Source organism: Pseudomonas sp. yb_2 (assembly GCF_043103905.1).
In the GTDB taxonomy this organism is placed as follows: domain Bacteria; phylum Pseudomonadota; class Gammaproteobacteria; order Pseudomonadales; family Pseudomonadaceae; genus Aquipseudomonas; species Aquipseudomonas alloputida.
Window position 1 is genome coordinate 1 of the sequence record NZ_JBICKH010000076.1, and the last position, 56,670, is coordinate 56,670.

The following is a 56,670-nucleotide window of genomic DNA, read 5'->3' on the forward strand; positions in this document are numbered from 1 at the left end:
GTGTCGCCATCGTGAATGGACTGTTCGCTGAGTCAAAACAGACGAATTTGCTTCTTGCTTCTTGCTTCTTGCTTCTTGGATGTGGGCATTCACACCGAGTAGGTATTCATTCACGCAGGTGGCGCATAGTCACCTTTCCGCCCTTACGGCGGGTCCCTTTTTGTCGTGGCAAAAAGGAACCAAAAACCGTCGGCTCCCATCATCCGGCCCCTGCGCTACGCTCCGGGGTCCCCTCGCTCCGGGCTTGCTCCCGGGAGGACCGCGCTGCAGGCCCCATCCTGGGGCCCAGCGCTTGACGGGCATCCATGCCCGTCACCTCCCTCCGCAAGCCCTGCGCTCGGCCTCCTGAAGTCGCAATCTGCGTCGCCTGAACTACCGCGCACTTAGAAGCAAAAGCAAAAGCAACGGCAACGGCAACGGCAACGGCTCTGTCAGAGCAGACATTTCGCCATTAAACAGCGGCATGAATTATCCGGCGATTAGGCCCGCGACCCAAATGCATACTTTCAGGCATAAAAAAATACCGCACTGTCACCAGTGCGGTATTTTTCAGGTGAAGCCTGAACGATCAACGCTCCAGCAGAATCCGCAACATGCGGCGCAGCGGTTCGGCGGCGCCCCACAGCAGCTGGTCACCCACGGTGAACGCGCCCAGGTACTGCGACCCCATGTTCAGCTTGCGCAGACGGCCAACCGGGATGTTCAGGGTGCCGGTAACCTTGGTCGGGGTCAGCTCCTGCATGCTGATTTCACGCTGGTTCGGCACCAGCTTCACCCAAGGGTTGTGCTGGCTGATCATGCCTTCGATGTCGGCGATCGGCACGTCCTTGTTCAGCTTGATGGTCAGCGCCTGGCTGTGGCAGCGCATGGCGCCAATGCGCACACAGATGCCGTCGACCGGGATCGGGCTCTTGAAGCGACCGAGGATCTTGTTGGTTTCGGCCTGGGCCTTCCACTCTTCGCGGCTCTGACCGTTCGGCAGTTCCTTGTCGATCCATGGGATCAGGCTGCCCGCCAGCGGCACGCCGAAGTTCTCGGTCGGGAACGCTTCGCTGCGCATGGTCTCGGCAACCTTGCGGTCGATATCGAGAATGGCGCTGGCCGGGTTGGCCAGGTCATCGGCCACTGCCGCGTGGGTAGCACCCATCTGCTTGATCAGCTCGCGCATGTTCTGCGCGCCGGCACCCGAAGCCGCCTGGTAGGTCATGGCGCTCATCCACTCGACCAGACCGGCCTCGAACAGGCCACCCAGGCCCATCAGCATCAGACTGACGGTGCAGTTGCCACCGATGTAGTTCTTGGTACCGGCATCCAGCTGCTGGTCGATGACCTTGCGGTTGACCGGGTCGAGGATGATCACCGCGTCATCCTGCATGCGCAGGGACGAAGCGGCGTCGATCCAGTAACCCTGCCAGCCGGCTTCACGCAGCTTGGGGAAGACCTCGTTGGTGTAGTCGCCACCCTGGCAGGTCAGGATCACGTCGAGGGTCTTGAGTTCTTCAATCGAATAAGCGTCCTTGAGGGGCGCTGTATCCTTGCCCACGTTCGGACCCTGGCCACCAACATTGGAGGTAGTGAAGAACACCGGCTCGATAAGGTCGAAATCCTGCTCCTCCAGCATCCGCTGCATGAGCACGGAACCGACCATACCGCGCCAACCGATCAGACCTACACGTTTCATCGCAACTACACCTTTGCTAAAAGTGGGCCGCCACCGGGAATTTTGGGGGGCGGGCCAGAGAGATTACAGATTCCGCAGCGCTGCGACTACTGCGTCGCCCATTTCCTGCGTACCAACTTTGCGGCAGCCTTCCGAGAAGATGTCGCCGGTACGCAGCCCCTGGTCCAGAACCAGGCTCACGGCCTTCTCGATCGCCTCGGCGGCAGCCGACTGATTGAAGCTGTAACGCAACATCATCGACACCGACAGGATGGTCGCCAGTGGGTTGGCGATGCCAAGGCCGGCGATGTCCGGTGCCGAGCCGTGGCAAGGCTCGTACATGCCTTTGTTGTCGGCATCCAGGGACGCCGAAGGCAGCATGCCGATGGAACCGGTCAACATGGAAGCTTCATCCGACAGAATGTCACCGAACATGTTGTCGGTCACCATCACGTCGAACTGTTTGGGGGCACGCACCAGCTGCATGGCAGCGTTGTCGACGTACATGTGGCTCAGTTCCACGTCCGGGTAGTCCTTGGCCACGTCTTCGACCACTTCACGCCACAGCTGGCTGGAGGCCAGAACGTTGGCCTTGTCCACCGAGCACAGCTTCTTGCCGCGCACGCGGGCCATGTCGAAGCCGACACGGGCAATGCGGCGCACTTCGCTTTCGCTGTACGGCAGGGTGTCGTAGGCCTGGCGTTCGCCACCTTCCAGCTCGCGCTGGCCACGCGGGGCACCGAAGTAGATGCCGCCGGTCAGCTCACGGACAATGAGGATGTCCAGGCCCGACACGATTTCCGGCTTCAGCGACGAGGCATCGGCCAGTTGCGGGTAAAGGATGGCCGGGCGCAGGTTGGCGAACAGGCCCAGTTGCGAGCGGATCTTCAGCAGGCCGCGCTCCGGGCGAATGTCTCGCTCGATCTTGTCCCACTTCGGCCCGCCCACAGCCCCCAGCAGCACTGCATCGGCCTTGCGCGCACGCTCCAGGGTTTCGTCGGCCAGCGGCACACCGTGCTTGTCGATGGCGGCACCGCCAATCACGTCGTGCGCCAGGCTGAAGCCGAGCTGGAACTTGTCGTTGGCCAGCTCCAGTACCTTGACTGCCTCGGCCATGATTTCCGGGCCGATACCGTCACCTGGGAGAATCAGAATCTGCTTGCTCATGCTTTCCTCTATCCATTCACACGGCGTGGCCAAGCGGGCCCCACCGAAAAGTGCTTAACGCTCGGCCCACAACACCAGCACATCGGTGCTGAACGAGCCGTCGGCCTCGATCTGGTAATACTGCCGTACTTCTTCGCCCATGGCTTGCTGCAATTGGCGGATGGCCACGCGCATCGGCTCGGGGGTGCGCATGCGCTCAACCCAGGTGCTCCACTCCAGGCGCAACGTTTGGCGGGTGTGGCTGCGCACGTGCAGGCCGGCTTCGCTGACCTGGCGTTGCCACTCGGCGGCGGAGTAGTCGCGCACGTGGCTGGTGTCGCGCAGCACTTCGACCGTTTGCAGGTAAGTGTCGAGCAGCGGGCTGCCCGGCGACATCACGTCGATGAACGCCGCCACACCACCTGGCTTGAGCACCCGGCGCACCTCGCGCAGAGCCAGGCCCAGGTCGCTCCAGTGGTGGGCCGAATAACGGCTGAAGACAAAGTCGAACGAAGCATCGGCGAACGGCAGGCGTTCGGCAGCGCCGCGTTCGGTCGTGATATTGGCCAGGCCACGCTCGGCGGCGGCGCTGGCGACCACGTCGAGCATGGACTGCGAGAGGTCGTAGGCGACCACTTCGGCAACCAGCGGGGCGACGTGGAAGCTGACATGACCGGCACCGCAGCCCAGGTCCAGCACGCGGGCATGGGCCTGCCCTGCCAGCTCAGCCTGCAGCAGGGCGAATTCACTGCCTTGGGCGTGCACGGCGCTGCTGAGGTAGGCGCTGGCCTGCTCGCCGAACTGGCGTTGGACCACATCGATGTGCTGGGTGCTGGTCATGTCTCGTTCCTTTAGATTTTTGTTGCCTGTGCCGGCCTCTTCGCGGGTAAACCCGCGCCTACAGCGACCGCGTAACTTTCTGTAGGAGCGAGGAGGCCCGCACTGTCACCTACGAACTTCAGGCATCACGGAACAGCCAAGGCTGGCTGGCGCGGTGCTTGGCTTCGAAGGCCTTGATCGCGTCGCTGTCCTGCAAGGTCAGGCCGATATCGTCCAGACCGTTGAGCAGGCAGTGCTTGCGGAACGCATCGATCTCGAAGTGCAGCACCTTGCCATCCGGGCGGGTCACCGCCTGCGCCTGCAGGTCGATGGTCAGCTGGTAGCCCGGGTTGGCTTCGACCTGCTTGAACAGCTCGTCGACTTCCTCATCGCTGAGAATGATCGGCAGCAAGCCGTTCTTGAAGCTGTTGTTGAAGAAAATGTCGGCAAAGCTCGGCGCAATGATGCTGCGGAAGCCGTACTCGTCCAGCGCCCAGGGGGCATGCTCACGGCTGGAGCCGCAACCAAAGTTTTCCCGCGCCAGCAACACGCTGGCACCTTGGTAGCGCGCGTGGTTGAGCACGAACTCTTCGTTGAGCGGGCGCTTGCTGTTGTCCTGGTAGGGCTGACCCACATCCAGGTAACGCCACTCGTCGAACAGGTTCGGGCCAAAGCCGGTGCGCTTGATCGACTTCAAGAACTGCTTGGGGATGATCTGGTCGGTGTCGACGTTGGCACGGTCCAACGGTGCGACGAGGCCAGTGTGCTGGGTAAAGGCTTTCATGCTGCGCTCCCTTGGATCAACTCGCGGACATCGATGAAGTGGCCCGCTACAGCAGCAGCGGCGGCCATGGCCGGACTGACCAGGTGGGTACGGCCACCGGCGCCCTGACGGCCTTCGAAGTTGCGGTTGGAGGTGGACGCACAGTGCTCGCCGCTTTCAAGGCGGTCCGGGTTCATCGCCAGACACATCGAGCAGCCTGGTTCACGCCATTCGAAACCGGCTTCGAGGAAGATCTTGTCCAGGCCCTCACGCTCGGCCTGGGCCTTGACCAGACCGGAACCTGGCACGACGATGGCTTGCTTGACGCTGGCGGCCACCTTGCGGCCCTTGGCGATTTCCGCCGCAGCGCGCAGGTCCTCGATTCGCGAGTTGGTGCACGAGCCGATGAACACACGGTCCAGCTTGATGTCGGTGATCGCCTGGTTGGCGGTCAGACCCATGTACTTCAAGGCACGCTCGATCGAACCACGCTTGACCAGGTCGGTTTCGGCAGCCGGATCCGGTACGCGCTGGTCGACGGCCAGGACCATCTCGGGCGAAGTGCCCCAGCTGACCTGTGGCTTGATCTGGCTGGCATCCAGCTCGACCACGGTGTCGAATACGGCATCGTCATCCGACACCAGGTCTTTCCACGACTCGACCGCTTGCTTCCACTGCTCGCCCTTCGGCGCGTACGGGCGCCCTTCGACGTAGGCAACGGTAGTGGCATCGGTTGCCACCAGGCCCACGCGGGCGCCGGCTTCGATGGACATGTTGCAGATGGTCATGCGGCCTTCCATCGACAATTCGCGAATGGCACTGCCTGCGAATTCCATGGCGTGACCGTTGCCACCGGCGGTGCCGATCTTGCCGATCACGGCCAGCACGATATCCTTGGCGGTGACGCCGGCAGGCAATTGGCCTTCCACGCGCACCAGCATGTTCTTCATCTTCTTGGCGACCAGGCACTGGGTGGCGAGCACGTGCTCGACCTCGGAAGTGCCGATGCCATGGGCCAAGGCACCGAAGGCGCCGTGAGTGGAGGTGTGCGAGTCACCGCAGACCACGGTCATGCCCGGCAAGGTGGCGCCCTGCTCCGGGCTGATGACGTGGACGATGCCCTGGCGCTCGTCATTCATCTTGAATTCGACGATGCCGTATTCGTCACAGTTCTCGTCGAGGGTCTGCACCTGCAGGCGCGACACCTGGTCGACGATCGCCTCGATACCGCCCTTGCGCTCTGGCGTGGTCGGCACGTTGTGGTCGGGCGTGGCGATGTTGGCGTCGATACGCCATGGCTTGCGGTTGGCCAGGCGCAGGCCTTCGAAGGCCTGGGGCGACGTCACTTCGTGGATGATGTGGCGGTCGATGTAGATCAGGGACGAGCCGTCATCACGGCGCTTGACCTCATGGGCTTCCCAGAGTTTGTCGTAGAGCGTTTTGCCAGCCATCAGACTGTTCCTCATCAGCGTCTTTCTATGCCAAAGACCCCTTGGCTTGTACGGACGATGCTAGGGGGTTAGATTGAATAACTCAAATTCATAATTTTTATGCTTTGGATAACCCAAAGGAATACGACACCATGGACCTGGCCAACCTCAGTGCCTTCATCGCCATTGCCGAAACCGGCAGCTTTTCCGGCGCAGCCGAACGCCTGTTCCTGACCCAGCCGGCCATCAGCAAACGCATCGCCGGCCTGGAGCAGCAACTGGACGTGCGCCTGTTCGACCGCCTGGGCCGCGAGGTGACCCTGACTGAAGCCGGGCGCGCACTGCTGCCGCGTGCGTACCAGATCCTCAACGTCCTGGATGATACCCGACGGGCGCTGACCAATCTGACCGGGGCCGTGAGCGGTCGCCTGACCCTGGCCACCAGCCACCACATCGGCCTGCACCGCCTGCCCCCGTTGTTACGGGTTTTCACCCGCCAGTACCCGGCAGTAGCACTGGATATTCAGTTCATGGATTCGGAACAGGCCTACGACGAGATTCTGCATGGCCGCGCCGAAATCGCCGTTATCACCCTGGCGCCCGAGCCGCACCATTTGGTCAAGGCCGTGCCGGTGTGGGACGACGCCCTGGACTTCGTCGCCGCCCCCGAGCACCCGCTGGCCAACAACCAGTCGGTCAGCCTGGCTGACATCGCCCGCCACCCGGCGGTATTTCCCGGCGGCAACACCTTTACCCACCATATTGTCCAGCGCCTGTTCGAAAGCCAGGGCTTGACGCCGAACATCGCCATGAGCACCAACTACCTGGAAACCATCAAGATGATGGTGTCGATCGGCCTGGCCTGGAGCGTGCTGCCACGCACCATGCTCGACGAACAGGTTGCACCCATCGCTTTACCCGGCATACAGCTGTCGCGCCAGCTAGGCTACATTCTGCACACGGAGCGTACGCTATCGAATGCGGCCAGGGCATTCATGGCCCTGCTCGACAGCCACTCAGGGCCCACCTGACCGGCTGTCAGCCAGCTATTCGTATTCCAAGGACACGTCATACGCCACAGGTCTGGTACCAATGCCCAAATCAGCAAACCGCTTTTTGCGCCTGCCGCGAATACCCGCAGCTGATCCCCAGGAGTCCGAGCAGGCCTGGCAGAACGCCCCGCAACTGCTGGCAGCGCTCAACGGTGCGCACCTGGGTGCCTGGCTATGGGATATCGAAAGCGGCAGGGTTAGTTGGTCGCGGGGCACCCAGGCCCTGTTCGGTTTCGATCCACAGCGGCCACTGCCCGCCGATATCGATTACCTCGACCTGCTGCCCGAGGAGGATCGCGCCCGCACGCGCCAGGTGTTCCAGGCGGTGGTCAATGGCGAGCCGGTGGAGCAAGCCATGCGCCACCGTATCCGCTGGCCGGACGGCAGCCTGCACTGGCTGGAGATCAACGGCAGCCTGACCCACGACCCGCACGGCCGACCGCAGATGATCGGCGTGATCCGCGAGATCACCCGCCAGCGCGAGCGGGAAACGGCGCTGATCAATTCGGAAAAGCGCTTCGCCACGCTGTTTCACCTGAGCCCCAACGCCATTTTGCTGACCCGCCGCCGCGATGGCATGATCTTCGAGGTCAACCAGCACTTCGAAGACATGTTCGGCTGGCCCGGCAGCCAGGTGATCGGCAAGACCAGCCTGGAACTGGGCCTGTGGGTCAACCCTGAACAGCGCCACCAGATAGTGGAGTCGACCCGTGCCAACGGCGGCCCGCTGATCATGGAGGTGCAATTCCGCGCAACCAGCGGCAAGGTGCATGACGGCATCCTGTGCACCCAGGGCATCGAGCTGGAAGGCGTGACCTTCCTGATCAGTACATTCGTCGACACCACCGAACGCAAGCGTGCCGAGCAGGCCCTGAAGGACAGCCAGGAGCGCCTGGACCTGGCCCTGGACTCGGCGCAACTTGGCACCTGGGACTGGCACATCCCAAGCGGCATGCTCTACGGCTCGGCCCGCGCCGCGCAGCTGCATGGCTTGCCGCCCATCCCCTTTCATGAATCGTTCGATGCGTTCTTCGAGGGCGTGCCGGAGCACGAGCGCAACTCGATGCGACAAGCCTACCGTAGCCTACGCGAAGGGCCCGCCGGCAACTATCAGATCACCTACCGGGTGCAGCTGGAAAACGGCACTTCACGCTACATCGAAAGCCGCGCGCGGCTGTACCGCGACGACCAGGGCATCCCCCTGCGCATGGCGGGCACCTTGCTCGACATCACCGATCAGGTGGAGCGCGAACAACGCCTGAGCGCCTCGGAAGAGAAGTTTGCCAGCCTGTTCCAGGTCAGCCCCGACCCGATCTGCGTCACCCGCCAGGACACTGGCCAGTTCATCGAGATCAATCCGGCGTTCACCCAGACCTTCGGCTGGAGCAGCGCGCAGGTGCTTGGGCGTACCGCCGAGGAAATCGGCCTGTGGGCCGAGTCCGTCGAGCGCGCGAAACGTATCGAGCAGGTGATCCGCGAACAGGCCTTGAGTAACGTCGCCGTGGTACTCAACCACCGCAATGGCGACCCGCTGACCTGTGTGATTTCCAGCCGCCTGATCACCGTCGACGACCAGCCCTGCAGCGTGACCACCCTGCGCGACATCACCCAGCAACAACGCGCCGAAGCCGCGCTGAAGTCCAGCGAGGAGAAGTTCGCCAAGGCCTTCCACTCCAGCCCCGACGCCATCACCATCACCGAACGCCACAGCGGCCGCTACCTGGAGGTCAACGACGGCTTCTGCCGCCTGACCGGCTACAGCACTGATGAAGTGATCGGCCACACGGTGTATGAGATCGGCATCTGGGCCGACGACAAGCAGCGCAGCGCGCTGCTGGCCGAGTTGCGCGAGCGCGGCCGGGTACACCACCGCGAGATGCTCGGGCGCAACAAGCGTGGCGATATCCTCACGGTCGAGGTTTCGGTGGAACCGATCACCCTTAACGAAGTGGATTGCCTGCTGCTGACCGCCCGCGACGTCAGCCAGCTGAAGAACGCCCAGGCGCAGATACGCCACCTGGCCTATCACGACCCGCTGACCAACCTGCCCAACCGCGCCTTGCTGATGGACCGCCTGAGCCAGCAGATCGCCCTGCTCAAGCGCCATAACCTGCGTGGCGCCCTGCTGTTCCTCGACCTCGACCACTTCAAGCACATCAACGACTCGCTGGGCCACCCGGTGGGCGACACCGTGCTGAAGATCATCACCGCCCGCCTTGAGGCCAGCGTGCGCCTGGAGGACACCGTGGCGCGTCTGGGGGGCGACGAATTCGTGGTGCTGCTTAGCGGCCTGGAAGGGAGCCGCGAACACGTTGAAGAGAAAGTGCGCGAGCTGGCCGACACCCTGCGCGAACTGCTGGCCGAGCCAATGTCACTGGATGGCCAGCGCCTGCAGGTAACGCCCAGCATCGGCGTGGCGCTGATCCCCGACCACGGCACCACACCGGCCGACCTGCTCAAACGTGCCGATATCGCCCTGTACCGGGCCAAGGACTCCGGTCGCAACACCACCCAGCTGTTTCACACCACCATGCAGAAGGCCGCCAGCGAGCGCCTGCGCATGGAAAACGACCTGCGCCTGGCCCTGGCCCGTGGCGAGCTGGCACTGCACTTCCAGCCGCAGGTGGATGCCCGCGACAACCGCATCGTCGGTGCCGAAGTACTGTTGCGCTGGCACCACCCGCAACTGGGTCAGCAACCGCCCTCGCAGTTCATCCAGGTACTGGAAGAAAGTGGCCTGATCCTTGAAGTTGGCAGCTGGATTCTCGACGAAGCCTGCGACGCCTGCGCCCGCATGCTGACCGACGGGCTGATCGACGCTGATGATTTCAACCTGTGCGTGAACATAAGCCCGCGACAGTTCCGCCAGAACGACTTTGTCGGGCGGGTGCTGCGCAGCCTGGACGATTACCGCCTGCCGCGGCAGATGCTGACGCTGGAAATCACAGAAGGCATCGTCATACAGAACCTGGAAGACACCATCAGCAAGATGTGCGAGCTGAAGCGCTACGGGGTGAGTTTTGCCATGGATGACTTCGGCACCGGCTATTCCTCGCTGACTTACCTGAAGCGCCTGCCGGTCGATGCGCTGAAGATCGACCAGAGCTTCGTACGCGATGCTCCGGTCGACCCCAACGACGCAGAAATTGTCCGCGCCATTGTCGCCATGGCGCGCAGCCTGGACCTGGCGGTGATTGCCGAAGGGGTAGAACTGACCGAACAGCTGGCGTTTCTCGAGCGGCTGGGGTGCCATCTGTACCAGGGTTATCTGCACAGCCGGCCATTACCGTTACCGGAGTTTCGGCAGATGTTGCTGGAGGCGCCGGCAGATTACTGATCGCATGACGGCCGCACACCTACGCGGGACTGCGTGAGAAGCACGAAAAAGGGCACCTCTGGAGGTGCCCTTTTTTTCGTTGCAGCTCGATCAGTTCAGCGCTGGTTTTTCGCCATTGATCGGAATGCGCTTGGCCTTGGCTTCTTCAGGCACGATGCGCAGCAGGTCGATGCTGAGCAGGCCATTGGCCAGGCCGGCGGCCTTCACTTCGATGTGATCTGCCAGGCGGAACGACAGCTTGAAGGCGCGTTGTGCGATACCCTGGTGCAGGTAGGTCACTTCAGCGGCGCTATTGTCGCGCTTGCCACCGGTCACGGTCAGGACACCTTTTTCGACCTGCAGGTCGAGGTCCTCTTCCTGGAAACCGGCTGCAGCAACCACGATGCGGTAGTGGTCATCGCCATGCTTTTCCACGTTATAGGGCGGGTAGCTGCTACCGGCCTCGTTACGTGCCGCGGATTCGAACAGGTCGTTGAAACGGTCGAAACCAACGGAATGACGGAACAGTGGAGCAAGAGAGAAAGCAGTAGTCATGGTCATAAACTCCTGAGATTCAGCAAGTAAGTCATTACGCGACCCGGCTTCGGCATCGCGTACTCAAAAGATATGGCCGAGGGAAATGCTTTCAAGGGATAAATAGAAAAAATTTGATTTTTTTGCACGGGGTTTGATGGCCTCTTCGCGGGTGAACCCGTTCCTACACGGCGGCCTGTGCCCAACCACCGACCTGTGTCCATCCTCGATCAGGCGTAGGAGCGGGTTTACCCGCGAATACGGTAGCGGCGGCAACAGTGAACGGCGGGTGGGGATTGGCCAGCAGGGCCGGCCCTTTCGCGGGTAAACCCGCTCCTACAGGTGCAGTACCAGCGGCCTGCTCAGGCGACGCAAGCCTCCAAGACTTGCGCCTCTACCCCCAGCAACCGGCTGATCCGCGCGCAGTCATCTTCCCGGCGCAACTCGGCAAACAACACCACCGCTTCAGGGTAACTGCGAGTCAGCATCGCCAGCCACTGCTTCATCCGCCCCGGCGCATAACGCGGCGACAATTTGGCCTGGGCCTGGCGCCAGAACTCGCGCAACAGAGGCAACAAGTCATGCCAGCTCATCGGTTGATAGTCGCGCCCGTCCCGCGCCGCTGCAATCTGCAGGCCCAGGTCCGGGCGCGATACCAGCCCACGCCCGAGCATGATGTCTTCAGCGCCACTGACCTCGCGGCAACGCCGCCAGTCATCGACCGTCCAGATCTCACCATTGGCGAACACCGGCACCTTGACCACATCCTGTACCCGCGCCACCCACTCCCAGTGCGCTGGCGGCTTGTAGCCCTCAACCTTGGTCCGAGCGTGCACCACCAGGTGTGCCGAACCGCCTTCGGCCAAAGCCGTGGCGCACTCCAGTGCCCCGTCGGGGCTGTCGAAGCCCAGGCGCATCTTCGAGGTCACCGGGATATTCGCCGGCACCGCCCGCCGCACTTCACGCACAATGGCGTGCAGCAACTCCGGCTCTTTGAGCAGTACCGCGCCACCGCGCGACTTGTTCACCGTCTTTGCCGGGCAACCGAAGTTCAGGTCGATCACCGGCGCCCCAAGCTCGCAAGCCAGTGCAGCGTTTTCCGCCAGGCATACTGGGTCAGAACCCAGCAATTGCACGCGCATGGGCACACCGGCAGCCGTGCGCGCGCCCTGACGCAGTTCAGGCGCCAGCTTGTCGAACGAGGACGCCGGCAACAGGCGGTCGCACACGCGAATGAACTCGGTGACGCACCAGTCGATACCGCCCACACGAGTCAATACGTCGCGCAGGATGTTGTCGACCAGCCCCTCCATGGGGGCCAGGGCAATTTGCATGTCGGGGTCTCAGCGGAAAAAGCCGGCAGTTTAACAAAAAAATGCCGGCCACTCAGGCGCCGATCAGCGCCGGACCGTAACCTTCGACGAATTCCGCCGGCATGCGCCTGGGCTTGCCGCTGGACAGCTCGATGCAGGCGAAGGTGGTTTGCGCACGCAGCAGCGTCACACCATCGCGCGGGCGCTTGAGCTGAAACCGCCGCGTCATGCGCAGGCGCTGGTCCCAGTCAATGATCCAGGTGGCCAGTTGCAGCTCGTCGTCTTCATACGCGGCGGCCAGGTAGTCGATTTCGTGGCGCACCACAGCCATCGCCCGGTCAAGGCGCCGGTACTCGGCCAGGTCCAGCCCCAGACGCTGGGAGTGGCGCCAGGCGCAGCGCTCAAGCCAGGTGACGTAGACGGCATTGTTGGCATGGCCAAGGCCGTCGATGTCCTCGCTGCCGACGCGCAGGTCGATGACGAAGGGTGTTGCCAGGTCCCAGCTCATTTTCGCTTCCTTGGCGCAAAAGGCGATTTAGCAGCGATCTGCGGGGCAATGTCCAGCCCCCGTGAGCCTGAGGCAGTCGTTATAGGGGCGGGCTTGCCCGCGAATCAGACACCGCGGCGGATGGCACCGGCGGCGATACCGATGTTCGCGACTGAAGCCGCCCCGACACTAATCGCTTCAGCCCGAGCCAGCAATTCGAGCACGGCTTCACTTAGCCGCGGGTCGGCCAGCACTCGCTGGTGACCACCCTCTTCCAGCAGCATCAGCCGGCTGTCGAACCAGGACTTGTGGATGACATGTGCCTCATCTGCGGGCACGAGAGCATCATCGGCAGCATGCACCACCAGCCCCGGCAGCTCCAGCTGGTACCCCGTGACATCCAGCCGCGCAATCTGCATGCCCACATCGCGCTCGATCTGGCGAATGAACGCTGCCCGTGCCCGTGCTGGCAGCCCCAGGCGATGGGCAAAACCACGCAACACACCGAGCAACCGCGCCGGCGCTGCAATGCTGACAGCCGCCTTTGTGCGCAGCCCCATCTGCAAAGCCAGCAGCACGCTCGCCCCACCCATGGAATGGCCAATGACTGCACGCAAGGGCGGCAACTCAGCCGCAGCCTCAAGCAGCGCCCGGGCAAACAGCACCACATTCGCTTGCTCGCCAGGCGAACGACCATGCCCAGGCCCTTCCAGCGACACCACCGTATGCCCCGCCTGAACCAAGGTCTCGATCAAGGCGGCAAACTGCGTCGGGCGCCCTTCCCAACCGTGCATCAGCAGCACGGTCGGCCCTTGACCCCAGCGCAAGGCAGACAGGCCGAAGCGCAGCGTAATGCGCTCGGCGCTGGCCAGCACAGGCAGCTCCCAATCCCGCGGCGGCAGGTTGCGCGGGGTCATGAAGGCTCGGCGCATCTTGCCCGCGACATGCTCGGGGGCCAGGCGGCCCAAGGTGCCATTGACACCGCGAATCCAGCTCAGGGTAGTCATCGCCATGCTCCAGGGTTAAAGCACCGCCGATTTGGCGGCGCGCAGAATACGGTCAGACAGGTCACTGGTCCCCAAGGCCCGGGCCAGCGCCAGCCCCCCAACCATCAGGGCCAGGTCGGCCAGCGCTTTGTCGGCATCCTCAGGGCGGTCGACCATCGCGGCAGTCATCAACTCGATGTGCTCGGCCAGCACCTCGCGGAAGACCTCCGGCAGGCGCTGCATTTCGCCCAACGCGTTAGGCAGCGGGCAAGCATGTACTTCGCAGTCCCGGTGCTTGCGCGAGAGGTAGAAGGCCCCGGCCAGCGCTCGCCGCCCGGCGCCATCGAGATTGGGGTCGATCTGGGCGAGCAAGGCACGGCGCTCACCCAACAACTGGCGGAACGCTTCGAGCATAAGCTCGTCCTTGCTGTCGAAGTGCGCATAGAAGCCGCCGACGGTCAGGCCTGCCGCACCCATCACCTGACTGACGCTGGGCTCGGCCGGGCCGTGCTGGATCAACGCAGTGCGCGCAGCCTCCAGAATGCGTTCGCGGGTTCTGCTCTTCTTGTCGCTCATCTGGCACGCACCAAGCAAAATATGATGATCGAAATATTATTCTCATCATATTTTTTGGCAAGCAAAATCTGCGGCCGTTTGTCGGGGGAAAATTATTGAGAAGGGAAAAAACAAAAGGCCCATTCAATAAGCGAATGAGCCTTTAAAGTCCCGCAAAACGCGGGTAAACGTGGCGTCCCCTAGGGGACTCGAACCCCTGTTACCGCCGTGAAAGGGCGGTGTCCTAGGCCACTAGACGAAGGGGACGTAACCTTCGCGAAGATCCACTTGCGTGAACCCTGGCAGAAATGGTGGAGCTAAGCGGGATCGAACCGCTGACCTCCTGCATGCCATGCAGGCGCTCTCCCAGCTGAGCTATAGCCCCGAAACAAAAGGCTCATCAATAATCGACGAGCCTTTTTAAGCCCTGCAAAACGCAGGAAAAGTGGCGTCCCCTAGGGGACTCGAACCCCTGTTACCGCCGTGAAAGGGCGGTGTCCTAGGCCACTAGACGAAGGGGACGTAACCTTCGTGCCGATCCGCTAACGCGAACCGCGGCAAAATTGGTGGAGCTAAGCGGGATCGAACCGCTGACCTCCTGCATGCCATGCAGGCGCTCTCCCAGCTGAGCTATAGCCCCGGATTTCTAGCCTCGCGGCCCAGCGACATTAAAACATCGCTTGTGTAAAACTGGCGTCCCCTAGGGGACTCGAACCCCTGTTACCGCCGTGAAAGGGCGGTGTCCTAGGCCACTAGACGAAGGGGACGAACCTTCTTACCTTCAAGACCCGGTTGCTGGACCCGGTCTTGCTTATCAGCCTTAGCTGCTAAGCGGAATTTGGTGGAGCTAAGCGGGATCGAACCGCTGACCTCCTGCATGCCATGCAGGCGCTCTCCCAGCTGAGCTATAGCCCCACAATGTCGCTTTGAACTGAATCGCTGGCTGGGTGCCTGGCGTTTCGTTTTCGTTCATCGCTGTGGACGGGGCGCATATTAAGTTCGGATTGCAGGGCTGTCAAACTAATTTTCAAAAATATTCAAAAATTTTTTCACAGATAACAATCACTTACCGCCCTACCCCGGTTTTTTGGGGCTTAGTTGGCCTGTGGAAGCGGGCGTGCCGGCGAATGCGGTATTGAATTTACCATTGCATTCGCGGGCACGCCCGCTCCCACTGGTTAGGTGCAAAGCTGAATCAGGCGATGGAAGCCAACAGCTTTTCCCACTCTTTGTTTTCTTTCTTCGACACCCCACCCAGCAGGTCCAGGGCCTGGCGCAGGCGGTAGCGCGTCAGGTCGGGGCCGAGGATTTCCATGGCGTCCAGCACCGAAACCGAGCTGGCCTGGCCCGTGATGGCGGCGAACATCAGCGGCATGGCGTCACGCAGCTTCAGTTCCAGCGCTTCGACCACAGCCTGGATGCAACCGGTGATGCGCTCTTTTTCCCACTGACGCAGGCTTTCAAGCTTCCACAGGATCAGCTGGATCACCTGGCGCACCTGGTCGGCCGACAGTTTCTTGCTTTCGAACAGCTTGGCGTCCAGCTTGAGCGCGCCTTCGAAGAAGAACCCGCCCAACGGGGCAACCTGGCTGAAGGTTTCGACCCTGCCTTGCACGTGCGGGGCAATCTTCATCATGTAGTCGCTGTTGAACGCCCACTTCTGCAGGCGTGCGGCAAACTCCTCTACCGGCAGCTCGCGCAGCCACTGGCCGTTGAGCCAGGACAGCTTCTCGATGTCGAAGATCGGGCCGCCCAGCGAGATACGTGACAGGTCGAAGTGCTCGACCATTTCGGCCAGCGAGAACTTCTCGCGCTCGTCAGGCATCGACCAGCCCATGCGGCCAAGGTAGTTGAGCATCGCTTCAGGCATGAAGCCCATGCGCTCGTAGAAGGTGACCGAGGTCGGGTTCTTGCGCTTGGACAGTTTCGATTTGTCCGGGTTGCGCAGCAACGGCATGTAGCACAGCTTGGGCTGCTCCCAGCCGAAGTACTCGTACAGTTTGATCAGCTTGGGCGCCGATGGCAGCCACTCTTCCCCACGCAGCACGTGGGTGATGCCCATCAGGTGGTCGTCGACCACGTTGGCCAGGAAGTACGTCGGCAGGCCGTCGTTCTTCATCAGCACCTGCATGTCCATGCGGTCCCACGGGATCTCGACATCGCCGCGCAGCATGTCCGGCACCACGCAGATCCCTTCGCTCGGCACCTTCATGCGGATCACGTGCGGCTCGCCAGCGTCCAGGCGGCGCTGCACTTCTTCGGCGCTCATCAGCAACGCACGGCCATCGTAACGCGGGGTTTCGCCGCGAGCCTGCTGCTCGGCACGCATCTGCTCCAGCTCTTCGGCAGTGCAGAAGCAGTAGAAAGCGTGGCCGGCGTCTACCAGTTCCTTGGCGTATTTGGCGTAGATTTCGCCACGCTCGCTCTGCCGGTAAGGGCCGTGCGGGCCGCCGACATCCGGGCCTTCGTTCCATTCGATGCCAAGCCAGCGCAGGGCGTCGAAGATCTGTTGCTCCGACTCACGCGTGGAGCGCAGCTGATCGGTGTCTTCGATGCGCAGGATGAACTCACCGCCGTGCTGCTTGGCAAAGCAGTAGTTGAACAGGGCGATGTAGGCAGTGCCGACATGGGGGTCGCCGGTAGGCGATGGCGCAATACGCGTGCGTACGGTGGTCATGGAGAGTCTCGAACGAAAGATGAAACAAAGGCGGGATGTTAGCAGGAGGCGGGCACCGGGCTCCAGCAATGGCGCGAACGTCACTTGTCGACGGGCCCTGCGCCGCTGTTAAATTTGTTTACATTTCTGGAACGATAGTCCCCATGCCTGCCCAACTCAAACGCCGCCTGACGCTCTTCTTCGCCCTGGTGGCCATCATCGCCCTCGCCTTCCTGGGCCACTGGTACTTCAAGGGCCGCTTCTACGAGAGCACCGACAACGCTTACGTGCAGGGTGAGATCACCCGTATCTCCAGCCAGCTTGGCGCACGTATCGAAACGGTGCCGGTCGAGGACAACCAGCACGTCAGCAAGGGCGACCTGCTGGTGCGCCTGGAAGCCGCCGACTTTGAGCTGGCGGTCGAACGCGCCCGTGCCGCCCTGGCCACCCGCGAAGCCGAGTACGCACAAGCGCAAAGCCGCCTCACCCAACAAGGCAGCCTGATTGCCGCCGGCCAGGCCCAGTTGGCGGCGACCCAGGCCACGTTCGACCGTTCACGGCTGGACCTGAGCCGTGCCGAGAAGCTGCGCAAGCCGGGTTTTGTCTCTGAAGAGCGGGTCACTACCCTGTCGGCGGACAGCCATGTCGCCGGCTCCCAGGTCGACAAGGCCCGCGCCGACCTGCAAAGCCAGCGCCAGCAGGTCACCGCCCTGAACGCCGAACTCAAGCGCCTCGATGCGCAAATCGCCAATGCCCGCACCGACCTGGCCCAGGCCGAACTGAACCTGACCCGCTGCGAAATCCATGCCCCGATCAGCGGCACCATCGGCCAGCGCAATGCGCGCAATGGCCAGGTGGTGCAGGCCGGCGCCTACCTGCTGTCGATCGTGCCGGATGAAGACATCTGGGTGCAGGCCAACTTCAAGGAAACCCAGATCGGCCGCATGCACCCCGGCCAGCGCGCGGAACTGTTGTTCGACAGCTACCCCGACACACCGATCGAAGGCCGGGTGGACAGCCTGTTCGCCGCGTCCGGTGCGCAGTTCAGCCTGCTGCCACCGGACAACGCCACCGGCAACTTCACCAAAGTTGTGCAGCGCATCCCGATAAAACTCACGTTCCACGCCGACAACCCATTGCATGGGCGTATTCGCCCCGGCATGTCGGTGACCGCCACCGTCGACCTGCGCAGCGAAGACGAAGGCCACAATGGCCGGTGACCAGCTGCTGCGCCCCACAGCGGAGCCAACCCGACGCGACTGGATCGCGGTGATGAGCGTGATGCTCGGTGCCTTCATGGCAGTGCTGGATATCCAGATCACCAACTCCTCGCTGAAGGACATCCAGGGCGCTCTGTCGGCGACCCTGGAAGAAGGCTCATGGATTTCCACCTCGTACCTGGTGGCGGAAATCATCATGATCCCGCTGACGGCCTGGCTGGTGCAGCTGTTGTCGGCGCGGCGCCTGGCGGTGTGGGTATCCGGCGGTTTCCTGCTGTCGTCGCTGATGTGCTCGATGGCCTGGAACCTGGAGAGCATGATCCTGTTCCGTGCCTTGCAGGGTTTCACCGGTGGCGCGCTGATCCCGCTGGCCTTCACCCTGACGCTGATCAAGCTGCCCGAGCACCACCGCGCCAAAGGCATGGCGATGTTCGCCATGACCGCCACTTTTGCCCCCTCCATCGGCCCCACCCTGGGCGGCTGGCTGACCGAGAACTGGGGCTGGGAATACATCTTCTACATCAATATCCCACCGGGCCTGCTAATGATCGCCGGCTTGTTATACGGGCTTGAGAAGAAGGAGGCGCACTGGGAGCTGCTGAAAAGTACCGATTATGCCGGCATCGTCACGCTCGGCCTTGGGTTGGGCTGCCTGCAGGTGTTTCTCGAGGAAGGCCATCGCAAGGACTGGCTGGAGTCGCACCTGATCGTCGGCCTGGGCAGCGTTGCACTGGTCAGCCTGATCACCTTCGTCATCCTGCAGTTTTCCAAGCCTCACCCGCTGATCAACCTGCGTATCCTCGGCAACCGCAACTTTGGCCTGTCGAGCATCGCCAGCCTGGGCATGGGTGTGGGCCTGTACGGCTCGATCTATCTGCTACCGCTGTACCTGGCGCAGGTACAGGGTTACAACGCCTTGCAGATTGGCGAGGTGATCATGTGGATGGGTATTCCGCAGTTGTTCCTGATCCCGCTGGTGCCGCAACTGATGAAGGTGATATCGCCCAAGGTACTATGCGCGCTGGGGTTTTGCCTGTTCGGCGCTGCCAGTTTCGGTTCGGGGGTGCTCAACCCGGACTTTGCCGGGCCGCAGTTCAACCATATCCAGATCATCCGCGCCCTGGGCCAGCCGATGATCATGGTGACCATCTCGCTGATTGCCACCGCGTATATCCAACAACAGGATGCCGGGTCCGCGTCGAGCCTGTTCAATATTCTGCGTAACCTGGGCGGGGCCATCGGTATTGCCTTGCTGGCCACCCTGCTGGATGCGCGCACCAAGGTGTACTTCGACTACCTGCGCGAATCGGTGGTGCCGAGCAACCCACAGGTGGCTGAGCGGCTGGCGCAATTGGCGGAGCGCTTGGGCAATGACAATGCAGCGCTGGGCAAACTTAGCGAAATTACCCACCAGCAGGCGCTGATCATGGCTTACAACGATGCCTTCCACTTTGTCGGGATCGGGTTGGCGGTGAGCATGGTGGCGGTGCTGCTGACCCGCAAGTTGCCGGAAGGGTTGAAGGCTGGGGAAGCCCATTGAGGCTATTACAGATCAGATGCGGTCCCTGTGGGAGCGGGCATGCCCGCGAACACCGGCGCAGCCGGTGCCAGCCACCGCGTTGAATTCTTCGCGGGCACGCCCGCTCCCACAGGGCCCGCGCCCGGCTTCAGCTGCTGATCAACCGCTCCCGCAGCTGCGCAATCTCGTCACGCAACTGCGCCGCAGCTTCGAACTCCAGGTCGCGGGCGAACTGCATCATTTTCTCTTCCAACTGCTTGATGCGCTTGGTGATCTCGCCCGGCGTACGCAGTTCGGCCTCGTAACGGGCGCTCTCCTCCGCCGCCTTGGCCATGCCCTTGCGCTTCTTGCTGCGCGCACCGGGCACGGTGGCACCTTCCATGATGTCGGTGATGTCCTTGACCACGCCCTTGGGCACGATGCCGTTGGCTTCGTTGAAGGCGATCTGCTTCTCGCGGCGGCGCTCGGTTTCGTCGATGGCTCGCTGCATGGAGCCTGTTACGTTATCGGCGTACAGAATGGCCCGGCCATTGAGGTTACGTGCCGCGCGGCCAATGGTCTGGATCAGGGAGCGCTCGGAACGCAGAAAACCTTCCTTGTCCGCATCGAGGATGGCCACCAGCGACACCTCGGGCATGTCCAGGCCCTCGCGCAGCAGGTTGATGCCCACCAGCACGTCGAAGGTGCCCAGGCGCAGGTCGCGGATAATCTCCACCCGTTCCACCGTATCGATGTCCGAGTGCAGGTAGCGCACCCGCACGTCGTGGTCGGCCAGGTAATCGCTGAGGTCCTCGGCCATGCGTTTGGTCAACGTGGTCGCCAGCACTCGCTCGCCTGCCGCGACACGCTTGCGGATCTCGGACAGCAGGTCGTCGACCTGGGTCAGCGCCGGGCGCACCTCTACCTGCGGGTCGACCAGCCCGGTCGGGCGCACCACCTGCTCCACCACGCGCCCGGCATGCTCAGCCTCGTAAGGCCCCGGAGTGGCCGAAACGAAAATGGTCTGCGGGCTGACATCCTCCCACTCGTCGAAACGCATCGGCCGGTTGTCCAGCGCGGAAGGCATGCGGAAGCCGTACTCGACCAGGGTCTCCTTGCGTGAACGGTCGCCCTTGTACATGGCGCCGACCTGCGGAACGCTGACGTGTGATTCGTCGATCACCAGCAGCGCATCGGGCGGCAGGTAATCGTACAGGGTGGGCGGCGGCGCCCCGGCCGGGCGCCCGGACAGGTAACGCGAGTAGTTTTCGATGCCGTTGCAGTAGCCCAGCTCGAGGATCATCTCCAGATCGAAGCGGGTGCGTTGCTCCAGACGCTGCGCTTCGACCAGCTTGTTGGCCTTGTGCAGGTACTCCAGACGCTCCTTCAGTTCTTCCTTGATGCCCTCCACCGCTTCCAGCAGGGTTTCCCGCGGGGTCACGTAGTGGCTCTTGGGGTAGAACGTGAAACGTGGCAGCTTGCGGAAAACCTCGCCGGTCAACGGATCGAAGGCGGCGATGTTCTCCACTTCATCATCGAACAGCTCGATGCGGATGGCTTCCAGATCCGATTCGGCCGGGAAGATGTCGATCACGTCGCCGCGTACCCGGAAGGTGGCGCGGGCAAAGTCCATTTCGTTGCGGGTGTACTGCAGGTCGGCCAGGCGGCGCAGCAGCGCGCGCTGGTCGAGCTTGTCGCCACGGTCCACGTGCAGGACCATTTTCAGGTAGGTCTCGGGGCTGCCCAGGCCGTAGATGCACGACACAGTGGTCACGATGATCGCGTCACGCCGCTCCAGCAGCGCCTTGGTGGCCGACAGGCGCATCTGCTCGATGTGGTCGTTGATCGAGGCGTCCTTCTCGATGAAGGTGTCCGACGACGGCACGTAGGCTTCCGGCTGGTAGTAGTCGTAATAGGAAACGAAGTACTCCACCGCGTTGTTGGGGAAGAATGCCTTGAACTCCCCGTACAACTGGGCGGCCAGCGTCTTGTTGGGCGCCAGCACCAGCGTCGGGCGCTGCACCTGCTGGATGACGTTGGCAATGCTGAAGGTCTTGCCCGAACCGGTCACCCCGAGCAACGTCTGGTGCGACAGCCCCGCCTCGATGCCTTCGACCAACTGGCGGATAGCCTCGGGCTGGTCGCCAGCCGGCTGGAAACGTGTGACGAGCTGGAACTCGGACATGAAGGACCTCGCGGTGCAGCAGCTGTAAATTTAGCCAGTAGTCTATACCCAAATGCGCCCGTTTGGGGGCGCTTTCAAGACACAGGTGTGGGCGCCTGCAACGGTGGACACGGCATTTAGACCAATGGTCGAAAAATATTTGCGCAAATAGCCCCAAAAGCTGCGCCAGAGTGTCGCGGTGACCGGTCGGTATCACTATACTGACTCCCCGTTTGTGCACCGCTTCAGTGCATTCGGCTGGAGCGTGTACGCCCTATCACACTCCAATCAGAGCCAAGGTAACAATGAGCCTGTTTTCCGCTGTCGAGCTGGCACCCCGCGACCCTATTCTGGGCCTCAACGAAGCATTCAACGCCGACCCACGTACCGACAAGGTCAACCTGGGCGTAGGCGTGTATTGCAATGAGGAAGGCCGCATTCCGCTGCTGCGCGCCGTGATCGAAGCCGAAACCCAGCGTGCCGCCCAGCACGCTTCGCGCGGCTACCTGCCGATCGACGGCATCGCCACCTACGACCAGGCTGTGCAGAAGCTGCTGTTCGGCGCCGAGTCGCCACTGCTGGCCGCCGGCCGCGTGGTCACCGTGCAGGCCGTCGGTGGTACCGGCGCGCTGAAGATCGGTGCCGACTTCCTCAAGCGCCTCTCGCCCAATGCCGTGGTTGCCATCAGCGACCCTAGCTGGGAAAACCACCGTGCGCTGTTCGAATCGGCCGGCTTCCCGGTGCAGACCTACCGCTACTACGATGCGCCGACCAACGACGTCAACCGCGCTGGCATGCTCGAAGACCTCAACGCCCTGCCATCCGGTTCGATCGTGGTGCTGCACGCCTGCTGCCACAACCCGACCGGTGTCGACCTGAACCTGGACGACTGGAAGAACGTCCTGGAAGTGGTCAAGGCCAAGGGCCACGTGCCGTTCCTCGACATGGCCTACCAGGGCTTTGGTGACGGTATCGCCGAAGACGCCTTCGCCGTGCGCCTGTTCGCCGAGTCGGGCCTGGAGTTCTTCGTTTCCAGCTCGTTCTCCAAATCGTTCTCGCTGTACGGCGAGCGCGTCGGCGCACTGTCGATCGTCACCGCCTCCAAGGACGAGAGCACCCGCGTGCTGTCGCAGGTCAAGCGCGTGATCCGCACCACCTACTCCAACCCGCCAACCCACGGCGCAACCATTGTTGCCACCGTGCTGAACAGCGCAGAACTGCGCCAGATGTGGGAAACCGAACTGGCCGAAATGCGCGAGCGCATCCACGGCATGCGCAAGCAGATGGTATCGCTGCTGGCCGAATACGGTGCAAACCGCGACTTCAGCTTCGTTGGCCGCCAGGTCGGCATGTTCTCCTACTCGGGCCTGACCGTTGAACAGGTCACCCGCCTGAAGAACGACTTCGGCATCTATGCCCTGGACACCGGCCGTATCGCGGTGGCCGCGCTGAACCAGAGCAACATCCACGTGGTGACCAAAGCGATCGTGGAAGTGCTGTAACTCATTGTTTTGCCTGGGGGTGGGTTGACTTCTCCCGGGCAATCAGTAAGATACGCGCAGATTCCGCGATAGCTCAGTCGGTAGAGCAAATGACTGTTAATCATTGGGTCCCTGGTTCGAGTCCAGGTCGCGGAGCCAGACATTGAAGAAGCCCCCGGATGCGCAAGCAACCGGGGGCTTTTTCGTTGTTCAGCGGAAGTATGTCAGCGCCTGGTAGATCGAGCGCCGCCCGCGCGGCGCATCGCGAGCAAGCTCGCTCCTACATTTGTTTCGGGCCAATTATTCCTGTGGGATTTGCGCGCGAACGTCTCAGTGCATGACTCGATGTCGCGCAGTACAAACAAGGCGGTCGCGCGTGTCCGCTACAGGAATACTGGCCCGAAACAAATGTAGGAGCGAGCTTGCTCGCGATGCGCCGCGCGGGCGGCGCTCGATCTACCAGGCAGCACACCCCTCAAGACATGCCTCTTGCAGCCCCACCCCCCTCAACCACTGCGCCCAATCGGGTAAAACGCCCCCCGGCTCCACACCCCAAGCCATTCCTCCCCGTCGATCACATGCGGCACCGCCAGCTCCACCAGTTGGTAAAACACATTGCGATGTATCAGCGCCTCCAGGTTGCTGCGCATCAGCACATACGGTGATGGCTCCTGCGTCAGCGGGTCGATCACCACCCGCAGGGGGTTATCCGGCCCCGCCTCGACCTGGTCCTCGACATTGCTGGTAAAACGCAGCACCTGCTGCTCGCCTTCGCCCTGCACTTCCAGCAACACGGCCACGAACGGCGCATCGTCGACACGAATGCCGACCTTCTCTACCGGGGTAATCAGGAAGTAGTCATCTCCGTCGCGGCGAATGATGGTAGAGAACAGCCGCACCATCGGCTTGCGCCCGATCGGCGTGCCCAGGTAGTACCAGGTGCCATCGCGGGCGATGCGCATGTCGATGTCACCACAGAATTCCGGGTTCCACAGGTGCACCGGCGGCAGCCCCTTGGCCTTGGGGATCTGCGCCAGAAGGTCATTGGCCTTGCCGGAGTTGCTCATCACGCTTGCCTCATTCACTCATGCCCAGAAGGCTACGAGCGTACTCGCGCATCGGCGCACCAAGCAAATCCTCCGGGGTGTTGTCGTGGAACGTCAACAAACCGCCACGGCTCTTGATGCGTGCGGTGTCGATCAGATAGCGGGTACTGGTTTCGATCAGCATCATCTGCACCACGCCAGTGTCCCAGCCCAAGCGGTCGACGGCCTGCTCGTCATACCACTCGTCACCATTGCCGATGCGATCGTCGGTACGTGCGAAGCGCGTGTACAACACGTAGTCCGCACCTACCGAGCGCGCCTGGGCGATGGCCTCTTCGAGGCCCAGCGGGCCCTGGGCGCGCCGTACCATCGGGAAGTATTCGACGAAGCTCTTGAAGGCCTGCTGGGCCACTGCATTCTGCCGAGGCACCGGCCCCTCGCCCGGCGGCACGAATGCACCCTGGCCAATGAAGATGAACGAATCAGGCTGCAGGCGGATCGACAAGGTGCGACGAGTTTCGCTGTGGTCCAGCAGACCGGCATCGCTCATGTGATAGCGGACGCCTTCGCCCATATCGCTGACATTCATGCAGCCGCCCAGCGCCATCAGCGCCAGCAGCAAGACCAGGCTACGCATCTTTCCTCCAGTGGCCGGCGACGAAAAACCGGCGAATAGCCGGCGGATGCAGCTTTTGCGCCAGCTTCAGCCACCGATCACTTTCATGACGGTCACGCCGCCGGAAAAGGCCACGTCCTGCTTGTCAGCCAAAGCCTTGACCAACAACCGCTGCAAGGCCGGCAGCGCCTGATGACGCGGTTTTTCCAGCAGGTCGCCGACGAAGTGCCGGTTACCTGACGACAGGCAGCCATGCAGCCAGCCCGTAGAAGACAGGCGCAACCGCGAGCAGGTACGGCAAAACGGCACGCTTTCGTTGGCAATGACGCCGAAGTGGCCCCTGCCGGGGATGTGGTAACGCATGGCAGTGGCGTCCAGCGGCGCATTCACCTGGGCGTAGGCATGCTGGCCGCCGATCAGCGCAAGCAGCTGGTCGAGGCCTACAAACTGCTGGAGGAAGGCGTTGCGATCGTGAGAGAGGTGGCCCATGCGCATCAGTTCGATGAAGCGCAGCTCGAAGCCGCGCGCGAGGCAGTAATCCAGCAGGGGCAGTACCTGATCAAGGTTTTTCCCGCGCATCGGCACCATGTTGACCTTGATTCGCATACCCAGGGCGCTGGCCTGCTCCATTCCATCCAGCACAGTGCTCAGGTCGCCGCCACGGGCAATCTGGCGGAAAGCCAGCGGGTCGAGGGTGTCGAGGGAAACGTTCAGCCGACGAATCCCGGCCGCCTGCAGTTGCGGCAACTTGCGCGCCAGCAACTGGCCGTTGGTGGTCAGCGAGACGTCATCAAGGTCGAGTTTGGCCACGGCAGCCAGAAAGGCATCCAGGCGCGGGCTGACCAGTGGCTCACCGCCAGTAATCCGCAGGCGCTCGATGCCGGCGGCTTCGATCAGGTAGGCCACGCCACGGGCCAAGGCATCCGCCGACAGCTCGTCCTGCGCCGCCACCAGCCGCTTTCCGTCAGGTACGCAGTAGGTACAGGCGTAGTTGCAGGCAGCCGTCAGGCTGACGCGCAGGTTGCGAAAGCGCCTGCCTTGACGATCGACAATCATGAATGACTCCGGCATGGATGAAGGGGCCGGCAAAACCTGACTCATAAATCAGGTTTTTGCAAGCCCCAATGCGCAATGCCGAATTTCCAAACGATAGCCAAACGCTTCGGGCTGCACTGCCGCGCAGCGAACGCACGACGCCGTTTCGCTAAATGCTCAGTTCGAGGGTTCCGGGTCGCGCTTGCGCTTGTTGCCCATACGCACGCCAATGTCCATCAGGAACTGGAAGAAGCCTTCCTGGTCTTCCAGTACGTTGCTCCAGAACGGCGAGTGGTACAGCGCCACAGCGCCGTGCACCAGCGCCCAGGCAGCGCAGTAGTGGAAATACGGCGGCACGTCTTCGAGCTTGCCTTCGCTGATACGGCCCTTGATCAGCTGGGTCAGGCGGTCGAAATTGGAGGCACGGATGCTGTGCAGCTGCTCGACCATTTCCGGCACCTGATTGCCCTTGACCACCTTTTCTTCAAGGCGGTCGAACAGCCGGTAGCGTTGCGGGTCGCGCATGCGGAACTCGAAGTAGGCGCGCGACAGCGCTTCCTTGTCACGGTCAACGTCGGCCGAGTGCAACAGCTCGTTCAGGTCACGCTCGTAATCGAGCATCAGGCGCAGGTAGATCTCCGCCTTGGACTTGAAGTGCTTGTAGATCGTGCCTTTGCCGATGCCCACGGCGTCGGCGATCATCTCGACGGTGACGCTGTCTTCACCTTGCTCGAGAAACAGCTTGAGCGCGGTATCGAGGATTTCCTGTTCGCGACGGCGAAACTCACGGACCTTACGAGGTTCTTTCTGCATGGGAAGGACTGGATGACAATCGAAGCGGTTTATTATGCCTAACTTGCGGGAAATTGCACGGATCATCCACGCATGTCTGTGTTTCACGATGCATACGGCCATGCGCTGCGGGAGGAACGAAACGTTGGCGTATTCCAAATCTGTTTAAAAAACGTCCAATATGCACTGGCACTGCGCCAAACCTGACCAATACTTGAAGTGTTGGCGCGGCGCATCCCCCCCAGTGGCGCGCCGATAAAGGTGCTCAGGGACCGCGTACCTTTGTTTTACTCCTAATGGTCTTAACCCGGATTCCTCCCCCAGAACCCGGGTTTTTTTTGTGTTTTTGTGGGGAGGATGGTGTGACGGCTGTCAGGTGCGTGCCTCACACAATCTCTAACCCCGGTAAATCAAGCCACCCGCGCCAATGGGAACAATCGCTTGAAATTTGCCGTGGTCTGCTCCGCCAACTGCTCATAACTGGCCCCACGCAGCGAAGCCACATACTCCGCCACCTCCCGCACATACTGCGGCAGGTTCGGCTTGCCCCGGTGCGGAATCGGCGCCAGGTAGGGCGAATCGGTCTCCACCAACAAGCGATCGACCGGCACCTGCCGCGCCACTTCCCGCAAGGCATCGGCATTGCGGAAGGTAACGATGCCCGACAGCGAAATGTAATAACCCAGGTCCAGCGCGGCCTTGGCCATGTCCCAGTCCTCGGTAAAGCAGTGCAGCACGCCAGCCTGCGGCAGGTTGGCCTCACGCAGCAGCGCCAGGGTATCGGCGCGCGCCGCCCGGGTATGCACGATCACCGGCTTGCCGGTCTGCCTGGAAGCCTCCAGGTGCAGACGGAACGAGGCCTGCTGCAGCTCGGCAGCCTCCGGCTCGTAGTGGTAATCCAGCCCGGTTTCACCAATCGCCACCACATGCGGGTGGGCCAGTTCGCGCAACAACCATTCCAACGCCGGGGTTTCGCCAGGGGCCAGGTCCAGCGGGTGCACGCCCACCGAGCAGTCGACGTCAGCGTACTGCTCGCTCAGCGCCTTCACTGCACCCGCATTCTCGGCACTGACGCCAATGCACAGAAAATGCCCGACCCCACGCTCACGCGCCGCCTGCAGGGCAGCGTCGAGGGAGCCCTGGTGAGCAGTGAGGTCAAGACGGTCGAGGTGGCAATGGGAATCTACGAGCATGGGATAACGGCACACATGAAAAATGGAAAATCAGCGGGCACCCGGCAGTTGCAGCCAGTGAGCCAGCAGCGATTCAAGCAACAAGGCGCGGTTGAGGTTGGCCTTGCCCAGTACCTTCTGGCGCTGTTCGAGGATCCATGCCTGCACCTCCAGCACCTTGGCCTGGCGGCTCTTCTGCGCCAGGTATTGCACGACCTTGCGCATATCGGCCAAGCCTAACCCTTCTTCGTCCTGGGTCAACTGGTAGCGCAGGATCAGGTGCGTCCAATCGCAGAACCAGTCGAACAGCAGCAACAACGGCACACCGCTCCAGGCATCGGCCAGCTGGCTGGGCGATTGCTGCTGCTTGAGCAGCTTCTTCACCCCATCGGCCACCAGCGCGCGTTGCTCGCGAACCCCCTGCGCCTGCAGGCTGACCGCCATCAATGGCGAACCTGCCGCCAGCGTCAGCAGCTCATCGCGCTCGACCTCGTCGCAGTCGGGTAACGCGCCAGCCAGCCATGCCTGGCTCTGGGCCAGACTGGGCTGCGGACAGGCCACCTGCTGGCAGCGGCTCTTGATCGTCGGCAACAGACGGCTGGGCTGGTGCGTCACCAGCAACAACACGGTATCACCGGAAGGTTCTTCAAGGCTTTTGAGCAGGGCGTTGGAGGCGTTGACATTCATCGCCTCCACCGGCTCGATCAACACCACCTTGCGCCCGCCCAACTGCGCGGTCTGCACCACAAAGGCCACCAGCTCGCGTACCTGGTCGACCTTGATCGGCTTGTCAGCCTCCTCCGGCTCGAGGACGAAGTTGTCCGGGTGGCTGCCGGCCTTGAGCAACAGGCACGACTTACACGCCCCACAAGCGTCCAGGCCCTGCGGCTGCTGGCACAACAGGCGCGCCATCAGACGCTCGGCCATGGCTCGCTTGCCAATACCCTGCGGCCCATGCAGCAGGTAAGCGTGGGCGTGGCGGCTGCGACCGGCCAGTTGCTGCCACAGCGCCTGCTGCCAAGGGTAGGCCTCAGCCACGGCAACGCTCCAGAATGCCTGGCAGCAGAGCGTCGATGTCACGCTGCACCGCCTCCAGCGATTGTGCCGCATCAAGCAGGCTGTAGCGCTGTGGCGCGCCCTGGGCGCGCTGCAGGTACGCCTGACGCACCGCCTCGAAGAAGACCTGCCCTTCCTGCTCGAATCGGTCCAGGCGACCACGGGCGGCGGCGCGGGCAAGGCCCACTTCCACCGGCAGGTCGAAGACCAGGGTCAGGTCCGGGCGCAGGTCGCCCTGGACGAATTGTTCCAGAACCGCGATACGCTCGACCGACAAACCACGACCGCCGCCCTGATAGGCATAGGTGGCGTCCGTGAAACGGTCACACAGCACCACAGCCCCGCGGGCCAGCGCCGGGCGGATGACCTGCGCCAGGTGCTGGGCGCGGGCGGCGAACACCAGCAGCAGCTCGGTGTCGGCCGCCATGCCTTCGTCGCTGGGCGTCAGCAACAGTTCACGCACCTTTTCCGCCAGCGGCGTACCGCCTGGCTCACGGGTCAGCACCACGTCCAGGCCGTGCTCGCGCAGGCGCGCGGCCAGGTAGTCGCGATTGGTGCTCTTGCCCGCGCCTTCGGGGCCTTCCAAAGTAATAAACAAGCCGCTCACAGGCAGTCCTTAATGTTGTTCGTCAGGCGTCGGCCGCTCGGCCGCTTGCGCACCGCCGGCAGGGGCATCCTGCGCGGGCGCTTCATCGGGGGCTGGCTGCGCAGTTGGCTCATCCGCTGCTGACGGGTCCGCTGCTGGGGGCTCAGGGCGCTGCGCATCGTCGGCGCCCGATGCCTGTTCGGCATCATCGGCACCTGGCTTGGCCTCTTGCTGCGGCGCGGGGCTGGAGCGGTAGTCCGACCGGCGCTTGAGCTGGAACTCGCGCACTGCCGAATTGTGGTCGTCGAGGTCGTCGGAAAACACATGGCTGCCATCGCCGCGGGCGACGAAGTAAAGACTGGTGCCATTGGACGGGTTCAGCGCCGCGTGAATCGCCTCGCGGCCGACCATGGCGATCGGGGTCGGCGGCAGGCCGGTCATGGTGTAGGTGTTGTAAGGCGTAGGCTCGCGCAGGTCCGCGCGGGTGATCCTGCCGTTGTAGCGCTCACCCATGCCATAGATAACCGTCGGGTCGGTCTGCAGCATCATACCCAGGCGCATGCGCCGCACGAACACGCCGGCGATCTGCCCGCGCTCCTGCGGAATGCCGGTTTCCTTTTCTACCAGGGAGGCCATGATCAGCGCCTGGTACGGGTCACGATACGGCAGGTCGGTGGAACGCTCGGCCCACTCCTTGGCCAGCACTTCGTCCAGACGCATGTAGGCCTGCTGCAGCAACTCGACATCGCTCATACCCCGCACGAAGCGGTAGGTGTCGGGGAAGAAGCGGCCTTCGGGGAACACACCGGTATGGCCGAGCTTGTCCATGACCTCGGCATCCGACAAGCCCTCCAGGGTATGCTTGATCTTTTCATGCTTGGCCACGGCCGCACGCACCTGGCGGAAGGTCCAGCCTTCGACCAGGGTGAGGTTGTACTGCACCACGTCGGCACGGCGCCAGGCGTCGAACAATTGCTCGACGGTCATGCCAGGGGTAAGACGGTACTCGCCGGTGTGCAGGGGGGTGCCGGCCATGTTGAAGCGCCAGTACAAACGCAACCAGACAGCGTCGTCGAGCAACCCTTCCCTTTGCATGCTGTAGAACATGCGGTTGGGGTTAGTGCCATTGGGCACATCCAGCAGGCGTTCCTGCGTGATGTGCAGGGGCTGCTCCAGGACCGAGTTGACCTTCCAGGCCGACCAGCCAAACGCCAGACCGGCAAGGATCAAGCCCATTTCCAGCAACAGCAGGAATTTACGTCTCACGAATTCAGGTTTCCAGTAACGTACGGGCAACGGCCTGCAGTTTACGAGTGAGCGGGCCCGGCGACCAGTTTAGCGCGGCTACGCCACGCACGGGCCAAATGCCGTAAACGCTATTGCAAACAAATACTTCATTCGCTTGCTCCAGCGCCTCGAACGACAGGTCGCAGACCTGTACCGCAATACCCAGCAGCGGGGCCTGTTCCAGCAGTGCGGCACGCATCACGCCCGCCACGCCACAACGGCTAAGGTCGGCGGTAAGCAGCACGCCATCGCGCACCAGAAACAGATTGCTGTATACCCCTTCGATCACCCTGCCCTGCGCGTCACGCATCAGGCCTTCGGCATGGTCGCTGTCCTGCCATTCGGCACGGGCCAGCACCTGCTCCAGGCGGTTAAGGTGTTTGAGGCCGGCCAGCAGTGGTTGTTCCCCAAGCCGGGTATGGCAAGGGAACAAACGCACGCCATGCTCAGCATGCTCGACAGGATAACGGGGTAATGGGCTGCCTTGCAGGATACGCCGCGGCGCTGCATCGACAGCTGGCGCATAGCCACGCTGGCTATCGCCACGGGTAAGGATGAGTTTGACGACACCCTCACCCAGCTGGCTGGCGTAGCGCAGCAGCTCGTCGCGCACCAGCGCCAGATCGGCGTTGATCGCCAGGCGCTGGCAGCCCAGTGCCAGGCGTGCGAGGTGGCCGTCCAGCAAGCTGGGCCGGGCGCCTCGCACAGCGATGGTTTCGAACAGGCCATCGCCATAGGCCAGGCCGCGGTTCTGCAGGTTGAGTGCAGTCGCCGGCTGGCCGTCGATCCAGCTGTGCATCAGCCGGCAAACCGGCGGAATACCAGCGAGCCGTTGGTGCCGCCAAAGCCGAACGAGTTGGACAGCACCACGTCGATCGGCATGCTGCGCGCCTGGTGGGGAACGAAGTCGAGGTCACACCCCTCGTCCGGCTCGTCCAGGTTGATGGTCGGCGGGGCCATCTGGCTATTGATGGCCAGCACGCTGAAGATCGCCTCCACCGCGCCCGCGGCGCCCAGCAAGTGACCGGTCATCGACTTGGTCGAGCTGACCGCCAGCTTGTAGGCATGCTCGCCGAACACGCGCTTGATCGCCGCCACTTCGGCCACATCGCCCGCCGGGGTAGAAGTGCCGTGGGCGTTGATGTAGCTGACTTCTTCCGGCTGGATACCGGCATCGCGCAAGGCGTTGGCCATGCAGCGGGCAGCGCCCTCGCCAGAGTCGGGTGGCGAGGTCATGTGGTAGGCGTCGCCGCTCATGCCAAAGCCAACCAGCTCGGCATAGATAGTCGCACCGCGGGCCTTGGCGTGCTCGAGCTCCTCGAGCACCAGGGCTCCGGCACCGTCGGACAATACAAAGCCGTCACGACCCTTGTCCCACGGGCGGCTGGCCCGGCTGGGTTCATCGTTGCGGGTAGACAGTGCGCGCGAAGCGCCAAAACCGCCCATGCCCAGACCACAAGCGGCCATTTCGGCGCCACCGGCGATCATCACGTCAGCCTCACCGTAGGCGATATTGCGCGCGGCCATGCCGATGCAATGGGTGCCAGTGGTGCACGCAGTGGCGATGGCATAGTTCGGCCCTTGCAGACCCAGGTGGATCGACAGGAAACCGGAGATCATGTTGATGATCGAACCCGGCACGAAGAACGGCGAAATGCGGCGCGGCCCTGAATCGTGCAGGGTGCGGCTGGTTTCTTCGATGTTGGTCAGACCACCGATACCCGAGCCCATGGCCACGCCAATACGCTCGCGGTTGGCATCGGTGACCTCCAGGCCGGCATTACGCACGGCCTGGAAACCAGCCGCCAGGCCGTACTGGATGAACAGGTCGAGCTTGCGGGCCTCTTTGGCCGACAGGTACTGCTCAACCTCGAAGCCTTTCACCGAGCCGCCAAAACGGGTGGAGTAGGCAGACAGGTCCGTGTGTTCGATCGGACCGATGCCACTGCGGCCAGCCAGAATGCCCTGCCAGGTGCTCGGTACATCGGTACCCAGTGGCGACAGCATACCCATACCGGTGACCACGACGCGTCTACGCGACACAGTACTCTCCTTTTCTAATAACAGAGTCTCTTGCCATTGCATTCAAGTGCTGGAATGAAATGGCAACAGGCTCTTGGTGCTCGGTGAACGAAGCCGCCTGAAAAATGCGAGGCGCTCGCAAAGAAAAAACCGCACGCCAGCGAAGGCAGTGCGGTTTTCCCCGACAAGAAACGTCGACTGTAGCGTCTTAGGCCTGGTGGGCTTTGACGTAGTCGATGGCAGCTTGAACGGTAGTGATCTTCTCGGCTTCTTCGTCAGGGATTTCGGTCTCGAATTCCTCTTCCAGAGCCATCACCAGTTCAACGGTGTCAAGCGAATCGGCACCCAGGTCATCGACGAAGGACTTCTCAACAGTCACTTCTTCTTCCTTGACGCCCAGTTGCTCGGCGACGATTTTCTTGACGCGTTCTTCGATGGTGCTCATACCTAGTTTTCACTCCTAATGGATATATGTCAGGCAGCTGGCCGGTGGCTAATTTTATAGAAAGACGTTCGCTTTTCAAGCAAAACGCACCTTCAGGCTAGTCACCACACCCGCTGCCTGGAATCTGGTTGCAGCTTTATAACGGATTTTAGGCTCGCAGTATGACTCTTTTTTTACGAAACCCGTCACATTGAGTTGCAGTATTACATGTACATCCCGCCGTTGACCGGCACGGTAGCGCCGGTCACGTAGGCGGCGCCGTCGGACGCCAGGAACGAAACCACCTTGGCAATTTCGTCAGCCTGGCCCAGGCGGCCCAGCGGAATCTGGGTCTGCAGGGCTTCGCGCTGAGCTTCTGGCAGCTCGCGGGTCATGTCGGTATCGATGAAGCCTGGGGTCACCGAGTTGACGGTGATACCACGCGAACCCACTTCACGCGCCAGGGCGCGGCTGAAACCTTCCAGACCGGCCTTGGCAGCCGCGTAGTTGGCCTGACCTGCGTTACCCATGGCACCAACGACCGAGCCGATGCTGATGATACGACCCCAACGCGCCTTGGTCATGCCACGCAGCACGCCCTTGGACAGACGGTAGAGGCTGTTGAGGTTGGTGTCGATGACATCGAACCACTCGTCGTCTTTCATGCGCAGCATGAGGTTGTCGCGGGTGATACCGGCGTTGTTGACCAGGATGGCCGGCGCACCGAACTGCTCGCCAATGGCGGCCAGTACGGCTTCAACCGATTCGGCGCTGGTCACATTCAGCTCCATGCCGGTGCCGGTGATGCCGTGTTCTTTCAGGGTGGCAGCGATGCGCTCGGCGCCGGACGCCGAAGTGGCGGTACCGATCACGGTCGCGCCCTGGCGGCCCAGCTCGAGGGCGATGGCCTGGCCAATGCCACGGCTGGCGCCGGTAACCAGTGCAACTTTACCTTGCAGGCTCATGCAAGCTTCTCCAAATCAGGCCAGTGCCGCGCGGGTGGCAGCAACGGAGTCAGGGGTGTTGAGGTTGTAGGTGGTCACGCCGTCGGCGCAACGCTTGTTAAGGCCAGCCAGCACCTTGCCCGGGCCACACTCGACCAGGTTGACCGCACCGTTGGCGGCCAGGGTCTGCACGCACTCGACCCAGCGTACCGGCTGGTACAGCTGTGCCAGCAGGTCGTGCTTGAGGGCATCGAGGTCGGCGGCGACGGCTGCAGTGACGTTCTGCACCACCGGAATCTGCGGGGCCTTCCATTCGATGGCATTGACCGATTCGGCAAAGCGCTCGGCGGCTGGCTTCATCAGGGCGCAGTGCGACGGGACGCTCACCGCCAGTGGTAGGGCGCGCTTGGCACCTTTGGCCTTGCACAGCTCCATGGCGCGGTCTACCGCCGCCTTGTTACCGGCGATGACCACCTGACCAGGCGAGTTGAAGTTCACGGCGCTGACCACTTCATCTTCAGCGGCTTCGGCGCAGAGTTCCACGACCACAGCATCGTCCAGGCCGAGAATGGCAGCCATGGCGCCGTGACCGGCCGGTACGGCTTCCTGCATCAGCTGACCGCGGCGCTCGACCAGGCGAACGGCATCTTTCAGGCTGATGCTGCCGGCGGCGACCAGGGCGCTGTATTCGCCCAGGCTGTGACCGGAAACGAAGGCCGGCTTGGCACCGCCCTCTTCCAGCCACAGGCGCCACAGTGCGATGGACGCAGTAAGGATCGCCGGCTGGGTCTTGTCGGTCTGGTTAAGTTGCTCTTCCGGGCCGTCCTGGACCAGCTTCCACAGGTCGTAGCCGAGCGCTTCGGACGCTTCCTTGAAGGTTTCGATGATCACTGGCTTCTCGGCGCCGAGCTCGGCGAGCATGCCCAGCGACTGGGAACCTTGACCGGGAAAGACGAATGCGAGGGATGCAGACATTGAACAAGCCCTTATGATCTTGTCGTCGGATAGTGTGCGCCAGGCCCGAGGCCAGGCGCGGAATCTGAAAACTTGGATGGAAACACAGACCAAGCGGTCACATTTAAGCACTTCATCGGCGAAATGCCTAAGGCAACAGGTCTTCAAGGCGGCCATGCAGCCGCTGCGGCAGGTTTTCCTGAATTTCGATCAGCGCCCGCTGGATGGCACTCTGAAACCCCTGCACGCCCGCCGAGCCATGACTCTTGATGACGATACCCTGTAGCCCCAGAAAGCTCGCCCCATTATGCCGCGCCGGCGCCAGGTCAGCCTGCAGACGCTTGAGCAGCGGTATGGCAACGGCCCCGGCAACGCGGGCAAAAGCACCGCCCTTGAACAGTTTTTCGATGCGCGCACCGATCATCGTCGCCAAGCCCTCGCTGGACTTGAGCAGTATGTTGCCGACAAAACCGTCGCACACCACCACGTCTGCCTCACCCCGGTACAGGCCATCCCCTTCGACGAAACCGACATAGTTGAGGCCGCGGGCGCTCTGCAACAGCGTGGCAGCCAGCTTGACCTGCTGGTTACCCTTGATGTCCTCGGTACCGATGTTCAACAGCGCCACGCGTGGCCGATGCACACCCAGGGCCTGAGCGGCCACCGAGCCCATTACCGCGAACTGATAGAGGTTTTCGGCACTGCAGTCGACATTGGCGCCCAGATCGAGCAGTTGACAGTAACCTGTCTGGGTCGGGATCGCCGCCACCATGGCCGGCCGGTCGATACCCGGCAAGGTCTTGAGCACGAAGCGCGACAACGCCATCAGCGCCCCGGTATTGCCGGCACTGACACAGGCCTGGGCTTTTCCGTCGCGCACCAGTTCGAGGGCGATGCGCATCGACGAATCCGGCTTGCCGCGCAACGCCTGGGATGGCCGCTCGTCCATGCCGACTACCTCACTGGCGGCCACAACCTGCAGGCGCGCGCGATCCGCAGCTGGCAAGCCACTGATGAGATCTTCAAGGAGGGAGGGTTGACCGACGAGGGTCAGATGAAGCGAGGGGGTAGCCGAAAGGCAGGCAATGCTAGCCTGGACAATGCTGCGGGGACCGAAGTCCCCGCCCATTGCGTCGATCGCGATGACCTGAGCGGACAAGGATTACTCGTCAGCGCCCTTGTCGACCACTTTACGACCACGGTATACGCCTTCTGGCGAAACGTGGTGACGCAGGTGAACTTCACCGGTGGTTTTCTCTACCGACAGCGCGTTTTCCGACAGGGCGTCGTGCGAACGGCGCATGTCACGGGCAGAGCGGGATTTTTTGTTCTGCTGAACAGCCATAATTGATTAACTCCTAAACGTTTGGGTCACGCTTTAACTGCGCCAAAACACTGAACGGGTTGGACCGCGATACCTCGTCCTTGCTCGATTCGGGCTCGTCTGCGCCCGCCGGCTGCTGGCATTCTTCCGGATGATGAGCAGGCACGATTGGCAAGGCGAGCAAAAGCTCCTCCTCGACCAATGCCTGCAGATCCAAAGGATCTTCGCCCAGTTCCAGCACGTCATAGCCTTTCGGCAACGACTGGGTATTCGCACCCTCCTTCACCACGGCGTATGTACATTCGCTGTGGATCGGTAGGGTGACCAGCTCAAGACAACGCTGGCAAACCATCTTGACTTCGACGTCCAGCTCGCTGTGGATAACCACCACGTGCTGTTCATCTCGTTCAAAATCGAACTTCGCCTGCACCGTACCGACATTGTCGGAAAGCGGGTCGCAGAGTCTTTCCAAATCAGCGAGTTGCAGCGAACCGTTAAGGGTTACGCCACGATCGGCTAATTTGCGCGGGTCAACGTGAGGTGGAATCGGGTCATTCAACATAGGCGCAGCATTCTAGGGATGCCCCCCGCCCCTGTCAAAGGAAATTAGGCGGCATCGTGCGTGATAGAATTGGTTCAACCGAACCCGGAGTCTACCATGCTTCCTTTGTTACTGGCTTCCAGCTCTGCCTATCGCCGCGAACTGCTCGCACGCCTGCACCTGCCCTTCACCTGGGCAAGCCCCGATATAGACGAGCAACGCCTGGATGGCGAACCGCCCGTAGAGCTGGTGCGCCGGCTGGCCAGGCAAAAGGCCGAGGCATTGGCAGGCAGCCACCCCCGACACTTGATCATAGGCTCGGACCAGGTTGCGGTATTGGGCGAGCAGGTGCTGGGCAAGCCGCATACGTTCGAGCGCGCTTGCGAGCAACTGCTGGAGTGTAGCGGGCAGCAGGTGAGCTTTCTTACCGGGCTGGCACTGCTGAACAGCGCCACCGGGCAATGCCAGGTGGATTGCGTGCCTTTTACCGTCACGCTGCGCGAATTGAGCCGCGAGCGCGTGGAGCGCTACGTCGCGACGGAACAGCCGCTGGATTGCGCAGGGAGCTTCAAGGCGGAGGGGTTGGGGGTGAGCCTGTTCCAGAGCACCCACGGGTGCGATGCAACCAGCCTGATCGGGCTGCCACTGATTCGGCTGGTGGATATGCTGACCAAGGAAGGGGTTGTGGTTCCGTAGTCCGACTTGAGGCTTTTGGCGCCTATGAGATCGAGCGCCGCCCGCGCGGCGCATCGCGAGCAAGCTCGCTCCTACATTTGTTTCGGGCCAATTATGCCTGTGGGATTTGGGCGCGAACGCTTTGGCGCATGGCGCGACATCGCGCCGTACAAACAAGGCGGTCGCGTGCGCCTGACACAGGATGGATTGGCCCGAAACAAATGTAGGAGCGAGCTTGCTCGCGATGCGCCGCGCGGGCGGCGCTCGATCTCACAAACACCACAAAACGTGCGACAGGGCGTTCAACGCAACTGCGGCCCCTGGAACCCCATCCACATCGCCAGGTGCTCAGCCACGCTGGCACCCACGCGCTTGGAGAAGCGATCGAAAGGCGACTCCTGAACGGTGAAGTCAACCAACTCCTTCTCGCCCACGATCTCACGCGCCACATAGCTGGCACTGCCCAAGCCATCCACCAGCCCCAGCGCCTTGGCCTGCTCACCCGACCAGATCAGGCCGCTGAACAACTCCGGGTGCTCCTTATCCTTCAGGCGCTCACCCCGCCCCTGCTTGACCATGGCGATGAACTGCCGGTGCGTGGTATCCAGCACACCCTGCCAGAAACGGGTCTCTTCTGGTTTTTCCGGCGAAAACGGATCAAGGAACGCCTTGTGCTCACCCGATGTATAGGCACGGCGCTCGACCCCTAGCTTCTCCATGGTGCCAACAAAGCCATAACCCGCCGCCGTCACCCCAATGGACCCCACCAGACTGGCCTTGTCGGCATAGATCTCGTCTGCCGCACTGGCGATGTAATAGGCACCGGAAGCACCAAGATCAGCGATCACCGCATACAGCTTGATGGCGGGATATTCGGCACGCAGGCGACGGATTTCGTCATACACGTAACCCGCCTGCACCGGGCTGCCACCCGGGCTGTTGATGCGCATCACCACAGCCTTGGTCTTGTCGTCCTTGAACGCTTCGCGCAGGCTCTTGACGATGTTATCGGCGCTGGCAGCCTCCTGATCGGCAATCACCCCGCGCACCTCGACCAGCGCGGTATGGCTGGCACTGCGCGAAGCGGCCTTGTCCATGTCCATCAGCGGCGAGAACAACGCCAGAATGCCGAACAGGTAGACGAAGGTCAGCAGCTTGAAGAAGATCCCCCAGCGCCGCGACCGTCGCTGCTCCTGCACGCTGGCCAGCAAGGTCTTTTCCAGCAGCTTCCAGCTGTTGCGCTCTTCGCGCTCCCCGGGCTCGGCCTCAGGGGCTTTCCATTCGTCTGCCATGCTTACCTACCTTGGAAGTGGAATTGCGGAACCACCCAGCCACTCGCGCAACTGGGAAAAGTGATCGATGCATACCTGCGGGCCAAACTCGGCCAGCGCCTGCAGCGACATGGCACCATAGCCAACCGCCACCGAATGCATGCCGGCATTGCTGGCCATCTGCAGGTCGAATGCCGAATCTCCGACCATCAGCGCACGCGACGGTTCGACGCCACAATGCCCGAGGATTTCCTCAAGCATCAGCGGGTGTGGCTTGCCACGGGTCTCGTCAGCGGCGCGGGTGATATCGAAGAACCGCTCCCAGCCATTGGCCTTGAGCACCCGATCCAGCCCGCGACGGGCCTTGCCGGTGGCCACCGCCAGGCGGTAACCCTCGGCGCGGAAGGCATCCAGCGACTCGACCACGCCATCGAACAACGGCGAAGGTTGCTGATCCAGCGCAACGTAGACATCGGCATAGTGCTGGCGGAAGCTGGCAACCTCTGCAGGCGCCAGGTGCGGGTACAGGGTGTGGATCGCCTCGTCCAAGGCCAGACCGATGATACCCTTGACCGCAGCGTCGCTGCTCTGCGCCTCGCCGGCACGCTCTGCGGCGACATTCATGGCCTCGACGATACGCCCAATGGAATCGGCCAGGGTGCCGTCCCAGTCGAAGATCAGTAGCTCATAGCCTTTTTTCATGGATCAGGGCGCACTCAGACGTTCAACGGTTTTCGCCCAGACCTCATCCACAGGCGCCTCGAGCTTCAATTCACCGCCGTCCGGCAGCGGTACAGTCAACGCGTAGGCATGCAGGAACAGGCGTTTGCCGCCCAACTCGCGAATTTCCCGGCTGAAGTCTTCGTCGCCGTATTTGCTGTCGCCAGCGATCATGTGCCCGGCATGCAGGGTGTGCACGCGGATCTGATGGGTACGACCGGTGATCGGGCGCGCCTCGACGATGGTGGCAAAGTCACCAAAACGGCGCAGGACGCGAAACAGGGTCAGCGCCTCCTTGCCTTCCTCGTTCACTTCGACCATGCGCTCGCCGGAACGCAGGTTGCTCTTGAGCAACGGCGCGTTGACCTGCTTTTTCGAGGTTGGCCAATGGCCGCGCACCAGCGCCATGTAGCGCTTATCGACACCATCACCGCGCAGGGCGGCATGCAGGTGACGCAGCATGCTGCGCTTCTTGGCGATCATCAACAGACCAGACGTGTCGCGATCCAGGCGGTGCACCAGCTCCAGCTCCTTGGCGTCCGGGCGCAACTGGCGCAGCGCCTCGATCACCCCGAAGCTCAGGCCACTGCCGCCGTGCACGGCGATGCCGGCCGGCTTGTTCATCACGATAAGCGCTTTGTCCTCGTAGACAATGGCGGCTTCCAGACGCTGCAGCAGGCCTTGGGCCACCGGAGCCGGTTCGTCTCGTTCCGGCAAGCGGACGGGCGGGACCCGCACGATGTCGCCGGCCTGGATCTTGTACTCCGGCTTGACGCGGCCCTTGTTGACCCTCACCTCACCCTTGCGCAGGATGCGGTAGACCAGTGTCTTGGGCACGCCCTTGAGGGCCGTGATGAGGAAATTATCGATGCGTTGGCCGGCAAGCTCCGGCGCGACTTCGATCAGCTGAACGCCGGAAGTCGGAGGGGTATTGGTCGTCATTACGGGATCATAACAATTTTTTATGGAATTGAAGCACTTAATCATTGCTGCTATAGTCGCGAACGCCGCCAAAAGCGGCAGGCCAGCGGCACCAGGCTCTTTGCCGGTCCCTGACCTTCGCAATTCTCCAGGACGCGAGGCCGTCCTACGGGGTTTTCGCCAGTTTACCGAAATGCCTGGAATCGCCACCAGCGCCGTGTAGAGAAGACCGAAAAAAAACGACAAGTGCGGTGTTTCACCTGCTTACCCGATTCTTTTCGCTGCACCTCTGCCCGCGAGTCGCTTCCACGCATCGCCCGGCGAATGCTTCGGAAATACCTGCCTTGGACATGAATGGCGCCAGCGCAGAACCAGCGCTGGCGAAAAATGCAACCCGTTGCGGATTCAGCGCGCGGCAGCACCCGAATTATCAGGGATACGTGCAGGGTGGAGATGCACAGCCCTCGGACCGTGTAGCACCGCGTCCGGCCACCAGCCCACTGACGGCTGGTGAGCGGATAAGGTCCTGAACAGATGCCCTCCGGGCGTCCACGGCTGACGGTTGATTCCTCCTCCTGACTGAGTGCACAAGGCCCGCTTGGTTGATTCGGATACCTATTCGAAGCCACCGGGGCCTTGTTGGCACCGCAGCAAACAGGACGCGTCGTCGCGACAACGGCAGGCTGGGCAACCGGCTGGTGCCGAACGTCGCTCGACACGGGGGTGGCCCGGCCACCCTTTGCGCACCTTGGCACCGACCATGAGACGTCGTGTGTGCCGAACGCCGTTTCCGGCAGCCCGGAAACCGACGGTACAACATGAAAAGAATGCTGATTAACGCGACTCAACCCGAAGAGTTGCGTGTAGCCCTGGTGGACGGCCAACGTCTCTACGACCTGGACATCGAGTCCGGCGCGCGCGAGCAGAAAAAGGCCAACATCTACAAAGGCAAGATCACCCGCATCGAACCCAGCCTCGAAGCCGCCTTCGTCGACTTCGGCTCCGAACGTCACGGCTTCCTGCCGCTGAAAGAAATCTCCCGCGAGTACTTCAAGAAGGCCCCGGAAGGCCGGGTCAACATCAAGGAAGTGCTCAGCGAAGGCCAGGAAGTCATCGTTCAGGTCGAGAAGGAAGAGCGCGGCAACAAAGGCGCCGCCCTCACCACCTTCATCAGCCTGGCCGGCCGCTACCTGGTGCTGATGCCCAACAACCCGCGTGCCGGTGGCATCTCCCGCCGCATCGAAGGCGAAGAGCGCAACGAACTGCGCGAAGCCCTGAACGGCCTGACCGTACCGGGCGACATGGGCCTGATCGTGCGCACCGCCGGCCTTGGCCGCAGCAGCGAAGAAATGCAGTGGGACCTGGACTACCTGCTGCAGCTGTGGACCGCCATCAAGGAAGCGTCCCTGGACCGCGCCGCGCCATTCCTGATCTACCAGGAAAGCAACGTCATCATCCGCGCCATCCGCGACTACCTGCGTCAGGACATCGGCGAAGTACTGATCGACAGCATCGACGCCCAGGAAGAAGCGCTGACCTTCATCCGCCAGGTGATGCCGCAGTACGCCAGCAAGGTCAAGCTGTACGAAGACAGCGTACCGCTGTTCAACCGCTTCCAGATCGAAAGCCAGATCGAGACCGCCTTCCAGCGCGTGGTCGACCTGCCGTCCGGCGGTTCGATCGTGATCGACCCGACCGAAGCCCTGGTGTCGATCGACATCAACTCGGCGCGCGCCACCAAAGGCAGCGACATCGAAGAAACCGCCCTGCAGACCAACCTGGAAGCGGCCGAGGAAATCGCCCGCCAGCTGCGCCTGCGTGACATCGGCGGCCTGATCGTCATCGACTTCATCGACATGACCCCGGCGAAGAACCAGCGCGCTGTTGAAGAGCGCGTGCGTGAATGCCTGGAAGCCGACCGCGCCCGCGTGCAGGTTGGCCGCATCTCGCGCTTCGGCCTGCTGGAAATGTCCCGTCAGCGTCTACGCCCATCGCTGGGCGAAAGCAGCGGCATCGTCTGCCCACGCTGCTCCGGCACCGGCATCATCCGTGACGTCGAATCGCTGTCGCTGGCCATCCTGCGCCTGATCGAAGAAGAAGCCCTGAAGGACCGCACCGCTGAAGTGCGTGCTCAAGTGCCGATCCCGGTAGCCGCGTTCCTGCTGAACGAAAAGCGTAACTCGATCACCAAGATCGAGCTGCGCACCCGTGCGCGCATCATCATCCTGCCGAACGACCACCTGGAAACCCCTCACTTCGAAGTCCAGCGCCTGCGCGACGACAACCCTGAAGTGCTGAACAACCAGTCCAGCTACGAAATCGCCGCCGCCGAAGCCGAAGAAGCGCCGCAACCGACCGCCACCCGCACCCTGGTACGCCAGGAAGCCGCAGTGAAAACGGCCCCGGCCCGCGCCAACGCACCGGTACCGGCCGCCGCTGAAGAGCCCCAGGCTGCCGCGCCGGTCGCCCCTGCCCCGAGCGCTCCGGAGCCAAGCCTGTTCAAAGGCCTGGTGAAGTCGCTGGTGAGCCTGTTCGCCGGCAAGGACGAGCCTGCCGCCGCGCCAGTGGTGCCCGCCGCCGAAAAACCGGCTGCCGAGCGCAGCCCGCGCAACGAAGAACGCCGCAACGGCCGCCAGCAAAGCCGCAACCGCAACGGCCGCCGCGACGAAGAACGCAAGCCGCGTGAAGAGCGTGCCGAGCGCGCACCGCGTGAAGAGCGTGCACCGCGCGAGGAACGCGCCCCACGCGAAGAGCGTGCACCGCGCGAGGAACGTGCCCCACGTGAAGAGCGTGCACCGCGTGAAGAACGTGCGCCGCGCCAGCCACGCGAAGACCGCCGTGGCAACCGCGGCGAAGAGCGCGTTCGCGAACTGCGCGAGCCGCTGGACGCTACCCCGCCAGCCGAACGCGAAGAGCGCCAGCCGCGTGAAGAACGTGTAGCCCGCGAAGAGCGAGCGCCACGTGAAGAGCGCGCACCGCGTGAAGAGCGTGCTCCACGTGAAGAACGCGCACCGCGTGAAGAGCGTGCCCCACGTGAAGAACGGGCCCCACGTGAAGAACGCGCCCCTCGCGAAGAACGTGCTCCACGTGAAGAACGCGCACCGCGCGAAGAGCGTGCTCCACGCGAAGAACGCGCCCCGCGCCCACCACGCGAAGAGCGCCAACCACGCGCTGCCGAAGAAGCAACCGAACAGGCAGCCGAGCTGGCCGAAGAGCAACTGCCAGGCGAAGAGCTGCTGCAAGACGAGCAGGAAGGCACCGATGGCGAGCGCCCGCGCCGCCGCTCCCGTGGCCAGCGTCGTCGCAGCAACCGTCGTGAGCGTCAGCGCAATGCCAACGGCGAGCTGATCGACGGCAGTGAAGAAGAAGGCAGCGAAGAGCAGCCACAACAGCACCAGGCCACCGAGCTGGGTGCCGAACTGGCTGCCGGCCTTGCCGTGACGGCTGCTGTCGCCAGCAGCAACATCAGCTCCGACGCAGAAGCCCAGGCCAACCAGCAGGCCGAGCGTGCTACCGCCGAAGTCGCTGCCGTTGCAGAAACCGACAACAGCGAAGCCGCCCAACCGGTCGAGCAGGTCGAAGCGGCCACCAAAGCTGAAGAAGCGTCCGTGGCCCCAGCGGTCGAGCAGCCGGTCACCGAGCCAGTGGCCGCAGCCGAGGCAACTGCCGAGCCTGTGGTCGAAGTGGCCCCGCAGCCTGTCGCTGAAGATGCACCTGCTGTTGAGCCGGTCGTGGTTGCAGAAACCGCGGTCACTGAAACCCCGGCAGAAGCCCCAGTGGTAGAAGCCGGTGAAATCGAACAGGCCCCGGCCGTGGTCGAAGTCGCTCCGGTTGCCGCACAGCCTGCCCCGGTTGTCGAAGCCCAGCCAGAAGTGGTGGCCGAGCCTGCACCTGCGGTGGTCGAACCTGCACCTGCAGTGGTCGAACCTGCCACTGTCATGCTGGCCAACGGCCGTGCACCGAACGACCCACGTGAAGTGCGTCGCCGCAAGCGGGAGGCCGAGGCTGCTGCCAAAGCGGCACAGGAAGCTGCTGCAGCTTCCCAGGAACCAGCCCTGGAAGCCGCCGATGAGCACAAACCTCATCACGGCTGATAGCCAAAGCTGAATGAAAAAGCCCCGCCAGTGCAAACTGGCGGGGCTTTTTTTGGTTTGCCTGACGGGCCTCTTCGCGGGTAAACCCGCTCCTACGGGCGTTCACAGCCGGCAAATCAGTAAAGATTAGGCTCCATCTCCAGCTCAACCCCAAACCGCTCGAAGATATCCGCCTGAATCTTGCACGCCAGCGCTTGCATCTGCGCCCCGCTCGCCTGGCCATAGTTGACCAGCACCAGCGACTGCAAGCGATGCACGCCAGCATCACCCTCACGATGACCCTTCCAGCCCGCCTGCTCAATCAACCAGCCCGCCGCCAGTTTCACCTGACCATCAGCCTGTGGGTATGCCACGACACCGGGATACTGCGCACGAATTCGCTCGACCAGATCAGCCGTTACCACCGGGTTCTTGAAGAAGCTCCCGGCATTGCCCAGCTCTGCCGGATCTGGCAGCTTCTCGCGGCGAATGCTGCAGATTGCATCACTGATCGCTTGCGCGGTGAGCTCGGTCACACCCCGCTCAGACAGGCGTTGGCGCACCGGGCCGTAATCCAGATGAGCGTGCAGGGTGCGGGTCAGGGCAAAGCGCACACGCAGGATCAACCAGCGGCCAGGGTTGCGCTTGAAAAGGCTGTCACGATAGCCGAAAGCACATTCCGCCAAACTGAAGTCACGCAGCGCGCCCGTCTCACGGTCCAGGGCTGTCAGCCCGGCGAACACGTCCTTGATCTCCACCCCGTATGCGCCCACGTTCTGCATCGGCGCAGCACCGACGGTGCCGGGGATCAGGCTGAGGTTCTCCAGCCCGCAATAGCCCTGCGCCAGCGTCCACTGCACAAAAGCGTGCCACGGCTCACCGGCCTCGGCCTCGACCACGATACGCTCGCCATCGTCACTGAGCACACGCCGACCGCGGCTGGCCATGTGCAGCACCAGTGCATCGATATCGCGGGTCAGCAGCAGGTTGCTGCCACCCCCGATCACCAGTACCGGCAGGCCCCTTTGCTGTGCCTGGCCCAATGCCTGGCGCACCTGCTGGTCGTCCTGCACCTGACTGAAATAGCGCGCCTTCACGTCGATGCCGAAGGTATTGTACGGCTTGAGCGATACCTGCTCCTGCCACTGCACTGTCATAGACGCCCCTTGATTTCCAGTACCAGCGCCTGGCAAGCCGCTTCCACCAGATCCAGCACCTGCTCGAAGCCGTCGGCGCCACCGTAGTAAGGGTCTGGCACTTCATCCAGGGCTGCACCGTAGCGGCGCAGGAACAGGTCGAGTTCACCCACTGCCGTGGACGGGCGCAAGGCGCGCAAATCGCGCAGGTTGTGCTCATCCATGGCCAACACCAGGTCGTATTCGGCGAAGTGCGATGCCTTGACCTGTTGGGCGCGTTGCTGCGACAGATCATAACCACGCGCCAGCGCCGCCTTGCAGGTGCGGCTGTCTGGCGCCTTGCCGACATGCCAATCGCCGGTGCCGGCAGAAGCCACCTGCACCTTGTCAGCGAGCCCGGCGGCGTGCAATTGATGGCGCAGCACGCCTTCGGCGGTGGGCGAGCGGCAGATGTTGCCCAGGCACACGAACAGGACGCGCATCAGGCCTCCAGCAAGCGCCGTACGCGCTCCAGATCCTCTGGGGTGTCGACACCCACGGCAGGCGCCTCGATGGCGTCCTCGATGTGAATGCGTACGCCGTGCCACAGGGCACGCAGCTGCTCCAGCGCTTCAGCCTGCTCGAGCCAGCATGGGCCCCAGCTGACGAAGTCGTGCAGGAAGCCGACACGGTAGGCGTACATGCCAATATGACGGCGATAGGGCACCCCTTCCGGCAGCACGTCGCGGGCCTTGGCAAAGGTATCGCGGGCCCAGGGCAGCGGCGCTCGGCTGAACGTCAGGGCCAGGCCGTTCTTGTCACTCACCACCTTGACCGCGTTCGGGTTGAACACGGTTTCCGGCTCATGGATCGGCTCGGCCAGGGTGGCGATACCGGCTTCCGGATGCGCAGCCAGGTTGGCCGCCACCTGGTCGATGATCACCGGCGGGATCAGCGGCTCGTCGCCCTGCACGTTGACCACAATGGCGTCAGCCGGCAACCCTAGGTACGCGGCCACTTCGGCCAGGCGGTCAGTGCCCGATTCATGATCGGCACGGGTCATCATCACTTCAGCACCGAAGGCCTGGCAGGCTTCGAGGATGCTGGTGTCGTCGGTGGCGATGACCACACGGCTGGCACCGCTCTTGCGGGCCTGCTCCCACACATGTTGCACCATCGGCTTGCCGGCAATCAGCAGCAGCGGTTTGCCTGGCAGGCGGGTGGAGCGCAGCCGGGCGGGGATTACTACCGTAAATTCCAGGCTCATTTGTCAAGACGCTCGTCGTCGGTCAGGGTGCGTGCCTCGCTTTCCAGCATGACCGGGATACCGTCGCGAATCGGGTAGGCCAGGCCAGCGCCTTTGCTGATCAGCTCGGTCTTGTCGGCGCTCAGCTTGAGCGGGCCCTTGGTGATCGGGCAGGCCAGGATATCAAGCAGTTTGGTGTCCATTGGAGGCTTCCTTTAGGCCAGGTGGCCGGAAATAGAAAACGGGCTCAGGGTTTGCGCAACAAGCGTTGCAGCTGGTTGTCGAACCAGGCGCTGAAAGCCGGCGTAGGCTGCGCTTCGACGGCCAGGTACCACCAGTCGTCAGCGGCAAAGGCCCGGCATTTCACCGCGTCCTTCTCGGTCATGACCAGCGGCAGTGGCGGGCTGAAGGCCAGGCTCCGGGCACTGAACTGCGCATGGTCGGCGAAGGGATGCGGCACCGGCTGCCAGTTTAGCCCCAGCAGGGTGTTGAAGAAACGTTGCGGGTTGCCGATACCGGCCACCGCATGCAGGCGCTGGCCGGCGGGGAAATGGTCGAGCGCACGGCGCTCGCCAGTGCGCACGTTGACCAGGGCCGACGGCTGCAGGCAGAAACCGAAACCATCGGTGCGGTCTTCGCTGGCGCCGTTGAACAGCACCGCGTCAGCCTCACGCAAGCGGTCGGCCGGCTCACGCAACGGCCCCGCCGGCAGGCAGCGGCCATTGCCCAGGCCGCGGGCAGCGTCGATCAGCACCAGTTCCAGGTCACGGGCCAGGCGGTAATGCTGCATACCGTCGTCGCACAGGATCAGGTCTAGGAGTTCGCTTGCCAGCAATGCCTGCACGGCACGGGAGCGATCGGGGTCGATCATCAGTGGCACGCCGGTGCGTTGCACGATCAGCAGCGGCTCGTCGCCCGCCTGATCGGCCGCCTGATCGGCCTGCACCCGCCAAGGCAGCTGTGGAGGCTTGGCACCATAACCGCGGCTGACCACACCCACCTTCAGCCCCTGCCGGCGACAGTGTTCGATCAGCCAGAGGATCATCGGCGTCTTGCCGGTGCCACCGACGGTGATGTTGCCCACCACAATGACCGGTACCGGTGCCCGGTAGCTGGCACTGTCACCCCTTAGAAAACGTGCCCGCTTGCGCGTGACCACGCGGCGATACAAGGCCTCCAGCGGACGCAGCAGCGCCAGCGCCGGATGCCCGGCATACCAGGCAGCGAGCAAGCGATCGGCGAAAGCCATCAAGGCGTGCCCTGGGCCGCCTCGACGGTGGTCATGCGCAACTGGCTGAAACCGAGCTTGCCGGCAGCATCCATTGCGGTGACCACAGCCTGATGCGGGGTCTTGCCGTCGGCGCTGATGGCCAGCGGCAACTTGTTGTCGCCGCCCGACTCGCGCTCTATGGCCTCGCTCAGGGTGGCCAGGTCGCTTTTGGGCAGCAGGTGGTTGTTCACCGAATACACGCCTTCGGCGCTGATGGTGATTTCCACCAGCTTGCCCGGGTCGGCCGGCGCCGGCTCGGCGCTGGTGGCTTCGGGCAGCTCGACGCGAAGTTGCGTTTCGCGGGTGAAGGTGGTGGTAACCACGAAGAACAGCAGCAGGACGAACACCACGTCGATCAGCGACGCCAGGTTGATGTCGACGTTCTCCCGCTGGCGATTGCGCCGGAACTTCACGCCTTGCCTCCGGCCACTTCCACTTCACGGTCACCCTGGATCACTTCCACCAGCTTGATCGCCTCCTGCTCCATGCCGATCACCAGTTCATCGATGCGGCGCAGCAGGAAACGGTGGAAGAACACTGCCGGAATACCGACCATCAGGCCAGCCGCAGTGGTGACCAGGGCCTTGGAGATACCACTGGCCAGCACGGCGGCGTTGGCGGTCATCTGCGAGCCCATGAAGGCGCTGAAAATGTCGATCATGCCTAGCACGGTGCCCAGCAGACCCAGCAGAGGCGCCATGGCGGCGATGGTGCCGAGGGTGCTGATGTAGCGCTCCAGTTCATGGATGACGCGCGAGGCTGCCTCCTCGATGCACTCTTTCATGATCTCCCGACCGTGACGCGAATTGGCCAGGCCCGCCGCGAGGATTTCACCCAGTGGCGAATCGGCACGCAGGGCCTTGAGCTTGTCACTGGTCAGTTGCTTGTCCTTGATCCACATCCATACCTGGCCCAGCAGGTGCGGCGGGGTGACGCGACTGGCGCGCAAGGTCCACAGGCGTTCGACGACGATAGCCATGGCAGCGATGGAGCTCAGAATGATCGGCAGCATCATCCAACCACCGGACTTGACCAATTCCCACACAATAAACGCCCCTTCGGAAAAAGGCCGCCACTCTACCATAGGCGCGCCGAGGGCTCATCTGCCGAAGGTCAGGGAATTGGGGTCTGGGCTGGCAGATGCCTGCCTCTGCCTCACTCCCCTCGAACCCGCCAGAACCGCCGCTGCCCCCTAACCCCCTCGACTACCCCATGCCGCCCCAGCACCAACCGCAATGCCCCCTCCTCCGCCGTATCATGCATCACCACCCCATGCCGCCCATACCGCTCGACCACCTGCACGTGCGGGTGCCCGAAGCTGTTGTTGCGCCCCCGCGAAATCAATACCCCGCGCGGTGCGGTAGCCCGGACGAACGCCTCGGTGGACGAACTGCGGCTGCCATGATGCGGCGCCTGCAGCCAGTCGATACGCGGCACTTCAGTGTCCGCCAGCCAGGCCCTTTCGGCAGCAGCTTCCATATCCCCCGCCAGCAGCAAGCGCTCGCCCTGCGCTTCGACCAACAAGACACAGGAACGGTCATTACTGCTCTGCCCGTCCACCCAGCGCCACAGCGAAAAGCGCACGCCATCCCAATCCCATTGCTCGCCACTGGCACAAGGCTGCAACGGAACATCAACCAGCGCTTCCCCACCGATTATCCGCTTGATCGGCAAACCACGCGCAATGGCCACGGCCCCGCCCGCATGATCGGCATGTGCATGGCTGATCACCATCACGTCAAGGCCGCCCACCCCCAGCTTGCGCAAGGTTGGCAGCACCACTCGCTCCCCCAAGTCGCTTTCCCCCCTGGCCGGCCCGGCATCGTAGAGCAGGCTGTGATGCCGCGTACGCAAGAGCACCGCCAGCCCCTGGCCAACATCCAGCTGCCAGACCTCGACCTGGCCGAACGGCACCGGCTCCCGGGGCACCCACAGCGCCAGCAGCATTACCCCTCCCAACCCGCGCAGCGGCACACCACGGGGCAGCAAAACCAACAGCACACCCAGACATACCAGCAGCCAGGCCCACAACGGCAGGGCCGGCGGGACCCATGCCGGGCGCTGCTGCGCCACCAGCGCCAGCCCACGGAACAGCACATCCAGCAGGCCACCTGCCAGCCAGAGCAACGCCTCGCCAACACCCGCCAGCGGCAACATCAGCGTGCCCAGCAACGCCAACGGCAAGACCGCCAGGCTGACCCACGGCACCGCCACAAGGTTGGCCAGCGGCGCACTGAGGCTCACCGGCAAGCCGGTGGCCAGCAACACCGGCAGCAAGCCGACAGCGATCACCCATTGCGCTCGTGTCCAGGCCTGCCAGGGCCGCCAACCACCCAACCGGGCACTGAAGCAGTAGATGAGCGTGGCCACGGCGGCGAACGACAGCCAGAACCCAGGCAGCAACGCCGCCAGTGGCTCGAAGACAAGCACGGCGACCAGTGCAAGCAGCAACGGAAAAAACGCGCCAAGGTGGCGAAAGCGCAGACGCCAGAGCAACACCACGGCCAGCATCAGGCAGGCCCGCTGCACTGGCACCCCACCGCCAGCCAGCCACCCGTAGGCCAGCGCTGCGGCCATGGCCAGGCCGCAGGCCCAGGGTAACCACGGTAGCCTTGCCGGCCATAGCCCCCAACGCGCCAGCCCGGCGACCAGGCCATAGAGCAAACCGGCGACCAGGCCGATGTGCTGGCCGGAAATCACCAACAGGTGCACCGTGCCGGTGGCCTGCAACGTCTGCCAGTCCTCACGGGCCAGGCCCGCACCGTCGCCAAGCACCAGTGCCACCAGCGCTGCCTGCCGGCCATTGGCTTCGACCATCAGCAAGCGCTGACGCAGCGCATCGCGCCAACCACCGGCGACTGGCGCCAGCAACTGCCCCGCCTTGACCGTACCCGTAGCCCCCACCCGTCGCGCCAGCAACTGCGCTTCACGGTCGGGCCCATGCGGGTTCAGCAGCCCGTTCGGGCGCTGCAAGGTCACGGCCAGCCGCCACTGCTCGCCCGCCCGCAGCGGCGCGCCGTCGAACCAGCTCAGCTGCAGGCGCTGAGGCAGTTCGGCCCGCCGCGAGCGTGGCGCTTCCAGCTCGAAACGCACACCGTGTGCAGTGCGGGCCGGCAAACCCGCCACCCGCCCCTCCAGCCACAAGGTGCGCCCCTCCAGGCCGGCAGCCAGACGATCATCAAGGGCCTGCTGAGCAGACCCGCACGCCCAACACAAGCCCAGCAGAAACCAACCCAGCGGCCAGACCCGGGTAAACAGGCTGCCGACAGCGCAGGCTGCCAGGGTTATCAACCATCCGACCGATGGCAATGCGGGCAGAAAGCCCAGGCACAACAGCCCGAGCGCGAGCGCAAACATCCCTGTGCGCATGAGGTAGAGCTCCAGAAGGCGAATCACCTCCTGAGGCATAGCTCAATTGCCGGCAACGCTTGCTCAACAATTGTCACAAACTCTAAACGAGTCGGAGCAGGATTAAGGGCATACTGCCAGGGTCAACGCTCCGGGAGCCTACATGCCGCGCCGACTTTTCAAACGCTACATGCCGGACCCGACCAGCATTCGGGAACACAAGTCCTTACGCTTTTTCGGCAAGTTGCTGCACGATCCCAACCTCTGGCACCTGAACCGCCATTCGGTGGCCAGAGCCATGGGTGTGGGCCTGTTCGCGGCGCTTATTCCCATCCCGATGCAGATGCTGCTGGCGGCGGCCCTGGCGATCCCGGTGCGCGGCAACCTGCCGGTCGCCGTCAGCCTGGTGTGGCTGACCAACCCGCTGACCATGCCGCCGGTGTTCTTCGTCACCTACATGACCGGTGCCTGGCTGATGCAGGTACCGCCGCGCACCCTGCCCGACGAGCTGACCTTCCAGTGGATCACCGACCAGCTGTCGACGCTGTGGCAACCCTTCCTGCTCGGCTCGGTGGTGTGCGGCGTGGTGCTGGGCATCCTTGCCTACTTCACCACCATGTTCTACTGGCGCTGGTGGGTGGGCCGGCAGTGGCGTCGTCGCCAATGCCGGTGCAAGGCTTCAGGCCCGCATGCCGCGGCCGCTGACCAGCAAGCGAACGCAAACAACGTAGAGCACCGCAGTGGCCACCAGCATGAAGGTGATCGCCGTGCCAATGCTGATATCCGACACCCCTAGAATGCCGTAGCGGAACGAGTTGACCATGTGCAGCACCGGGTTGGCCAACGACACGGTCTGCCAGAACGGCGGCAGCAGGTTGATCGAGTAGAACACCCCGCCCAGGTAGGTCAGCGGCGTCAGCACGAAGGTCGGGATGATCGAGATATCGTCGAAGTTGCGCGCGAACACTGCGTTGACGAAGCCAAGCAGCGAAAAGATGGTGGCCGTCAGCAGCACCACCGCCACGGTCACGCCCAGGTGGTGCACCTGCAGGTCGGTGAAGAACATCGACAGGATGGTCACGATCACACCCACCGCCAAACCACGCAGCACCCCACCCAGCACATAGCCGACGAGAATGGTGTGCGGCGACACCGGCGACACCATCAGCTCTTCGATCGAGCGCTGGAACTTGCTGCCGAAAAAGCTCGACACCACGTTGCCGTAGGAGTTGGTGATCACCGACATCATGATCAGCCCCGGCACGATGTACTGCATGTAGGTGAAGCCACCCATGTCGCCGATCTGCCGGCCAATCAGGTTACCGAAGATGACGAAGTACAGGACCATGGTGATCGCTGGCGGCAGCAACGTCTGCGGCCAGATGCGCAGGAAGCGCCGCACTTCGCGGTAGACGATGGTGTTCAGGGCGACCCAGTTGGTGCGCAGTTCCACACTCATACGGCCACCTTCGACAGGTTTTTTTCCACCAGGGACACGAACAGCTCCTCGAGTCGGTTGGTCTTGTTGCGCAGGCTCTGCACTTCGATGTTCTGCAGCGCCAGCTGGCCGAACAGCGCGGTGATGCCGATGTCCTTCTCCACCTGCACTTCCAGGGTATGCGGGGTCAGCAGCCGGCACGGGTAGCCCTGCAGTACCGGCGCCGCGGCCAGGTCCTGCTTGAGGTCGAGCACGAAGGTTTCGACATGCAGCTTGCCCAGCAACTGGCGCATGCTGGTGTTCTCGACGATGGTGCCATGGTCGATGATGCCGATGTTACGGCACAGCTGCTCAGCCTCTTCCAGATAGTGGGTGGTGAGGATGATGGTGATGCCCTTCTGGTTCAGCTCGGTGAGGAAGCTCCACATCGAGCGGCGCAGCTCGATATCCACCCCGGCGGTGGGTTCGTCCAGGATCAGCAGGCGCGGTTCGTGGATCAATGCGCGGGCAATCATCAGGCGCCGCTTCATGCCGCCGGACAACGAACGCGACTGCACATCACGTTTGTCCCACAGGCCCAGCTGAGTCAGGTACTGCTCGGCGCGCTCCTTGGCCAGCTTGGGCGGGATGCCGTAGTACCCGGCCTGGGTCACGACGATGTCGAAGGTCTTTTCGAACTGGTTGAAGTTGAACTCTTGCGGCACCACGCCCAGGCAACGCTTGAGCGCGGAGGGCTCGCGGTCCAGGTCGTGACCGAACACGTTCACTGTGCCGCTGGTCTTGTTCACCAGGGTCGAGAGAATGCCGATGGTGGTGGATTTGCCGGCGCCGTTGGGGCCGAGCAAGGCGAAGAAGTCGCCTTCGGCAACATCGAGGTCGATGCCTTTGAGGGCCTGAAAGCCATTGCCGTAGGTCTTGGTCAGCTGTCGGATGGACAGGGCGGAACTCATAGCGGGTCACTTACCGAAGAAAAAGGTGCAGGACACGCCAGGTAAAGTCACTGGCGCAGTGAGTGCAGCCATGGTGCAAGGCCAGGCTGCACAAGTACAGTCACATCTATTGATAATGACTATCGAAGCGGGTTCAAGTGAGCGCGGTCATCACGGCGGCCTGGTAGGCCGGGCGTTGCTTCAGGCGTTCATACCAGGCTTGAAGGTGGTACATGTCCGGGCGCTCGATGGGCAGTTCGAACCAGGCATAGATGAAGCTACCCAGTGGGATGTCGCCCATGCCGATCTGGTCACCGGACAGGTACGGCTGATTGGCCAGGGTTTCGTCGGCAATGGCCAGTAATTGCGCGCACTGCTTGTGCGCGGCGTTGATCGCCACCCAGTCGCGCTGGTCTTCCGGCGTGCGCAGCAGGCCCCAGAACAGCGGGCGGAAGGGTGCGGCGAAGGACGATGTAGTCCAGTCCATCCATTTGTCGGCCAGGGCGCGCTGCCGTGGGTCTGCCAGATACCAGCCCTGCTCCGTGCCGTACTCCGCGCACAGGTAGCGAACGATGGTGTTGGATTCCCACAAAGTCAGGTCGCCGTCTTCGAGCATCGGCACCAGGCCGTTGGGGTTGCGGGCGCGGTAGTGCGGCTCGTTGACCACGCCGAAGGCGCCGCCGGCGTCGATGGACTCGAAGTCCAGGCCCAGCTCGTGGGCGATCCACAGCGCCTTGCGCACATTGCTCGAATTCTTGCGGCCCCAGATCTTCAGCATGGCAACATCCTTTTGAGTGCGGAGGTGGCACAGTCTACTCCAGACCTTCGCCGCCTGTACGGGCCTCTTCGCGGGCAAGCCCGCTCCCACAGGCTCACCACCGTCTTCACGTCACCGGTATTCCTGCGTGGTTTTTACCCACACATAGGCCGAGCCTGCCAGCCAACCCCCCGGTCATTCACCGTCGCGGCCGCCACCGCATTCATCAATCGGTGGCATCGCCACGTTCCGTTGTAGGAGGGGTTTACCCGCGAATAGGCCGGTACAGGCGAACAAATGAGCTGAAACTCCCACCGCCACGCCCTGTCACTGTTCTGAACATGCCGTTCACAGCATTGCGTCTAAGCTGTCTGGAATGGCTCAAGCCCTTGGTTCCAAGGAGGACCGATTATGTTGCTGTTGTGGTTGGTGGTGCTGGTGATCGGCGCGGCGTACCTCACGCACCGGCGCCTGGCGCCCTTGCAGATTCTCAGCATCGTGGCGGCCTATGTGCTGTTGATGGGCATTTTCAGCAGTGCCCCCGGCTGGCTGCTGGCGCTGATCTGGGTGGTGCTGGCCCTGAAGATCGCCCTGGTTGCGCTCCCGCAGTGGCGACGCAAAGTCTTTACCGCCCCGGTATTCCGCTGGTTCCAGCGCACCCTGCCACCCATGTCGCAGACCGAGCGCGAAGCCATCGACGCCGGTACCGTGTGGTGGGACGGCGAACTGTTCAGTGGCCGCCCCGACTGGCGCACCTTGCTGGCCTACCCGGCACCGAAACTGACCGAAGAAGAACAGGCCTTCATCGATGGCCCGACCGAAGCACTGTGCGCCATGGTCAGCGACTGGCAGATTGGCCAGGATCTGGACCTGCCGCCCGAAGCCTGGGCACATATCAAGCAACATGGCTTTTTCGCCCTGATCATCCCCAAGGAATACGGCGGCAAGGGCTTCTCCGCCTACGCCCACTCCCAGGTGGCGATGAAGCTGGCCACCCGGAGCGGCGACCTGGCCTCCACGGTGATGGTGCCCAACTCCCTGGGCCCTGCCGAACTGCTGCTGCACTACGGCACCGACGAACAACGCAACCGCTACCTGCCGCGCCTGGCCCGTGGCGAGGAAATCCCCTGTTTCGCCCTCACCGGGCCGCTGGCCGGTTCGGACGCTGGCGCCATGCCCGACACCGGCATCATCTGCAAAGGCCAGTGGCAAGGCGAAGAAGTGATCGGCCTGCGCCTGAACTGGGAAAAGCGCTACATCACCCTCGGCCCGGTCGCCACCCTGCTGGGCCTGGCCTTCAAAGCCTACGACCCCGACCATCTGTTGGGCGAACAGGAGGAGCTCGGCATCAGCCTGGCCCTGATCCCCACCGACACGCCCGGCGTCGAGATCGGCAAACGCCACCTGCCGCTGGGCGCCGCCTTCATGAACGGCCCCAACAGCGGCAAAGACGTGTTCGTACCGCTGGACTTCCTGATCGGTGGCCAGGCCATGCTCGGCAAGGGCTGGATGATGTTGATGAACTGCCTGTCGGTGGGCCGCTCCATCTCACTGCCGGCGGTCGGCACCGGTGCCGCCAAGTACACCAGCCTGGTGACCGGCCAGTACGCCAATATCCGCGAGCAGTTCAACGTGCCATTGGCGGCCTTCGAAGGCATCCAGGAATCGCTGGCACGCATTGGCGGCAACGCCTGGCTGATGGACAGTGCCCGCCTGCTGACCGCCAAGGCCGTGGACCTGGGCGAAAAGCCCTCGGTGCTGTCGGCGATCCTCAAGTACCACCTGACCGAGCGTGGCCGCGAATGCATCCAGCACGCCATGGACGTGCACGGTGGCAAGGGCATCATCATGGGCCCGAACAACTACCTGGGCCGCAACTGGCAAGGTGCGCCGATCTTCATCACGGTCGAAGGTGCCAACATCCTTTCGCGCAACCTGATGATCTTCGGCCAGGGCGCCATTCGCTGCCATCCGTTCGTGCTCAAGGAAATGGCATTGGCCGGGCGTGAAGACCACGATCAGGCACTC

General features: G+C 62.9%; 50 protein-coding genes, 7 tRNA genes and 1 pseudogene (1 of these 58 only partly in view). 10 read left to right on the top strand and 48 right to left on the bottom strand.

Annotation, left to right across the window (positions count from 1 at the left end; all coding sequences use genetic code 11):
* Window positions 1-568: 568 nt before the first annotated feature.
* The 5 genes from asd to leuC all read right to left on the bottom strand — a co-directional run bounded on the left by asd (window position 569) and on the right by leuC (window position 5,839).
* Window positions 569-1,681, bottom strand: coding sequence for an aspartate-semialdehyde dehydrogenase (gene asd / locus ACF8FB_RS20025; protein WP_003247195.1), 1,113 nt, complete (start codon window positions 1,679-1,681; stop codon window positions 569-571).
* A gap of 63 nt (window positions 1,682-1,744) precedes the next feature.
* Entirely contained in the window at window positions 1,745-2,827 is a 1,083-nt protein-coding gene (gene leuB / locus ACF8FB_RS20030) for a 3-isopropylmalate dehydrogenase (protein ID WP_003247194.1), read from the bottom strand.
* Between the two features lie 54 nt (window positions 2,828-2,881).
* Window positions 2,882-3,646, bottom strand: a complete 765-nt coding sequence (locus tag ACF8FB_RS20035) for a class I SAM-dependent methyltransferase (protein WP_010953004.1) — start codon at window positions 3,644-3,646, stop codon at window positions 2,882-2,884.
* A 118-nt stretch (window positions 3,647-3,764) separates the two neighbouring features.
* On the bottom strand, window positions 3,765-4,409 hold the full coding sequence (gene leuD, locus ACF8FB_RS20040) for a 3-isopropylmalate dehydratase small subunit (protein ID WP_020192544.1): 645 nt from the start codon (window positions 4,407-4,409) through the stop codon (window positions 3,765-3,767).
* Complete coding sequence (leuC, locus tag ACF8FB_RS20045) at window positions 4,406-5,839, bottom strand: 3-isopropylmalate dehydratase large subunit (RefSeq protein WP_010953002.1); 1,434 nt, start codon at window positions 5,837-5,839, stop codon at window positions 4,406-4,408. The genes leuD and leuC overlap by 4 nt, the downstream gene beginning before the upstream one ends.
* 131 nt (window positions 5,840-5,970) lie before the next feature.
* Between leuC and ACF8FB_RS20050 the strand changes: the two genes are divergently transcribed.
* Entirely contained in the window at window positions 5,971-6,849 is an 879-nt protein-coding gene (locus ACF8FB_RS20050; protein WP_010953001.1) for a LysR family transcriptional regulator, read from the top strand.
* 61 nt (window positions 6,850-6,910) lie between these two features.
* Window positions 6,911-10,207 carry a bifunctional diguanylate cyclase/phosphodiesterase gene (locus ACF8FB_RS20055; RefSeq protein ID WP_049586794.1) on the top strand — a complete coding sequence of 1,099 codons (3,297 nt, stop codon included), beginning with the start codon at window positions 6,911-6,913 and terminating at the stop codon, window positions 10,205-10,207.
* Between the two features lie 90 nt (window positions 10,208-10,297).
* Here ACF8FB_RS20055 and ACF8FB_RS20060 read toward each other — a convergent pair whose 3' ends face one another.
* The 12 genes from ACF8FB_RS20060 to gltX all read right to left on the bottom strand — a co-directional run bounded on the left by ACF8FB_RS20060 (window position 10,298) and on the right by gltX (window position 16,738).
* Window positions 10,298-10,741 carry an Hsp20 family protein gene (locus ACF8FB_RS20060; RefSeq protein ID WP_019437397.1) on the bottom strand — a complete coding sequence of 148 codons (444 nt, stop codon included), beginning with the start codon at window positions 10,739-10,741 and terminating at the stop codon, window positions 10,298-10,300.
* A gap of 341 nt (window positions 10,742-11,082) precedes the next feature.
* Window positions 11,083-12,054 (bottom strand): tRNA dihydrouridine(16) synthase DusC, encoded by a 972-nt coding sequence (locus ACF8FB_RS20065; RefSeq protein WP_010952998.1) that lies wholly within the window; start codon window positions 12,052-12,054, stop codon window positions 11,083-11,085.
* A 52-nt stretch (window positions 12,055-12,106) separates the two neighbouring features.
* Entirely contained in the window at window positions 12,107-12,541 is a 435-nt protein-coding gene (locus tag ACF8FB_RS20070) for a thioesterase family protein (RefSeq protein ID WP_003247186.1), read from the bottom strand.
* Window positions 12,542-12,645: 104 nt separating this feature from the next.
* Complete coding sequence (locus ACF8FB_RS20075) at window positions 12,646-13,527, bottom strand: alpha/beta fold hydrolase (protein ID WP_392511744.1); 882 nt, start codon at window positions 13,525-13,527, stop codon at window positions 12,646-12,648.
* Between the two features lie 15 nt (window positions 13,528-13,542).
* Window positions 13,543-14,082, bottom strand: a complete 540-nt coding sequence (locus ACF8FB_RS20080; protein WP_010952996.1) for a TetR/AcrR family transcriptional regulator — start codon at window positions 14,080-14,082, stop codon at window positions 13,543-13,545.
* Between the two features lie 170 nt (window positions 14,083-14,252).
* Window positions 14,253-14,328 (bottom strand) — tRNA-Glu (locus ACF8FB_RS20085).
* Between the two features lie 42 nt (window positions 14,329-14,370).
* Window positions 14,371-14,446 (bottom strand) — tRNA-Ala (locus tag ACF8FB_RS20090).
* A gap of 61 nt (window positions 14,447-14,507) precedes the next feature.
* Window positions 14,508-14,583, bottom strand: a tRNA-Glu gene (locus ACF8FB_RS20095).
* 42 nt (window positions 14,584-14,625) lie between these two features.
* A tRNA-Ala gene (locus ACF8FB_RS20100) sits at window positions 14,626-14,701 on the bottom strand.
* Window positions 14,702-14,752: 51 nt separating this feature from the next.
* A tRNA-Glu gene (locus ACF8FB_RS20105) sits at window positions 14,753-14,828 on the bottom strand.
* A gap of 72 nt (window positions 14,829-14,900) precedes the next feature.
* A tRNA-Ala gene (locus ACF8FB_RS20110) sits at window positions 14,901-14,976 on the bottom strand.
* Between the two features lie 280 nt (window positions 14,977-15,256).
* Window positions 15,257-16,738 carry a glutamate--tRNA ligase gene (gltX, locus tag ACF8FB_RS20115; RefSeq protein WP_010952995.1) on the bottom strand — a complete coding sequence of 494 codons (1,482 nt, stop codon included), beginning with the start codon at window positions 16,736-16,738 and terminating at the stop codon, window positions 15,257-15,259.
* Between the two features lie 143 nt (window positions 16,739-16,881).
* Between gltX and ACF8FB_RS20120 the strand changes: the two genes are divergently transcribed.
* The gene (locus tag ACF8FB_RS20120; protein ID WP_049586797.1) at window positions 16,882-17,937 is read left to right on the top strand and encodes an HlyD family secretion protein; all 1,056 of its coding nucleotides are present in this window, start codon (window positions 16,882-16,884) and stop codon (window positions 17,935-17,937) included.
* Window positions 17,938-17,986: 49 nt separating this feature from the next.
* Complete coding sequence (locus ACF8FB_RS20125) at window positions 17,987-19,477, top strand: MDR family MFS transporter (RefSeq protein ID WP_392511878.1); 1,491 nt, start codon at window positions 17,987-17,989, stop codon at window positions 19,475-19,477.
* A gap of 127 nt (window positions 19,478-19,604) precedes the next feature.
* Here ACF8FB_RS20125 and uvrB read toward each other — a convergent pair whose 3' ends face one another.
* Window positions 19,605-21,620 carry an excinuclease ABC subunit UvrB gene (gene uvrB / locus ACF8FB_RS20130; protein ID WP_010952992.1) on the bottom strand — a complete coding sequence of 672 codons (2,016 nt, stop codon included), beginning with the start codon at window positions 21,618-21,620 and terminating at the stop codon, window positions 19,605-19,607.
* Window positions 21,621-21,904: 284 nt separating this feature from the next.
* Between uvrB and ACF8FB_RS20135 the strand changes: the two genes are divergently transcribed.
* A complete protein-coding gene (locus ACF8FB_RS20135; RefSeq protein ID WP_010952990.1) occupies window positions 21,905-23,101 on the top strand; it encodes an amino acid aminotransferase in 1,197 nt (398 codons plus the stop codon).
* 62 nt (window positions 23,102-23,163) lie between these two features.
* Window positions 23,164-23,239, top strand: a tRNA-Asn gene (locus ACF8FB_RS20140).
* A gap of 347 nt (window positions 23,240-23,586) precedes the next feature.
* Here ACF8FB_RS20140 and ACF8FB_RS20145 read toward each other — a convergent pair.
* The 16 genes from ACF8FB_RS20145 to ACF8FB_RS20220 all read right to left on the bottom strand — a co-directional run bounded on the left by ACF8FB_RS20145 (window position 23,587) and on the right by ACF8FB_RS20220 (window position 36,900).
* Complete coding sequence (locus ACF8FB_RS20145; protein ID WP_392510322.1) at window positions 23,587-24,147, bottom strand: DUF1285 domain-containing protein; 561 nt, start codon at window positions 24,145-24,147, stop codon at window positions 23,587-23,589.
* A 10-nt stretch (window positions 24,148-24,157) separates the two neighbouring features.
* Window positions 24,158-24,763, bottom strand: coding sequence for a DUF4823 domain-containing protein (locus ACF8FB_RS20150; RefSeq protein ID WP_010952988.1), 606 nt, complete (start codon window positions 24,761-24,763; stop codon window positions 24,158-24,160).
* Window positions 24,764-24,829: 66 nt separating this feature from the next.
* Window positions 24,830-25,798, bottom strand: coding sequence for a GTP 3',8-cyclase MoaA (locus ACF8FB_RS20155; protein ID WP_392510323.1), 969 nt, complete (start codon window positions 25,796-25,798; stop codon window positions 24,830-24,832).
* Window positions 25,799-25,954: 156 nt separating this feature from the next.
* Window positions 25,955-26,590 (bottom strand): TetR/AcrR family transcriptional regulator, encoded by a 636-nt coding sequence (locus ACF8FB_RS20160; protein WP_003247170.1) that lies wholly within the window; start codon window positions 26,588-26,590, stop codon window positions 25,955-25,957.
* A gap of 389 nt (window positions 26,591-26,979) precedes the next feature.
* The gene (locus ACF8FB_RS20165) at window positions 26,980-27,762 is read right to left on the bottom strand and encodes a TatD family hydrolase (protein WP_010952986.1); all 783 of its coding nucleotides are present in this window, start codon (window positions 27,760-27,762) and stop codon (window positions 26,980-26,982) included.
* 30 nt (window positions 27,763-27,792) lie between these two features.
* Complete coding sequence (locus ACF8FB_RS20170; protein ID WP_392510324.1) at window positions 27,793-28,779, bottom strand: DNA polymerase III subunit delta'; 987 nt, start codon at window positions 28,777-28,779, stop codon at window positions 27,793-27,795.
* Window positions 28,772-29,404, bottom strand: coding sequence for a dTMP kinase (tmk, locus tag ACF8FB_RS20175; protein WP_392511748.1), 633 nt, complete (start codon window positions 29,402-29,404; stop codon window positions 28,772-28,774). Before tmk ends, ACF8FB_RS20170 begins: the two co-directional genes overlap by 8 nt.
* Before the next feature lie 9 nt (window positions 29,405-29,413).
* Window positions 29,414-30,649 carry an endolytic transglycosylase MltG gene (gene mltG, locus ACF8FB_RS20180; protein WP_392511750.1) on the bottom strand — a complete coding sequence of 412 codons (1,236 nt, stop codon included), beginning with the start codon at window positions 30,647-30,649 and terminating at the stop codon, window positions 29,414-29,416.
* Window positions 30,650-30,653: 4 nt separating this feature from the next.
* Complete coding sequence (gene pabC / locus ACF8FB_RS20185) at window positions 30,654-31,469, bottom strand: aminodeoxychorismate lyase (protein WP_010952939.1); 816 nt, start codon at window positions 31,467-31,469, stop codon at window positions 30,654-30,656.
* A complete protein-coding gene (gene fabF / locus ACF8FB_RS20190; RefSeq protein WP_010952938.1) occupies window positions 31,469-32,713 on the bottom strand; it encodes a beta-ketoacyl-ACP synthase II in 1,245 nt (414 codons plus the stop codon). The genes pabC and fabF overlap by 1 nt, the downstream gene beginning before the upstream one ends.
* 187 nt (window positions 32,714-32,900) lie before the next feature.
* On the bottom strand, window positions 32,901-33,137 hold the full coding sequence (gene acpP, locus ACF8FB_RS20195) for an acyl carrier protein (protein ID WP_010952937.1): 237 nt from the start codon (window positions 33,135-33,137) through the stop codon (window positions 32,901-32,903).
* A gap of 203 nt (window positions 33,138-33,340) precedes the next feature.
* Entirely contained in the window at window positions 33,341-34,081 is a 741-nt protein-coding gene (fabG, locus tag ACF8FB_RS20200; RefSeq protein ID WP_003247160.1) for a 3-oxoacyl-ACP reductase FabG, read from the bottom strand.
* Between the two features lie 15 nt (window positions 34,082-34,096).
* On the bottom strand, window positions 34,097-35,035 hold the full coding sequence (gene fabD, locus ACF8FB_RS20205) for an ACP S-malonyltransferase (RefSeq protein WP_392511753.1): 939 nt from the start codon (window positions 35,033-35,035) through the stop codon (window positions 34,097-34,099).
* Window positions 35,036-35,162: 127 nt separating this feature from the next.
* Window positions 35,163-36,173: a phosphate acyltransferase PlsX gene (plsX, locus tag ACF8FB_RS20210; RefSeq protein ID WP_392511755.1), complete on the bottom strand. Its 1,011-nt coding sequence runs from the start codon at window positions 36,171-36,173 to the stop codon at window positions 35,163-35,165.
* A 3-nt stretch (window positions 36,174-36,176) separates the two neighbouring features.
* On the bottom strand, window positions 36,177-36,359 hold the full coding sequence (gene rpmF / locus ACF8FB_RS20215; protein WP_003247154.1) for a 50S ribosomal protein L32: 183 nt from the start codon (window positions 36,357-36,359) through the stop codon (window positions 36,177-36,179).
* Window positions 36,360-36,372: 13 nt separating this feature from the next.
* Window positions 36,373-36,900, bottom strand: coding sequence for a YceD family protein (locus ACF8FB_RS20220; RefSeq protein WP_010952934.1), 528 nt, complete (start codon window positions 36,898-36,900; stop codon window positions 36,373-36,375).
* A gap of 96 nt (window positions 36,901-36,996) precedes the next feature.
* Between ACF8FB_RS20220 and ACF8FB_RS20225 the strand changes: the two genes are divergently transcribed.
* Window positions 36,997-37,575, top strand: coding sequence for a Maf family protein (locus ACF8FB_RS20225; RefSeq protein ID WP_392510326.1), 579 nt, complete (start codon window positions 36,997-36,999; stop codon window positions 37,573-37,575).
* 281 nt (window positions 37,576-37,856) lie between these two features.
* Here the strand turns inward: ACF8FB_RS20225 and ACF8FB_RS20230 are convergent, their stop codons facing one another.
* The 3 genes from ACF8FB_RS20230 to rluC are packed head-to-tail and all read right to left on the bottom strand — an operon-like array spanning window position 37,857 to window position 40,487.
* Window positions 37,857-38,846: a S49 family peptidase gene (locus tag ACF8FB_RS20230; protein WP_010952932.1), complete on the bottom strand. Its 990-nt coding sequence runs from the start codon at window positions 38,844-38,846 to the stop codon at window positions 37,857-37,859.
* Between the two features lie 6 nt (window positions 38,847-38,852).
* A complete protein-coding gene (locus tag ACF8FB_RS20235; RefSeq protein WP_010952931.1) occupies window positions 38,853-39,527 on the bottom strand; it encodes an HAD family hydrolase in 675 nt (224 codons plus the stop codon).
* 3 nt (window positions 39,528-39,530) lie between these two features.
* Complete coding sequence (rluC, locus tag ACF8FB_RS20240; protein ID WP_049586857.1) at window positions 39,531-40,487, bottom strand: 23S rRNA pseudouridine(955/2504/2580) synthase RluC; 957 nt, start codon at window positions 40,485-40,487, stop codon at window positions 39,531-39,533.
* A gap of 797 nt (window positions 40,488-41,284) precedes the next feature.
* Here rluC and rne point away from each other — a divergent pair.
* Window positions 41,285-44,560, top strand: a complete 3,276-nt coding sequence (rne, locus tag ACF8FB_RS20245; protein WP_392511756.1) for a ribonuclease E — start codon at window positions 41,285-41,287, stop codon at window positions 44,558-44,560.
* A gap of 116 nt (window positions 44,561-44,676) precedes the next feature.
* Here rne and murB read toward each other — a convergent pair whose 3' ends face one another.
* The 8 genes from murB to ACF8FB_RS20285 form a co-directional block, all read right to left on the bottom strand.
* Window positions 44,677-45,696 (bottom strand): UDP-N-acetylmuramate dehydrogenase, encoded by a 1,020-nt coding sequence (gene murB, locus ACF8FB_RS20250; RefSeq protein ID WP_392510328.1) that lies wholly within the window; start codon window positions 45,694-45,696, stop codon window positions 44,677-44,679.
* Window positions 45,693-46,157 (bottom strand): low molecular weight protein-tyrosine-phosphatase, encoded by a 465-nt coding sequence (locus ACF8FB_RS20255; protein WP_004575950.1) that lies wholly within the window; start codon window positions 46,155-46,157, stop codon window positions 45,693-45,695. Before ACF8FB_RS20255 ends, murB begins: the two co-directional genes overlap by 4 nt.
* Complete coding sequence (gene kdsB, locus ACF8FB_RS20260) at window positions 46,157-46,921, bottom strand: 3-deoxy-manno-octulosonate cytidylyltransferase (protein ID WP_010952928.1); 765 nt, start codon at window positions 46,919-46,921, stop codon at window positions 46,157-46,159. The genes ACF8FB_RS20255 and kdsB overlap by 1 nt, the downstream gene beginning before the upstream one ends.
* On the bottom strand, window positions 46,918-47,103 hold the full coding sequence (locus tag ACF8FB_RS20265) for a Trm112 family protein (protein ID WP_003247142.1): 186 nt from the start codon (window positions 47,101-47,103) through the stop codon (window positions 46,918-46,920). The genes kdsB and ACF8FB_RS20265 overlap by 4 nt, the downstream gene beginning before the upstream one ends.
* 44 nt (window positions 47,104-47,147) lie before the next feature.
* A complete protein-coding gene (lpxK, locus tag ACF8FB_RS20270) occupies window positions 47,148-48,149 on the bottom strand; it encodes a tetraacyldisaccharide 4'-kinase (RefSeq protein WP_049586866.1) in 1,002 nt (333 codons plus the stop codon).
* Window positions 48,149-48,583 (bottom strand): biopolymer transporter ExbD, encoded by a 435-nt coding sequence (locus ACF8FB_RS20275; RefSeq protein ID WP_010952926.1) that lies wholly within the window; start codon window positions 48,581-48,583, stop codon window positions 48,149-48,151. The genes lpxK and ACF8FB_RS20275 overlap by 1 nt, the downstream gene beginning before the upstream one ends.
* Window positions 48,580-49,215 carry a MotA/TolQ/ExbB proton channel family protein gene (locus ACF8FB_RS20280; protein WP_026031862.1) on the bottom strand — a complete coding sequence of 212 codons (636 nt, stop codon included), beginning with the start codon at window positions 49,213-49,215 and terminating at the stop codon, window positions 48,580-48,582. Before ACF8FB_RS20280 ends, ACF8FB_RS20275 begins: the two co-directional genes overlap by 4 nt.
* A gap of 110 nt (window positions 49,216-49,325) precedes the next feature.
* Window positions 49,326-51,539, bottom strand: a complete 2,214-nt coding sequence (locus ACF8FB_RS20285) for a DNA internalization-related competence protein ComEC/Rec2 (RefSeq protein WP_392510330.1) — start codon at window positions 51,537-51,539, stop codon at window positions 49,326-49,328.
* 142 nt (window positions 51,540-51,681) lie between these two features.
* Between ACF8FB_RS20285 and ACF8FB_RS20290 the strand changes: the two are divergent.
* Window positions 51,682-52,188 (top strand): annotated as a pseudogene (locus ACF8FB_RS20290) (DUF2062 domain-containing protein); the annotation flags it as partial.
* A 9-nt stretch (window positions 52,189-52,197) separates the two neighbouring features.
* Here ACF8FB_RS20290 and ACF8FB_RS20295 read toward each other — a convergent pair.
* The 3 genes from ACF8FB_RS20295 to ACF8FB_RS20305 all read right to left on the bottom strand — a co-directional run bounded on the left by ACF8FB_RS20295 (window position 52,198) and on the right by ACF8FB_RS20305 (window position 54,663).
* Window positions 52,198-52,977, bottom strand: a complete 780-nt coding sequence (locus tag ACF8FB_RS20295) for an ABC transporter permease (RefSeq protein WP_010952923.1) — start codon at window positions 52,975-52,977, stop codon at window positions 52,198-52,200.
* A complete protein-coding gene (locus ACF8FB_RS20300; protein ID WP_010952922.1) occupies window positions 52,974-53,906 on the bottom strand; it encodes an ABC transporter ATP-binding protein in 933 nt (310 codons plus the stop codon). Before ACF8FB_RS20300 ends, ACF8FB_RS20295 begins: the two co-directional genes overlap by 4 nt.
* A gap of 133 nt (window positions 53,907-54,039) precedes the next feature.
* Entirely contained in the window at window positions 54,040-54,663 is a 624-nt protein-coding gene (locus ACF8FB_RS20305) for a glutathione S-transferase (RefSeq protein ID WP_003247126.1), read from the bottom strand.
* A gap of 390 nt (window positions 54,664-55,053) precedes the next feature.
* Between ACF8FB_RS20305 and ACF8FB_RS20310 the strand changes: the two genes are divergently transcribed.
* Window positions 55,054-56,670, top strand: partial view of an acyl-CoA dehydrogenase gene (locus tag ACF8FB_RS20310; protein ID WP_392511760.1) — the 5' portion only. Its footprint extends 831 nt past the window's final position; 1,617 of the gene's 2,448 nt are visible here — the first part of the coding sequence; it begins with the start codon at window positions 55,054-55,056; the stop codon falls past the right edge of the window.

What these genes read in the sequence shown, in the direction of transcription:
- ACF8FB_RS20160 (WP_003247170.1), bottom strand. Translation starts at nt 26,590, where the DNA reads ATGCAGAAAGAACCTCGTAAGGTCCGTGAGTTTCGCCGTCGCGAACAG.
- ACF8FB_RS20145 (WP_392510322.1), bottom strand. Translation starts at nt 24,147, where the DNA reads ATGAGCAACTCCGGCAAGGCCAATGACCTTCTGGCGCAGATCCCCAAG.
- ACF8FB_RS20225 (WP_392510326.1), top strand. Translation starts at nt 36,997, where the DNA reads ATGCTTCCTTTGTTACTGGCTTCCAGCTCTGCCTATCGCCGCGAACTG.
- ACF8FB_RS20060 (WP_019437397.1), bottom strand. Translation starts at nt 10,741, where the DNA reads ATGACTACTGCTTTCTCTCTTGCTCCACTGTTCCGTCATTCCGTTGGT.
- ACF8FB_RS20080 (WP_010952996.1), bottom strand. Translation starts at nt 14,082, where the DNA reads ATGAGCGACAAGAAGAGCAGAACCCGCGAACGCATTCTGGAGGCTGCG.
- ACF8FB_RS20220 (WP_010952934.1), bottom strand. Translation starts at nt 36,900, where the DNA reads ATGTTGAATGACCCGATTCCACCTCACGTTGACCCGCGCAAATTAGCC.
- ACF8FB_RS20135 (WP_010952990.1), top strand. Translation starts at nt 21,905, where the DNA reads ATGAGCCTGTTTTCCGCTGTCGAGCTGGCACCCCGCGACCCTATTCTG.
- murB (WP_392510328.1), bottom strand. Translation starts at nt 45,696, where the DNA reads ATGACAGTGCAGTGGCAGGAGCAGGTATCGCTCAAGCCGTACAATACC.
- acpP (WP_010952937.1), bottom strand. Translation starts at nt 33,137, where the DNA reads ATGAGCACCATCGAAGAACGCGTCAAGAAAATCGTCGCCGAGCAACTG.
- asd (WP_003247195.1), bottom strand. Translation starts at nt 1,681, where the DNA reads ATGAAACGTGTAGGTCTGATCGGTTGGCGCGGTATGGTCGGTTCCGTG.
- fabD (WP_392511753.1), bottom strand. Translation starts at nt 35,035, where the DNA reads ATGTCTGCATCCCTCGCATTCGTCTTTCCCGGTCAAGGTTCCCAGTCG.
- ACF8FB_RS20295 (WP_010952923.1), bottom strand. Translation starts at nt 52,977, where the DNA reads ATGAGTGTGGAACTGCGCACCAACTGGGTCGCCCTGAACACCATCGTC.
- fabG (WP_003247160.1), bottom strand. Translation starts at nt 34,081, where the DNA reads ATGAGCCTGCAAGGTAAAGTTGCACTGGTTACCGGCGCCAGCCGTGGC.
- ACF8FB_RS20055 (WP_049586794.1), top strand. Translation starts at nt 6,911, where the DNA reads ATGCCCAAATCAGCAAACCGCTTTTTGCGCCTGCCGCGAATACCCGCA.
- ACF8FB_RS20150 (WP_010952988.1), bottom strand. Translation starts at nt 24,763, where the DNA reads ATGCGTAGCCTGGTCTTGCTGCTGGCGCTGATGGCGCTGGGCGGCTGC.
- ACF8FB_RS20305 (WP_003247126.1), bottom strand. Translation starts at nt 54,663, where the DNA reads ATGCTGAAGATCTGGGGCCGCAAGAATTCGAGCAATGTGCGCAAGGCG.
- ACF8FB_RS20255 (WP_004575950.1), bottom strand. Translation starts at nt 46,157, where the DNA reads ATGCGCGTCCTGTTCGTGTGCCTGGGCAACATCTGCCGCTCGCCCACC.
- ACF8FB_RS20050 (WP_010953001.1), top strand. Translation starts at nt 5,971, where the DNA reads ATGGACCTGGCCAACCTCAGTGCCTTCATCGCCATTGCCGAAACCGGC.
- ACF8FB_RS20230 (WP_010952932.1), bottom strand. Translation starts at nt 38,846, where the DNA reads ATGGCAGACGAATGGAAAGCCCCTGAGGCCGAGCCCGGGGAGCGCGAA.
- rpmF (WP_003247154.1), bottom strand. Translation starts at nt 36,359, where the DNA reads ATGGCTGTTCAGCAGAACAAAAAATCCCGCTCTGCCCGTGACATGCGC.
- ACF8FB_RS20035 (WP_010953004.1), bottom strand. Translation starts at nt 3,646, where the DNA reads ATGACCAGCACCCAGCACATCGATGTGGTCCAACGCCAGTTCGGCGAG.
- ACF8FB_RS20065 (WP_010952998.1), bottom strand. Translation starts at nt 12,054, where the DNA reads ATGCAAATTGCCCTGGCCCCCATGGAGGGGCTGGTCGACAACATCCTG.
- ACF8FB_RS20070 (WP_003247186.1), bottom strand. Translation starts at nt 12,541, where the DNA reads ATGAGCTGGGACCTGGCAACACCCTTCGTCATCGACCTGCGCGTCGGC.
- ACF8FB_RS20165 (WP_010952986.1), bottom strand. Translation starts at nt 27,762, where the DNA reads ATGCTCGTAGATTCCCATTGCCACCTCGACCGTCTTGACCTCACTGCT.
- ACF8FB_RS20265 (WP_003247142.1), bottom strand. Translation starts at nt 47,103, where the DNA reads ATGGACACCAAACTGCTTGATATCCTGGCCTGCCCGATCACCAAGGGC.
- leuD (WP_020192544.1), bottom strand. Translation starts at nt 4,409, where the DNA reads ATGAAAGCCTTTACCCAGCACACTGGCCTCGTCGCACCGTTGGACCGT.
- kdsB (WP_010952928.1), bottom strand. Translation starts at nt 46,921, where the DNA reads ATGAGCCTGGAATTTACGGTAGTAATCCCCGCCCGGCTGCGCTCCACC.
- leuB (WP_003247194.1), bottom strand. Translation starts at nt 2,827, where the DNA reads ATGAGCAAGCAGATTCTGATTCTCCCAGGTGACGGTATCGGCCCGGAA.
- pabC (WP_010952939.1), bottom strand. Translation starts at nt 31,469, where the DNA reads ATGCACAGCTGGATCGACGGCCAGCCGGCGACTGCACTCAACCTGCAG.
- ACF8FB_RS20155 (WP_392510323.1), bottom strand. Translation starts at nt 25,798, where the DNA reads ATGATTGTCGATCGTCAAGGCAGGCGCTTTCGCAACCTGCGCGTCAGC.
- leuC (WP_010953002.1), bottom strand. Translation starts at nt 5,839, where the DNA reads ATGGCTGGCAAAACGCTCTACGACAAACTCTGGGAAGCCCATGAGGTC.
- ACF8FB_RS20075 (WP_392511744.1), bottom strand. Translation starts at nt 13,527, where the DNA reads ATGACTACCCTGAGCTGGATTCGCGGTGTCAATGGCACCTTGGGCCGC.
- ACF8FB_RS20300 (WP_010952922.1), bottom strand. Translation starts at nt 53,906, where the DNA reads ATGAGTTCCGCCCTGTCCATCCGACAGCTGACCAAGACCTACGGCAAT.
- lpxK (WP_049586866.1), bottom strand. Translation starts at nt 48,149, where the DNA reads ATGGCTTTCGCCGATCGCTTGCTCGCTGCCTGGTATGCCGGGCATCCG.
- ACF8FB_RS20235 (WP_010952931.1), bottom strand. Translation starts at nt 39,527, where the DNA reads ATGAAAAAAGGCTATGAGCTACTGATCTTCGACTGGGACGGCACCCTG.
- ACF8FB_RS20120 (WP_049586797.1), top strand. Translation starts at nt 16,882, where the DNA reads ATGCCTGCCCAACTCAAACGCCGCCTGACGCTCTTCTTCGCCCTGGTG.
- uvrB (WP_010952992.1), bottom strand. Translation starts at nt 21,620, where the DNA reads ATGTCCGAGTTCCAGCTCGTCACACGTTTCCAGCCGGCTGGCGACCAG.
- rne (WP_392511756.1), top strand. Translation starts at nt 41,285, where the DNA reads ATGAAAAGAATGCTGATTAACGCGACTCAACCCGAAGAGTTGCGTGTA.
- ACF8FB_RS20285 (WP_392510330.1), bottom strand. Translation starts at nt 51,539, where the DNA reads ATGCGCACAGGGATGTTTGCGCTCGCGCTCGGGCTGTTGTGCCTGGGC.
- gltX (WP_010952995.1), bottom strand. Translation starts at nt 16,738, where the DNA reads ATGACCACCGTACGCACGCGTATTGCGCCATCGCCTACCGGCGACCCC.
- rluC (WP_049586857.1), bottom strand. Translation starts at nt 40,487, where the DNA reads ATGACGACCAATACCCCTCCGACTTCCGGCGTTCAGCTGATCGAAGTC.